The organism is Microcoleus sp. ARI1-B5 (assembly GCF_036705795.1).
In the GTDB taxonomy this organism is placed as follows: domain Bacteria; phylum Cyanobacteriota; class Cyanobacteriia; order Cyanobacteriales; family Microcoleaceae; genus Microcoleus.
This window is the reverse complement of record NZ_JAUBVK010000004.1, coordinates 57,672-115,342: the sequence shown is the minus strand read 5'-3', so window position 1 is coordinate 115,342 and position 57,671 is coordinate 57,672. Positions and strand designations below refer to the sequence as shown.

Below are 57,671 nucleotides of genomic sequence, written 5' to 3'. Positions count from 1 at the left end.
TTGGAAGCTTTGATTGCAGCCGACATCCCCTGTCATTTATTCAAAATACAGACTGACAACGATGACATCGATTTGAAGCCTGTAACGCCATACTTCAAAGCAGTCCGATCGGGTCTTGAGTGTAGCGCAATTGTTGCTTTTTCAAAGTGCGATCTGCCCTTATTTTCCTAAAGTGCGAGATCCCTTTTTCCCAAATAACAAAAAGGGATCTCGCATTCCCTCTTTATCATCCTTTCATCCCCCAAGCGATTGCTACAGTCCTAATGTGTGTCTGAGTGCAGCATCTACAGATACCATATCTGACCAAATACCGATCGCTCTATCAATTTCTGAATCGAGAACAGTGACAATATTATCAGTCATAATCACCGAATTTGTTATTAATCCCGTTTGCTGTCCTTCCGACGTTGTGATATCTACCAACACTCGAGTGGGATGCCCAGCACGATCCAGATTACTCGTAATCATTGCCACAATTGTCTGCGACAAATGAGTTCCTATACTATTAGCCTGAATGACCAAAGCCGGTCGCCGCTTAGCGGTTCGCAGGCTGGAATTTGGAAACAAAACTAACACCACTTCACCACGATTATAAGGCATCGTACACATCCATTTCAGGACTGTTCCAATCTTCAGCAAAACTTTGCAGCCTAGCACGCAGATTTGCTGCTTGTTCTCGATTTATCCTGCGAGATTGTAAATCTATAGCTTTCTTTTTTGGTTCCTCGTCAATAAAGTCGCCAAGTTTTGATTCTTCCTGATTATTTGTAATTTCTGCAAGTAGCCTTTGATTCATTTCCAGATAGGTCGAGATTGCTTCATTCACTACGTCGCTTAAATTCCGATTCATCAGGGTAGCGATCGCAGAAAGTGCTGCTTTTTTCTCGCTGTCCAGTGTCAGCATCATGTTTTCTTTGCTCATTGTGTGTGCGGTCGCCCTCAATAGTTATATGCCATTATTATAGCAAATAGTCAATTTAACATAACCTACGCCCCCACTACCAAGTAGATGCAAACTCGATCCAGTCCTGCCTGAATCGCGGGGAGTCTAGAAGTATAGAATAGAAGTTGCAGAACCGGCACACCGATCGCCCGATCGACCGCCAGCAATTTGTTACCCTAAAAGTAGAATCGAACCTCGCTCAACTGCATCCCATGAACAACGCCTCTCCCCTGATTCAAACCGTGACTCCAGAACGCTGGGCCGGGTTTAGCATGGACTTTATCGGGGCGGGTTGCACAGGTTTGTTGGTCAAAAACGGCCGCGCCGTGCGTACCCTGAAATCCGGGCGCCATTTCAGCTTCGCCCTTCCCCTGCTGGAACAGTGTCAAATTGTCCTCGTAGACACCAAACTCCGCAATTTGGACGTGCAGTCCCACGGGGATTTTTTGTCTAAGGATAGATTTTTAATTGATGCGACTCTGACGGTTATTTATCAAGTTATAGATCCGAAACGGGTAGCTTTAGAATTGTCCGATCCGATAGCGGCTTTAGCAAGTGCAGTTAAGGATTGTATGGGAGTAGCGATCGGGCAATTTTCCCTACAACAGCTTATCACCCAAGGCCGGCTGCTGCTGCGCCAAAATTTGCTCGATCGCGTCCAAGATTTTTATACACTGGGTTTTACCTTAGAAGACGTGCGAATTGGCGATGTCAGCTTTCCCGAAACAAACGGAGTTATTCGCCAAGTTGAGGGAATGAGTGCCCGACAGGAAGCAGAAAATTCAGCCGCCCTGCAAATGAGAATTGCTGAAGCAGGCCGCCCGATCGCACCTCAAGCCCCCGTCCAGCAGTTAAACTTAATTTCAGGTCATTCTCCGGCGAGTCTTCCGGCTTCTGAAACAGCCGCAGGATTCGATCGCGATTTGCAACAACTGACAGAACAACTCGCTCAAAACAGTCTCCCACCTGCGAGAAATCCGCCCCAACTTGCACCGACGGTACTCGCCAGCAGCGATCGCAAAAACACCGCATATTTAATCTACAAGTTTTCTGGACAGGCGATCGGTTTAACGGCCAATCCTTTTACAATTGGACGGGAACCGACTAACACTTTAGTATTGCAAGATCCGCAAAGTTCGCGCTACCACGCCCAAATCCGCCGGGCCACTGACGAAGTTGGCAAACAGCGATATCAACTTGTCGATAGCGGCAGTTCCAACGGCACTTTTGTCGGAGGACAGAGGCTGGCTGCTAACGAGCCTTTTTGGTTGGCGAACGGTTGCGAAATTGCGATCGGCGACCAAAAATGGGTGTTTCAAGATGGGTGAAGAGTGCCTTTTTTCGATTGAACTTAACGCTCTGTCCAAACTCGGAGTACGGGTATTTGATGATACTAAAATTTTTGTAATGTACTGAGATTGACTGTCGGGCGATCGGTGGAAATGAGAGCTGTTAAAATCGGGGACAGACACCCAGAAAGAGAGAAAGAAGAGGCTGTAATGTACTAAATACAAGGGTTTGGGAAAAGGCAATGCAAAATGAATGTTTCTTTTGACAGACTTTTGACCATAAAAATGTTAGTGATTTGGCCGATCGACCCCATCGTCGATGTCAAAAAAAGTAGGTGTCAAATTATACCAAAAAAATGTTCCTTACAGAACAGTTTTGTTTGTTCAAATAGGGCAGCCCCTAACACAAGATATTTTGAGTTTCGACGATAAAAATATCAGCAACTCACCCGATAGACCGCATCCCTAAAGTGAAAAAAGTAGGTGTTGTTTTATAATCAAAAAAGGTTCTTTTATGAACCTTTTGATTATTGAAAATATCAGTAGGGAATCAGACTAATTTAAGATTGAGGGAGGCAAATAAATAGAATATACAAATTGTGGACAAGTCATGATAAGGTACAAGTACAAAATTTAGGCAAAGTCTGTAGTTGTCTGTATTTTAGAGAGCGAGAAGTGGCAGATTATGGAAGAGATTAAGGCGCTATTCGAGCAAGGAGTCAAGCGGCTGCACGATCGGGATTTTGAGGCGGCGATTGCGCTTTTCGACCGAGTGCTGCAACTCGATCCCAACTATACCGACGCTTGGAACTGTCGCGGCTTGGCCTTGGGACACATGAAGCAGTACCCAGAGTGCATCGAAAGCTTCGATCGCGCGATCGAACTCCAACCCTCCAACAGTCAGGCTTTGCTCAACAAAGGCATCGCTTTGGGAGAATGGGGAAAGCACGAAGAAGCCTCTGCCAATTTCGATCGAATGCTGTTCTACTACCCCCACAGCTACGAAGCTTGGGAGGGGAAAGCCAACTCCCTGGCATTTATAAAAAAGCATACAGAAGCACTCAACTGCTACGATCGCGCTCTCGAATTCAACCCAGATTACTACAAAGCCTTCGCCAATAGAGGCAATGTTCTGATCGAACAGGGCCGCTTTAAAGCAGCAATGCGCAGCTACGATCGAGCCATCAGCATTCAGCCAGACGATCCAGATGTGTGGTTTAACCGCGGCTGCGGGTTCATGGCTTGGGAAAAATCCGAAGAAGCTTTAGATAGTTTCGATCGCGCGATCGCCATCAACCCCAACCACGCCTCATCGTGGGTAAACCGGGGCAATATGCTAGCTAAATTGGGCAGAGAAAAAGAGTGTTTGGAGGCCACAGAAAGAGCCGTAGAAATCAATCCCAACTGCACCCACGCTTGGAACAACCGCGCCCTAGCGCTGCGGCGTTTGGGACGAGTCAAAGAGGCGATCGCATCTTACGACAAATCCCTGGTTTGCGACTCCAAAAACTACGAAGCTTGGGACAATCGGGGCTATGCTTTGACTAAATTGGGCAAATACAAAGAAGCTCACAAAAGCATTGATATGTCCCTGGAAGTCAAGCCAGATCACGCCAACGGCATTTACAACAAAGGCTATTGCTATGCTTGCGAAGGTAAAACAACTTTAGCCGTAGATTGCATCGCCAGGGCGATCGAACTCAACAAAGCCAAATACCTGAGCTTAGCTCAAACCGACCCGGACTTAAAGTCTTTGCACAAAAACAAGCGCTTTCAAAAGTTGGTAGGAAAAACGTTTTGAACCCCAGTATTAACTCACCAGTATTAAATCACCGCACATCGCCCGTACCCAATTCCACATATCTGGGAGTAGAATTCTCTTCCCAACCCTAGGGGGGATATCTCCACAAGCATTTCGAGCGACAATTTGTCAAGATTGAAAATATAACGAGAGGACAACCCCATGAACTTTTCTATACAATCTGTTTACAACTGGTACCGCGACACGCTCCGCAACCCCAAGTACCGCTGGTGGATTATTCTGGGAACACTGGCATATCTGGCAAGCCCGATCGACATTGCCCCAGACTTTCTCCCCGTCGTCGGACAAATTGACGATGTGGCGATCGCAGTATTGCTGATTTCGGAAGTATCCCAAATGGCGATCGACCATTTTAAATCCCGCCAAACAGAGACAGCATCAGCATCAGAAGCAACGGGCACCTATTCAGAAGGTACAGCCCGCACTGTTGATGTAGAAGCATCCTCTGTGCAATAGTTGCCAAAAATAACTGAATACTTTACAGCTTTTTGAGAGTGAGTGGGAGCAGAAGACATCGGCTCCCTTTTGCATGGGCGCTGCTAAACTCATGCGCGGGCGATCGAACCCATAAATTTTAACAAATACTTGCCTCCAAATTTCCAGAGCGCGTCTGTTCAGACTGCCGAGTAGGGTTGGGGGCTTTTGAATGCGGAAAAACCTGTTCGCAGTCAGGACTTCAGTCCTTTCCAGGTTCGCAGCATCGGACTGAAGTCCTTTCCAGGTTCGCAGCATCGGACTTCAGTCCTTCCGAGGTTCGCAGCATCGGACTTCAGTCCTTCCGAGGTTCGCAGCATCCGACTTCAGTCCTCATAAGTTTTAGGCAATAAAGGAGGACTAAAGTCCGAACGATCGAACAATCGAACATGATATGATTTTCACCTTGAGGAATAGGTGTTAACAGCAAATTTTTATTTATGCAGTTTAGCGACATAGTAGAAAAACTTAATTTAGCCAGCGGTCACAGCCTAATGGCCTCAAGCGGTGTCGATCGAGAAATTACAGGCCCCGCCCCAGTCGATGAAGCCGCATCCGGTACGATCAGCTACATAGAAGGAGCTAAATTTGCCGATCGTGCAGCCACCACAAACGCTTCGGCTTTAATTTTACCCTTAGACGAAAGCCTGCAAGCTCAATGCAGCGATCGCAACATCGCTTGGATTGCAGCAGCCGATCCCCGATTGCTATTTGCTCAAACGATCGCCCTTTTCTATCAACCATTTCGCCCAGCATCCGAAATTCATCCTTCAGCCACAGTTCACCCCGAAGCCGAAATCGGTGAAAATGTCAGTATCGGCCCCCACAGCGTTATTCAAGCCAAAGTCAAAATTGGCAATAACGTTTGCATTCACCCCAATGTCGTCATTTACCCAGATGCGGTAATTGGCGAAAATACAGTTTTACACGCTAACTGTGTGATTCACGAACGTGCTCGCATCGGGGCAAATTGCGTCATTCACAGCGGTGCGGCGATCGGGAGCGAAGGTTTTGGGTTCGTGCCGACAGCCACAGGATGGGTGAAAATGGAGCAGTCTGGATGCACTGTATTGGAAGAGGGCGTTGAGGTGGGCTGCAACAGCACGATCGACAGGCCCGCTGTCGGAGAAACCCGCATCGGCCAAAATACAAAAATCGACAATTTAGTACACGTAGGTCACGGCTGTCAAATCGGGAAAAATTGCGCTTTTGCCGCCCACGTCGGCTTAGCGGGCGGAGTACAAATTGGCAACAATGTAATTTTGGCCGGTCAAGTGGGAATTGCCAATCAAGCTAAAATCGGAGATGGGGCGATCGCCACAGCCAAAGCCGGAATTCACAGCGACGTGCCCGCAGGTGCGATCGTGACGGGGGTGCCAGCCATTCCCCACAAACTATTTCTCAAAGCTGCTGCTGTTTACAACCGCCTCCCAGAAATGTACCAGTCCCTGAGACAAATTCAGCGCCGGATCGATCGCCCTTGAAGGAAGTTCGGCCCACGAGCTGTCTACGGGATTTAACGGATTAACGGATTTAACGGATGGATGTTCACAGCAGAGGTTCGAGGGAAGTTCGGCAACGAACAATGTACGGAATTTAACGGATGTTGAGGTTCGAGGTTCGAGGGAATAAGTCGGAGGGAAGCAGCTAGAAAGCACAAGCCCGAAGGCTTAATTATCAAAGATTTTATGTTTGTGTAGTTTTGCTAAAAAAGATTTTTAATCAAACGCATAAGTTTAAGTATATCATTTTGATAATGCTAGAAATCGGCACAAAAGCCTATTTGCAAATCGCAGGTATTCCCAGATAACTTCTCAAGATAATGATAGAAACTGCCACAGCTCCACTTACAGGAAAAGCCCTGCTTCAAAAACTCAAAGAAGTCGCTCACTTGCCCCGGCGAGAAACCGCCAAGCACTGCGGCTACTACTCGACTACAAAAAACGATCGCACCCGGGTTAATCTCACAGGTTTTTACAACGCTGTGCTGGCCGCCAAGGGTATTCCCTTAAGTTCAGAAGGCAAAAAAGACGGGCGGGGTAGAGAAGCCGCTTATCATGTAAGCATCCACAAAAACGGTCAAATTGTGATCGGTACGGCTTACACTGAATCGATGGGATTAACACCCGGAGATCAGTTTGAAATTAAGTTGGGCTACAAGCACATTCACCTGATTCAGGTAGAGGGCGATCGCAGTCAGGAGCCCAATAAGAGCTCAAGCGAGGAAGACCAAGCCGGTAATGCCGACGAATAATGCTTTAAGACCACAAAGGTGAAGATAAATTAAGAATTTAGATCGAATTCGGTTAATTGTGGATCTTGCACCGCTCGCACTGCGGTATAATTCCGATTTAACCGGATTTGACATTATAGCATTTCCTGTCAATTACTAGAAAAAAAAGTTTGATCGTTCGGACTTTACTCAAGCGTAATGGATGCGGACTCGCATTCCGAACGATCAAACCTATTTTATTGTGTGGTTCTAGCTAACATGATTTTATTAGTCAATATCCGATCGCCAAAGCAAAAATATTCGCCAGAAACAGGGTGGAACCGCGTAAGTCCTATTACCCATACATCGCCGCACTCTCGAATAGTTGTGAGACAATCGCTTAAATGTGGAACACCCTGAATAATTTGCGACTGCTGTCGCCATCAATACCAGCAATTGTCAAAGTAATTGTTTTTTTCTCAACTTGGGCTTGTTTGTGGTTGCCCGTAGCAATTATACTGGCGATCGCCCTAAAATGGCGTCCGCCTCAACCATTAGGCAACAAAAAACTGCCTTTACTCGCTTCCCTATACTTAATTGTTCCCTTAATTTTGTGGGCGACAACTTGGATCGAAGGCGCAGATGAGGCAGATTGGGGTTGGTATTGGCAACCCGCAACTTTCATATCCTCGCTGCTGGGATTAACATTAGCAATAGTCAGCTTAGCAGTTTTGTTCGGCGTGCAATTAACCGCCGGTTGGATAGAACTGCAAAACACCAAAGTTCAAACCGAAACAGGCGAAACAATCATTAATCCTTGGGCTTCAATCCTAAAACCTTCAACTCTGCTGACTCTGTTATTAGCAGTGTGGATTAGCGCCACAGAAGAGCTAATCTTTCGCGGCTGTTTGCAAAATCTACTCCAGCAAGATTACTCAATATTAACCGCAGGTGCGATAGCCAGTTTCATTTTCGCGATCGCCCACCTAATTTGGGCCGCCAAAGAAACTCTACCGCAACTGCCAGGCTTGTGGCTGATGGGGATGGTTTTAACATTAGCCCGCATCGCCGACAATGGAAGCTTAGGATTGGCGATCGGACTCCACGCCGGGTGGATTTGGGGTATAACTACCGTAGATACAGAAGGAGTAATTAATCAAACCAACAAAGTACCGGAATGGATTACAGGAATAGCAGCAAAACCCCTAGCCGGTGCAGCCGGAATTCTGCTACTGCTAGCAACAGCAGCCGTACTTTTGTTAATGTGTAAATAGGACTTAGGCTAAGAAACCCGGCTTCTTAGAAAATATTGGTTTGCTAACGATAAATCTCGGAAGAAACCGGGTTTCTGATGATTAGTGCACAACTCCTAGTAATTCTCTTCCTCTCTGCCTCTGCGTTCTCTGCGCCCTCTGCGGTAAAAAAAAGATTAGATTCAATAAAGCGGGAACAAAAACTACAACCAAAACATAGATAACACAGCCATTAATCTGCGGTTAAAAATCAGACATTAATTCAAGTGTCGATCGATCGTCACAATCGAAATTGGATTCAGCGCATCAAAACGAGTCAAACTACCCGCAGACACAGAACGCGACAACTGCACCTGCACAATTCGGTAACTCCAGTGCGGTTCCCGGCGCACCCGATCGCCAATCCAGCTCAAAACAGTAGCAATATCCTCAAAAACATCCAAAGCCAGCACGATCGAGCCTCCAGCGAGCAGCCGCAGCGCGCAAACGCCCAAAATTTTAGTCAACCCTCCACCGCTGCCGCCGATAAAAATCCGGTGCGGCGGACGCAAGCGGTGCAAGATGTCCGGGGCAGTTCCGTGAATCGAAAACACATTTTGCAAGTCAAAACGGCGACAATTGAATTCGATCGCAGAAGTACCCGAAACCGTTTGTTCGATCGCGTATACTTCGGACTGCGGGAATAAACGAGCAATCTCGATCGACACAGAACCGTTACCAGCACCCACATCCCAGACAACTTGTTCCGGTTGCAAAGCCAATTGTGCCAGCACCAACACCCGCACCTCCCGTTCCACCGTCAAACCAGGCCTGTCGCCGCAACCGATAAAAGCTGCATCGGGAATGCCCAACAAAGGCAACTTTCCCAAATCCAAAGCTTCTGTCGGCGGGGACACGCGCAGCATCACCACCACGCTCAAAACTGCAAAAGACTCTCCCACCAAAGCTTCCAGAGAACGGAGACCCACTTTCTCCTCAGCAGAACCCAAATTTTCGCAAACCCAAAACTGGTAGCGCGCGGGCAAATCTAGAGCTTGTACCAAACTTGCTATAGCCGCCGGAGTGCGAATTGCGTCCGCAAGTACCGCAATTTTCTCAACACCCAGCTTGAGTTTAGCCGTCAGTTCCTCAAAAAAACGTCCCTGAGAGCCTACAAAATGAGCATCTTGCCAAGGGATGTGCAAGCGGTTAAAGGCCAACTGCACGCAGCTTACATGGGGGTGAAAAGTCAATGTATCCGGCGGCAGTTGGGAAATTAGCAACTTTCCCCAGCCGTGGAACAGCGGGTCGCCCGCTACTAAAATTACAATGAGCTGAGGCGTGGGGGTGGAGGGGGGCGAAAAAGTCTCTGCATCTGGCTCTAAATTCGCATCTGCAGCCAACCAACGCCTAATTTCCAGAATTGCTTCGGTTAAATCTTCCAACGCCCAGCGCTCGCAGGATTGCTGCGGAAAATAGCTCAAATGCCGATCGCTCCCGACGAGCAGAGCGGCCCTTTCTACAACCTGCCGCGCCGACTCACTCAGCCCAGCAGCTCCATCTAAACCGATACCAACAACGTGTATTATCACTTTTTTAGCTAAAACCAAAAAGTCAGAATTACTAATTTTTTGTCAATAATCCTAATTATGGATTGAAAGCAACTGCCCAGCGATCGTTTGCGTTTGGACGGTAGGATCGCCCTTTATGGGGTGCGATCGCAAATCTGCCGATCGCCCGCCTCCACCCCAACATTATGCTTGAGATAATCCTTTATCCAGTCGCATCCCCGCGCGATTAACTGCTCAAAATCTAGGATTTCAGCATTCCAGAACTCAACCTCCGCATCATCACTCACCGAAACCAGAGTTTTGCCATCTGGACTGAAGCTAACGTTCCAGAAAGGATAGCCGCGCCCTTGAATTGTTTGCAGTTGTTGCCCTGTCTCGATATTCCAAAGCCGAATTCTGCCCTCATCACTGGTAGAGGCAAGGATTTTACCGTCAGGACTGAAGCTGAGTCCTGTTATACCAGCAGAATGTCCGATGAATGTTTTCAATTCATGACCCTCTAGCGTCCAAAGTTTAATTGTTCTGTCATGACTTGCCGAAGCAATAGTTTTGCCATCGGGACTAAATCGGACGCGCACAACATAATTGCCCTGTCCGTGAAACGTTTTCAAGAGTTGTCCCTGAAGGTTCCAAAGTTCGATCGTACCATCGTGATGACCGGAGGCAAGAAACTTACCATCGCGACTGAAACTCACACTCCAAACTTTACCTGCATTTGCCCTAAGCGTTTTTACTTCTGCATTGCCAATCTGCCACAGTTTGATGGTGCCATCGTAACTGGCAGTTGCCAAAATTTGCCCATCAGGACTAAAACTCACATCAGTAACTGCTTTGCTGTGTCCGTTGAAGGTTTTTAGGAGTTGCCCTTGAAGGTTCCAAAGTTTGATAGTTTTGTCGTAACTGGCAGCCGCGATCGCCGCACCATCTGGACTAAAACAGAGACTCCAGATGCGGTTCCATTCTTCATTACTCTTAGCATTAATTGCGGCTAGCGCTTTCCCCTGCCAATTCCACAGTCGAATTGTCCGATCGTCTCCGGCTGTGGCAATGATTTTGTCATTGGGACTAACGCTCACACTCCATAGAGAATCGGTATGTCCATGTAAGGTCTGATGATTTTGATTAATCAGTCTCCATAACCTGACCGTATCATCCCCTCCAGCAGTGGCAATAGACTGACCGTCTGGGCTAAAACTAACTGCAAAAACTTCAGTGTGGTGCCCTTTGAACGTTTTGAGTTCTCTTCCCTCTAGATTCCACAATTTGACAGTCGCATCGGCACTTGTCGAAGCAATGGTTTGACCGTCAGGACTGAAACGCACCCCAATGGCAGAATTATTATGTTTGCCGATCGTCCTAATTTCTTTTCCTTCTAAATTCCACAATTTGACCCGTGTATCTCCACCGGCCGTAGCAATGAACTGACCATTTGGACTAAAACTGACTCCATAAATCGCTTGCGGACTTTCCTGGAAATTTTTGATTTCTCGCCCATCCATACTCCAAAGTTTCACGGTTCCCCCTAAATCTGCGGAGACAATCTTTTGACCGTCAGGACTGCAACTGAGGCTCCAAACATCATACTTGTGTCCTGTGAGAGTTTTAACTTCTTGTCCGTCGATTTGCCAAAGTTTGACTGTACGATTCGCACCAGATGCAACAATTACTTGACCGTCAGGACTGAAACAAAGGTCAGCCATAAAACTCTCTTCATCGCCACCAGGAAAGGTCATCAATTCTTTGCCATCCACAGTCCATAGCTTGACCTTTTTGTCGGCACTGATGGCTGCAATCTGTTTACCATCCGGGCTAAACTTCACACTTCTAAAAAGTTGATTTTGTCCTGACAGCCGTTGGAGTTGTCGTCCATCCACACTCCATAACCTAACTGTATTATCTTCACTGACAGTCGCCAGGGTTTTACCATCTGGACTAAAGTCTACGCTTCTGACTTTATCGTTGTGTCCTTCTAAACGATTGCGTTCGCTAATTTGGAACATGACTCGCTGCAATGCCAATTGGACGGACGATCGAGTTTGAGTATCTGCCCGAGGTGCTGCGTTCAATTGAGTAGCGGCTTTCAGGGCGGCGAGTAAAGCATCCAGTTCTTGATTAGCATTCAATGAGGCTGTGGAAGCTAGACTGAAGGATTTTATCCTTTCCAGTTGTGCCGTTCGGAGCATTTCTATAGCTAATAATCCTGCTGCGATCGCACTCAACACAGCCACAATCAGGATGACATTCCCAACTCGGATGCGTCGCTTTGCTTTGCCGTTTGCTTGTTGCAGGACTTGATTAGCATCCGACAAAACTTCATTAGCCTCTGCCAGGATTCTAGAAGCTTCAGCTTCTGTCTCAAGTTTTTGTTGCAAATCGCGTTGTTCTAAGGCTCGACTTGCTGACAAAAAGTGATAATCTTCGTCGCTGAGGCTTTTATCCTCTGCCCATTCCAGGGATTGCCGCAATACCTGTCCCCGCAACAGCCATGATTCTTCTTGTCCGTTGGCTGCCAGCCAACCTGATAAAGCAGTGGCATAAAAATCAGGACGGAGGCTAGTAGATTCTTGTTGAACCCAAGCCATATTAAACACAACCGCATTTATGCGGTTATAAACGCGGAGCATACCCTGATGTTTGACCACCAATCCTGACAATTGCAACTCCAGTCGATCGGGACTGTCTTCTACAGGAATTGCGTTGAATTGTAATATCTGCTGATACAGCCCCAGCAGCCGACCTCTACGCTGTCCGCTACCTCGAATGCGATCGCGAATTGTCCTCAGATGCGGTGGAGTATCCTGAGATTCCCAATTTTCAACAATATATTGTTGAACTAATTGTTCGATGTTTGGTTCTCGGTTCTGAGTTTTCTCTGCTACCAACTTACACAACTTTTGAGTGAGAAAAGGTTGCCCGCCCGTCCAATCTAAAATTTCTTGTAAAACGGCTGTTGGATTCTCTACTTTTCCGACTAATCCCTGAGTTAATGGTGATTTAGCTTCTGCTAGCTTAAATCCTGTCAGATCGATCGATCGACCAATATTAAAGGGAGTTTTTTGCTTATCAACCATCAAGTCGCATGGTGTGGCAACTCCCAACAGACAAAAGGTCAAGCGATTATAGATGGGATTGTGCGATCGTTGCTCGTAGCAAGCACGAATTAAAGCAAATAGATCGTCGGTTGAAAAATTTAAGCTCTTAACGTTATCAATTTCTTCTAAAAAAATACAGACTCTCGGACTAGCAACTTTTACCAATAGAACATCTTCAATAAACAGGCTGAGTTGTTGGATTGCAGAAAGTTCCGCTTGTTCGTTTCTCCAAGTCTTTAGATCGAACGTTCCTGAAAGTTTGAAAACTCTAACCAATTCCACGACTAAACCTTTATACCATTGGTCAGCCGTTACCTGCTTTGACCCCAATTTCGTCACATCTACTGCCGCGCAAGCAATTTTTTTCGCCTCAAGCAGTTGCATAGTTCGTGCTTTTAAGCTCGACTTCCCCATCTGTCGAGAGTTAAACACGTAACAGAATTCACCCGCTTCTAATGCAGCCAAAAGTTCTCGATCGGCCTGCCGCGTTACATAACAGAGTGCATTTGGCGGTAAGCTTCCTCCAACTTTATATTCATAATTTTCGTTGTAGGTTGTATTCATTATTTTATTCGTATTATAAGATTCAATCCTCAAACAAGATTGGTGCTGAAATACTGACGATATAGCTCGCAACTCGGTGTTACTTGGTTGCCATTAAGATGCACGATTCCCATGCTATCCAACTGATAGACAGTTACGGATTCTAACTGAATAGGGCTTTGTGCAGTCACGACCTGTTTCAAGGCGAATGCTAATTCTGGTTGCTGTTTTAAATTGCCTAAGCAACACCGCAAATGGTCGCTATAAACTCCAGCATGGGTTGGAGCATCTTGCAGCAATTGCTGAAGTGTCATATCCTGACGAGCAAGGTGATACAGGGCCAGTCGAATCAGATAAGGATGCCCTCCAATCATCGCCGTTAACGGTTGGGTCGTTTCAACAGTCCAAGTTAAGCCATGTAACTGAGCTAGCGTCTGGACTTGCTGTTGATTAAATGGCGGCAATCTCAGGGGTAGCCCAACATTAAATGGAGATTGATGGATATTTAAGGAGATATATACTTCTGTTGAGTGAGCGATGACTAATCGAAGTTTTCGCCAACTTTCTTGGAGTGTGGCTTCTTCATGCCATTCTCGCAGCAAAGCTAAAAAATCTTCAGCAATATCGGGATAGTTAAAAACAGTATCAATTTCGTCTAAGCTGAGGACTAAATCCGTCTCTAACTGTTCTAATAAATGGCTTTCAAAGTATCCAGTACAGCTTACCTTACTACCAATTTCTTCATCCCAGTAGTCATCAAGCTTTGGTTCTAGGTTCAGTTGTCGGCTCACATTCAAACAAAACCATCGTAAAAATTTATTTAAGCTTGTAAAGACTGTTTTTTCAGCTTTTCGCAGGTTCATGCGAACAACTTGATAATTTTGTTGAGTCGCATAAGCCAACACTCGATTGAGTAAGGAGGTTTTCCCCATTTTTCTAGGTCCTCTGATGCGAATCAGAGAACCGGGCTTCAAAATCTCCTTGTAACAGTCGGACTCGATCGGAGGACGTTCGACATAAAAAGGAGAATCCAGTCCTAAAGGTCCTTCTGGAAATTCTAGGGCGATCGCACAATTCGATGTTGGTGTTGATGAAGTTTTAGCAGCAGTCTGGTTTTGCCATGCCCTCTTGAGTGCCTGTCGGAAGTTCTTCTTTGTTACTTCTTCGCCTAATGCTGCTGACAGTTTTTTCCACAAGCGATATCCCACGTCTCCACTGATGTAGTTCTCAGTCAGAAATAACTGTTCGGCAATCTTTCCATAACTTTTACCTTCCCACGCGCCTCGAAGCACCTCGTTCTCAACATCACTGAGGTGTCTTCCAGTATGTTTTAATACCAGTGTATTAACCAGGTTTTGGGTTTGTTCCCAAGACAGTTCTGTTTCAGCATTCATGGCTTAGATTAGCAAGATGAATACCTTTAGTTATATCACGAATTAACGGGCGAATCAATTGGGTTGCTGCACCTGACTTTTCCAGACTTTTTGCTTTAAATGTAATTGGCAATCCTGAACTTTTCCTGTTTTTTGTCTATTTATTTATCAATATATCGATCGCAAACTCCAGAAGTTTCCCAGTTATCATATCGAGTTGCGATCGGCAAATATATAAACATGAAGCGCGAAAACAGACCTAATCAATTTAGTTATTAACTTTAAGTTAGCACTCATCTAACGCTTCTACATGACCAATGTACGAGATTAGCAAATCAACGTATTGAGTCACACTGAACATTTGAAGCGTGCATTTACTGACAAAATCTATTTTGTAGAAATCCTAGTATGAAAGTCAGCTAGCGCCATTTCTAGCACCAATTTGAAGTCAAATCAATCGTTTACAAAACTTACATTGAGGTAAATTATGGCAGTCAATCATAAGGTTCCGTATTTCAGTCAAGAAGATAACGAAATTCAACCTTGGCGCACTTGCGGTGCTACAAGTGCCGCAATGTGTTTGAAATACTTTCAAGTTGCAGATTTAGGTCCCTTTGCACAGTACGAAGATGATGTTAAAAAACGTTTCGATCGGCTGGGAATAGATCACGGTTCTCCCGATGGCATCAAAAGAGTGTTAGAGGGTTTAGGGTTGAGAGATAACTTGACATTGACGGGAAGTCTTTCAGACATCACTCGCTCTCTCGATTCTGGCGAGATCTGTATATTGCATGGTTTTTGGACAAATTCGGGTCACATTCTAGTTATTCGCGGTTACAACAACAACGGTGACTTTTTTGTGAACGATCCAGCCGGAGAATGGTTCTACTCAGGCTATCGGAAAAATTCCCCATTTTCACCAGATAACAAGGGCGAAAATAAGATATACAGTCGTAAATTGATATCCGCCGCTAGCAATGCTTTTGGTTTGCGTCAAGCTTTATCTTTTTATGACACTTGGGACAGCAGCAAGATCGAATCTACTGCAACAATGTGGCTGCATCGAATTTCTAAATAGCTCTGAATAATCCTGGGTTTGCAATCGATTTAACGTCCGGTTAATTACCAATAAAAAAGTTGGTAGTGAGGACTTTAGTCCTAATTTCGCCCAAATATGCAAGCAAGGAATGAAGTTTTTACTACAAACACATAGGGGGTTATATAACCGGACAATATCTGACATTCTGCTTCCAGGGTGAGTCTACAGAAAGTCATTATTACTACTTGGAGGTCTGAATATGGCAATTGAAAAAGTTGAGTTACAAATCAATGACGGGATTATTGATACCCCTCACCTGATTGATGATGTCGAAATCCTGCAAAGGCGCTTGAAAGATTGGGGATTATTACCAAAAGATGCCAAAATTGACGGACTTTTTGGGTCTGTTACTAAGGCAGCAGTGGAGCAATTTCAACGGATGCGCCCCGCCGAGCGCAGCAAATTTGTCCCAGGTGGATTAAAGGTAACAGGCAAAGTCGATCGTAATACTTGGGCTGAGTTGCTGAAGGTGAAACCCGAAGCAATAACAATAGTTAGTCGCACACCCAAGATTTGGGATATGCCCGGTGGTTTCTCTAGCGTTGATAATATTTTAGATATTGCTCAATGCCCATCGGAAATTCGCCCCTTTGCTAAAAAAAATTTGCCTTTAGTTCTCAATCAATGTCTGGATAATGGCGTCATCGATCGCGGGCAAATTGCCTATGTTTTCGCAACCGCCGAACATGAATCCCATTTTGGACGCTTCATGATGGAATTAGCTGATGGGTGGGATTATGAAGATCGCGATGATTTAGGGAATACTGAACCGGGCGATGGTCCTCGTTTCAAAGGCCGAGGTTTTGTCCAAATTACAGGTCGTCGCAACTATCGAATCTGGAGTGAAAAACTCGGAATTAATTTGATCGATCGTCCAGAAAAAGCTGCTCTCCCTGCAATTGCTGCCCTGATTCTAGTTCGGGGAATGCGCGACGGTAGTTTTACGGGTGTAGGTTTGAGCGATTTCATTGCGGGCGATAGTCGCGATTTCTTCAACGCCAGGACAATAGTGAATGGACGGGACAAAGCCGATCTCATCGCGCAGTTTGCTGAGTATTATTTCAAAGCGATTGCCTAAAATTCAAACAATTTGTAGTCATTTTAGGAGGTTAATCACATGATACTAAATCCCGGCTATTCATCCTGTTGATGATGCGGTATGGTGCGTCGCTAATGTATAGTTGCGAATAGCCAAGATTGTCGTAGCGACGCACCTTACTTTTACTGATTGTTATTTCAAATTTGAGTTCTTTAAAGTTTTTAAACATATGTCTTTAATTATTGTGGAACAGGCATCTTGCCTGTTCTTAACAGCCTTTTTGGGAGATGTCTAATAGACATCTTCCATAATTATTGTGGAACAGGCATCCTGCGACGCAAGGAAACCCAACATCAAAAATCGATGGTTTTGTTGGATTTTGCTCTCGTCTCAATCCAACCTACAATGTTGATGAGTAAGCTCACCTCCATGAATTCTAGTCTGCGTCCAGGGGTAAACCGATTTGAGGTTTACAGTCCACAAAAGTCAATGAATCAGGATCTAGAAAGTCAGCTAGCGCCATTTCTAGCACCAAAGTGTCAAACGGTATAGTCTGAACTACAATGCTAGAAATTCCGATACAGATAGGATGGCAATATTTTGAAATGGATTTAAGACAAGTAAATCTCGATCGCCAGTGACAATGTAATCGGCATTTCCCTTCACAGCAAGTTCCAGAAATTTATCGTCTTTAGGATCGCGACAGACTGAAAAGGATTGAATAATTTCTACAGTTTCCACGACTGCGATTAGATAGTTGAGAAAGTCAGTCCGCGAAGCTTTTGAGAGATAGCGATCGAACTTTGGACGGTTGAAGATGTCCTGAAGCTCAGGAAGTGTAGCTGTAGACATCATAATTTGTCCAGTTGTCATTGCCTTGTCAAAGGCTTGACGGGGAGAAGAGTTCTTAAACAGTGCAGCACTCAAGATAACGTTAGAGTCAAGCACAATTCTGATTTTATTCATCAAGGATAGATTGCAAAATCTCTGGTGTTAGCCCATTAGCTTCAGCTTCATCACTCAGTTTATCCATTGTGTTTTGCAACGTACTGATTTTTAGAGCCTGTCGCATCCATTGATTAATCAAAGTTTGAATTTTTTGCTGCTGTTCGGGTTGTGATACCTGGAAAGCGGCGGCGATGTCTGGATCGATTTGAATCGTAATCGTTGTCATAGTTAGTTTTTCAAGAAAATTTGGATTGGCAACAAACACCAATTCCTCTAGCAGGAAGGCTTGCGGGGAGAGAATTTTGGGCGTTTTGAGTGTCTGTCATAAACTCATTGTAAGTCCTCCGATGACGGGATGGGTAAACTTGCACGATAGGTTATATCATGTCCGGGAGATCGACCTGAATTAAGGATTGAGAGGGGGGAGGGGGAGAGGGGGAGAGGGGGAGAGGGGGAGAGGAGAGGGAAAGTTAATTATGGTAATCGACCGGACATGATATTACAAGATCGTCGCTCTTCCTTCTTGAATGGTGCGATCGCTTCGATTTTACCCCAATCGCGTAGCTTCACCTGAATTTTCCAGAACTTTGACGCGCGATCGCACTTGCTATCCCGAACTTTTCCGATTGCCAATGTAACCATTACCTGAATTTAGCGATCGTAAAATCCAGAACTATACCAGTTATCATCCGAGTTGCGATCGGTCAATATATAAACATGAAGCGAGAAATGAAAGCCCGATCTAGTTGAGCGATCGGCATCCTGACGCTTCTTGTTCGGGATGGTACGACTTGGATCGTATCTGATTTTTATTAAGTAGGAGATATTGCAATGATTACCTTTTACGACAACCAGGCACTTTTCGATGCTAACAGCACCACAAACACTATTGAGCTTAAGAGTAAAGAGGAAAATTATCAATCGAACAAAGCGGACTGTATAAATGATGAGAAAACCCGCCCCTTTCAGACTGATGTAAATCAGAGAATTCAACGGGTTCAAGAGAATTATTTTCTAGAGCGCCGAAGTTTCTTGTAAGGGGAAGCATATCAATCAGAGTTCCAAAATTTAAGGTGCATATCAAAAATCAATTCATTAACTGTCCGGTTAACTTAAGCGTTGAGTTGAAGAATCTCAGGGAACACAGATGGCCGACCCATAACTGCCTAAGTTCTCATACCGTATAAAACATCTACCCGACACTTTATGGAGCAATCAACAGGGCAGCATAGAACTTTGCTTCTCTGCCTGTTTACCCATAATCAAGTTTCTAAAAAATCTGGTGCAGACTGCTGAGTAATAAATAAAGAGTCAAAAGAGAGGTTCCCAACATGAGGAATAATTCCATGACGACTATAATGCAACGTTCACTAATTACGATATCCTGCGGCATTGCTTTATCCTTTGCCGTTTCCGGTGCGACCATCGCTAGCCAAGTCGTCGGCTGGTGGGGAGGCAATTGGAATTGCAATATTGACGGACGATCGGCCCGCATGAGATGGAATGTGGTTGATGATAGCCAAACCACCTGTAACGGTGACACCTGTAGCACCAGTTCTGGTGTGCGCTGGCAGGGCAGCTTTTCCGACAATGGATCGCGCTGGGTGCCGCTGACAAATCCACGCCAGGCCAATCGAGGCGGATTGTACTTCCGCCATGCTGATGGCAATCAATGGTATTTGCCCAAACCCACAGGCAATAGAACCACGGGTTGGACGACGTGGAACGGTAAGCGATATCCGCTTTCATGCTGGAAATAAATAGTACAGTCTCGTTTCTTTCCTTCGCTTTCTATAAAGCAAGAAATGAGGTTAGGTCAAACCTTCAAACATTTAGTGCGATCGCTGATAGCTGTACCTGAATTTGCCAGAACTTTGAATAGCGATCGCACTTGCCACCCGAACTTTTCCGATTGCCAATCTAACATTATCTGAATTAATTAAATGTTTAACAGGAGAAACACCCGTGTCTAATCAACTTTCTCGCCGTCAACTTAGTATCTTTCCTGCGGAGGCTAGGCATACCATCAGCCCACTAATCTACGGTATTAATGTTTTTGAAATGAATGATACCGATTTTGCCGCATTAATCCAAGCCATCAAGCCATCAATTGTGCGTTGGGGTGGCAATGCAACAACTCGCTACAATTGGGAGAATGATTTTTACAATACTGGCAATGACTACTATTATGAAAATGTCGCCTCCGATAACCCGGATCGCTCAGAACTTCCCAATAATTCTGCTGCCGATCGCTTTGTACAGCGCAACCGTGCTGCCGGAATAGAATCATTAATTACCGTTCCACTCATTGGCTGGGTTGCTAAAGCAAAAACTGACCCAAACCCATTAGCTCATCCCTTTAACTGCGGTTTTAAGGTCAGTAAATATGGCGAGCAAAAACAAACCGACCCCTACGATCGCGATTGCGGCAATGGGATTCGCCTAGACGATGATGCTTCATTAATTACTGGCAATGACCCAACAGATACTAGCATTGCAGTGGGTACTGATTTTGTAAACCGTTGGGTGAGCCATTTGGTTGGGCGGTTTGGCAACGCCTTGGCTGGTGGCGTTAGTTTCTATGCACTCGATAATGAACCAGGGATTTGGTTTGAAACCCACCGCGATGTTTTCCCTGGCTATTTAAGTTACGAAGAATTACTCAAGCGTAATATCGATTACGCTGCTGCTATTCGCCAAGCCGATCTTAATGCTCAAATTTTAGGACCTGTACAGGACGGATGGACGCGCTACTTCTATTCATCATATAACTCCTACCCAGATGCAACTGCTCAAGCCGATCGGGATGAACACAATGGTGAGGCATTTGTGGCTTGGTATCTAGCTCAACTTTATGCTTGGGATCGGCAGAATGGTCAGCGTACCATTGACTATTTTGACCTGCATTATTATCCACAGGCCGATGGTATTGCACTTTCACCTGCTGGCGATAATACAACCCAGGCACTTCGACTTCGGAGTACCCGTTCCCTCTGGGATGCAAGTTATGTCGATGAAAGCTGGATTGAGGATACAGAAGATGACAACACTGCGGTGCAACTGATTCCTCGGATGCGTGCTTGGGTTAATCAACACTATCCCGGTCTAAAGTTAGCCATTTCCGAGTATAACTGGGGTGCTATTAATGATATAAATGGAGCCTTGGCTCAAGCCGATGTCTTGGGGATTTTTGGGCGTGAGGATGTAGGGTTAGCAACCTTTTGGGCAGCGTTAACTGCCGACCAACCAGTAGCGTTTGCTTTTCGTATGTACCAAAATTATGACGGTCAAGGAAGCAAGTTTGGTGATATTAGTATTGCAGCTACTAGCGACGATCGGGAGCAGCTTGCAATTTATGCCGCCCAACGCAGTAGCGATGATGCCCTCACCCTAATGATCGTTAACAAATCTGATACCGCACTCTCAGCCCAGATCGATCTCGGTGGCTTTGTAGGAGGACAATATGCCCAACACTACTGTTATAGTGCTACCAATCTCAATTTAATTGAAAAACAGGCCGATCTGCCTATCAGTAACGGCGCGATCGATCGTGCATTTGAAGCAAAATCAATCAATCTATTGGTTGTCGCTGGTTCTAGATAGCGTTCGACCAAATCGAGTTTATACACTCAAAGTCCAAGGTTGCAACTCACACAGGTTTGGTAGATCGACTCGCCCTGCCTATTCGCTGCAAGATTTAGATAATTTTCTCGCCAAATGCAAGGAGAGCCAGATCGTGCCGATCCTGGGGTTGTGGGACTTCACCTGTCAGTCCGATGCCACAATGCTCAACACTCAGTTAATTCCTTGGTGGACTTCCGAACCTGTCTTGGCTGTATTGAAAAAACATCAGCAATATCTGATTGTTAATCCTGCTAACTAATTGGGTGTCTATCGTTGGGCGAACAATTCTGTGGAAGCATTGGAGGCGTATAAAACCTCATATAAGAATGCAATTGCCAGCATTCGACAACACTTGCAACTCCCGATCGCGATTGATGCGCCTGATTGCGGTACTTCGATCGAAGTTTTCGCCAAGATAGGTCGGGAATTAGTCGATAGCGATCCAAATCGCAATCTTTTGTTTAGCGGACACGCTTATTGGGCTGGTTATGATGGAATGTCGCATCTTAATGCAGTAATCGAAGCCAATTTACCGATCGTCTTTGGTGAAATTGCCAATAAGCAAGATGAATCGATCGCGGGGAAAACCGCATACTGCTATTACGATATCGATGGCCGTAAGGAAAATCATCCACCCCAGAATGATTTTACTTATCAAGCACTTTTGACGGTGCTAAAAGAGCAGGAAATTGGTTGGCTGGCTTGGTGTTGGTGGAAGGATGGTTGCGCTCGGAGGGAAATGACTCAGGACGGGAATTTCTCAGGTCTTACGCCCTACGGCGACGATCTGGTAAACAATCCTGTCTACGGCTTGAAGGCGACTGCCCAGCGATCGACTGCTTTTGGGGTACGATCGATTAATTAGCTCGACCAAAGTTTTCCAGCAATTTTGTTCGAGAGTCGATCGAGGTCAGTATGGGCTTGGGGAGATGATTCTGACAACTTTGACGTTCGGGTTGCTTTATTGTTTGCTACCGTTACTGCAAATTGGGCAAAAAATACGGTTTTTAGGTAATACAACATATCTTGTTATCGAGCAGTATTAGGCATTTGGCAGAATATTTGATATTTCTTCTGCCAAATGCCTCATACTCGATCTTGACGATCGGCTCAAAACTCAAAAACAGGCCAATCTGGTTGCCGCACGTAGCTAGTCATGTCGTCAAACTTCCGCAGTTCGGCTCGGTGCACGCACAGATCCTGGGGCGTGTCGAGCCATTGGTCGTTTAACTCAGACATGAGCGCGCACAAACGATCGCGGTCAAGGTTCGGCCCGGTGTCCCCAAAATAAGCCAGAGTAATGTGTGCGGTAAAATGATATTGCTGTTCTATTCCCAAGGCAATTAAATCGGGATTTTGATAGATCGATCGGCGAAACTCCAGAATTTGCTTGTAAGAGTTTTCGTCCGTCGGTGCCAAACACACGCCTACTGCTCTAGTCATCACCATCAACCCCAGCACAGTCCAGCGAATCCCAGGGTCGCCCGCTAGGGGTTTGCAGGCGGCAAAACGCTCTTTCATGCGATCGCGCAGTTGTCCCTCAAATTCGGGATTTTTCTCAGAGGCGTCTCGAAAAGCACTGCTCCAAATCAAATCAGCCACAGTTAAATGGAAGCTATCAGGAGGCAGTGCCACCAGCGCACCGTCCGCGATTTCCTGCAATAGCCGTTTTTGGACAGAGTTTAAATTACTATAAAGTGCAGTATTGTCTGCATCTTCCCCCGCAGGTGGCGTAATCACCGAATAACCCGGAAAAGGCACAGGATTTCTGTGACCTGCTTCATCAGGCTTAAATTTTGGAGATTCCTGAATGTGTTCCACCTGGGACTTGTAGGAGTCCAGCAGCGTCATTCGCGCCACCCGATTTACGTAAGCTTGATAAGTATCATCCAATCTTGATTTCCTCGCGGTGAAATACTCCCACACCAAATTTTATATTATGGTGCGGGCTTCCAACATTCCGATTCAGGATATGTTGGACTTGGGGATCGTGCAACGCCTGATTTTTTGGCTACTGAGCGTTAAATATGCAAATTTACCTTTTCTGGGGGGAAGACGACTTTGCGATCGCGCAAGCAGTCACAAGTTTGCGCTCCTCAGTCCTCGACCCCAACTGGGCTAGTTTTAACTATGACAAAATTATTGCCGATCGACCTGACGCTGTGGTCGAAGGACTCGATCGAGCCTTAACGCCGCCCTTCGGTAGCGGCAGCCGTTTTGTCTGGCTGGCAAATACGACTGTAACGCAGCAGTGCTCTCCAGAACTCTTGGCCCATTTAGAACGGACGCTGCCGGTAATTCCCCCTACCACGGTGTTGCTGCTGACATCCGTCAAAAAACCCGACAGCCGGCTCAAATCTACCAAGTTACTCGCCAAGTCCGCCGCCGAAGAATTTCGAGAATTTTCACCGATTCCGCCTTGGAATGACAAAGAATTAGCCCAGCGGGTGCGCCAAGTTGCCGCCGAAATGAATGTTAAATTGACCGCCACCGCGATCGAACTTTTGGCCGAATCCATCGGTAGCGATACCCGCCAGCTATACAGCGAACTCGAAAAATTGCTGCTGTTTGCCGGCAACCGCAGCCAACCTATCAACCCCGATGAAGTCGCCGCCCTAGTGCACTGTCACGCCCAGAATACCTTCCAGCTAGCCGATGCGATTCGCGAGGGCAATACCTCCTCTGCTTTGGAGTTATTGGCGGGCTTAACGGCCCGCAGCGAGCCTGGTTTGAGGATTGTGGCGGGCTTGACTGGTAAGTTTCGGATTTGGCTGTGGGTGAAGGCGATGATCCAAGCGGGCGATCGGGATGATAAAATTGCTCGAGATCTAGACCTCGGCAATCCGAAACGAGTATACTATTTTCGCCAAGAAGTCAAGAACGCCAGCTTAGAAAAACTGCAAAAAAGTTTGCCTTTGCTGCTAGAGTTAGAAGCTTCTTTAAAGCGGGGTCGGGAAGAAGTCTCAACCCTGCAAACTAAAGTTATAGAACTTTCTAGCTTGTTTCGCTGAGCTCGGACAGCCCAGCAGGAGCGGGGCGTGACTGTAAATTTTTACAACAAATTTCGCGATCGGATATATCCTTGATGTCCGATCGCGCGCAAAAAGCTCAATAGCTACGAGAAATACTCTCAGAATGCCACAGTAGAAGTTAATGTGGTAAATAAATATTGTCCGCCGCCGAACGCCGATCGATTAATATTATTTGCCGGCTCTCCACCCCCCCCAAAAAAAAGAGCGCTACCCATGACACAACAGAACCTGCGGGAACTTCTGAAGCAGGGCGATCCAAAAGCGATCGCATCTAGCATCAACCGTACACTCAAACCCAAAGGCATCAACGCCGATGTGACGCGGGACGACGGCTGCCTCCACATCATTCTGGAGTCAGACAAAGTACCGAGTCAAATGGCATTGGTCGATTTCATCCGCAGCGGGATGACGAATTTGGGAGTCGAATCAATTCACACTGTCAAGGTTTACGGGCGTCGAAGAGGTGACGGCTCGCCTGCGTGGGAAGATGAAATAGAGCTGATGCCTGCGGAGCCAATGCTTTACGCCTCCGAGAGCGGAATGCCTGACGACTCTGTAGGTTTAGATGATGACGAGCCCGGAGGCGAAGACTATTATCAAGAGGGAGAATTCGATCGAGACAACGACGAGGAAGACGAAGACGAAGACGAAGACCAAGATATCGCCCCGCCTCCGAAAAAAAAATTCCCCAAATGGGCAATACCTGTGGGTATCTTAGTGCCTCTCGGGGCGATCGCAGGGCTTTACTTGACTGGAAATTTCCCCGGGGGCGGCTCCAACCCAGAACCCAGCGCCCCCGAAGCTGCTTCCCCCTCTCCCAAAAAAGCCACCTCTCCCGCGCCTCAAGCCACATCTCCATCTCCCAGCGCATCTGGGGCCGCCCCCCAGGCAGCCTCTCCTGCACCAAAAGCTGCTCCCAGTGCTGCTGCTGTACCCGCAAGCCCACCTCCAAAATCTCCAGCACCAAAAGCTGCTTCTCCTGCACCAAAAGCTGCTTCTCCTGCCCCCAAGGCAGCATCTCCTGCACCAAAAGCCGCCGCGCCTAAGCCTGACTCTTGGAGGGAAGCCGTTAACAACGCTCAGAAGGCAGCAATTTTGGCCCAGACGGCTCAGTCTCAAAATGAGTGGATTGCAGTAGCAAGCGAGTGGCAGAAAGCAGTTGGGCTTATGAGAGCAGTGCCGTCAACTAGCCCGAACTATCAAAAGGCTCAGCAAAAAGCGGCAGAGTATCAGGCCAATCTGATTGTTGCCAACCGCAGGGCGGCGGCCGCGCCTTAAAAGTTTTGAGTTTTCAGTTTTGAGTTGAATACTCGATGTATAAAAAGTCAAAAGTAAAAAGTCAAAAGTAAAAAATCTTGTTTTTACTGAAAGCTTTATTACTTTTGACTTTTTTCAATTTTACTAAGGAATGGCAATTTAATAACTTAAGCGACTTGCTTTACTTGTTACCAGGAAGAGCCTGGTAACGCAGATCCGGAGGAAGAGCCTCCTTTTACGAACCAGCTTATAGGAGAAAGGACTGTAGGAGCTGTTTAAGTTATTAAATTTTAATTCCTCAAAAATCCGCGCTAGATCGGAATTATCAATTCTCGATCTAGCCTTTATGAAAAAGATAAGGCACGAATTTTGACAGGGAAATCTGAATCGTACAGCATTTCAGCGTACCTGATTGACCTGAAAACCGCTCTATGACTTTTATGACTTAAAGTTGTGACTTTTATGAACTAAATTCATGACTTTTATGAATAGATTTTAACACCAACTTATTGAATAATGTTAGGTAATATATCTCGCCCGCAGCCGCACGACCCAAATTGTGAGGCAAAAGCTTGACTGATAACTTATTAAATATTCCTTCGACAATACCGGATCGCTTTATGAATCGCCAAAATACTAAATTCATTCCCAGCCTTAGCGCCACTCTAACACTCTTGTTTCTCGGTGCTTGTGGCGTTAACACAAACGACACCGCTAACACTTCCAAGACTCAGCAGAACTTTCAAGGATTGACCGTTAAACTTCTAGTGGGCAGCGCTTTGGGAGACTTTTGCCAACAAGCAGCCCAAAAATTCAATCAACAGCAACCCAAACTCGACAGCGGCACTGCTTACCAAATGAGCTGCTCGGAAAAAGGCAGCGGAGACGTAGTAACAACAGTTGTTTCCCTAGCCCAACAGCTCAAATCGGGTACTTTGCCTGCCGATTCTCCAGAATTTCCGACTATAGTTTCCGTAGATGGCGAAATTTATCAAGCTCAGTTGATTTACGAAATGAATCAACTATTCCCCGGGCAAAAATATATTCCAGAAATCACCGATGCTCCCCTGTTGGCAAATAGCCCTATGGTGTTTATGGCACCTGCAGATATTGCTAAAGGATTGAAAAATGTTGACGATTTATTTAAGGCTTTAGTAACTGCAAAAACTCACCGAGACTTAGACAAATCTGGCCCGCCAACAGCCATTCACTACGTCCACACTGCTCCCACTCGCTCTAATTCTGGCTTGCAGACTTTGACTGCTCAATTTGCCGAGGTTTCTGGCAAAAGGCCCGAACAGCTAACAGTAGCGGATGTCAGCACTTATCAAACTCAGGTGCAACAAATTCAAAATAAAATTACCCGCTACGGCGTTTCAACAAGTTCTCTGGCGAAGGCGATGGCGCAAAATGGGCCCTTTTGGGCATCTATAGGATCGGTTTATGAATCTTCCGTGATTGCCGTCAATTCGGGTCTACAACCCGGTCAAACTCGATTTGAGGCGGTTTATCCCAAATCAACGTTTACCTCGAATATGAGGGCAATTTTGCCGAATGCGCCTTGGGTGAGTGCCGAGGAAAAGGCGGCGGGACAAAAGGTAATTGAGTATTTGCGATCGACCGAAATTCAGCAATTAGCTACTAACTTAGGATTGCGGCCCGGAATACCCGGAGTTGCTTTGGGCCCGAAGTTTACGGCTGAGTTTGGAGTTAATCCCAAAGCAAGTTACGATTCCTATCGTCCTCCTAAACCGCAAGTTGTGGAGGCTATGCTGAAGTCTTGGCAGGAATTTGCTAAAAAGCCTTCTTTGGTAGTAGTAGTAGTTGATTCATCAGGTTCGATGCAGGGGCAGAAAATCACTGCCGTTCAGAATACTTTGCAGACTTATATTAATAGTTTAGGCCCAAAAGACAAACTAGCGCTAATTGATTTTGACAGTCAAATTCGTCCGCCTGTACTCATAGATGGGAGCAAACAGGGGCGGGATAAAGGTTTAGAATTTGTTAGCGGCCTCAAAGCTGACGGAGGTACTAAACTTTACGACGCAACGCTTGGAGCCCGCAACTGGCTCCAACAAAATCTGCGCCCAGATGCAATCAACGCTGTTTTGATTTTGACAGATGGAGAAGATTCTGGTTCTACTATTAAGCTGGAACAACTTTCGGAAGAATTGAAAAAAACTGGCTTTTCTACTGACCAGCGAATTGGATTTTTTACCGTCGGCTACGGTAAAGAAGGTGAATTTAATCCTCAAGCTTTGGAGCAAATAGCTAAATTAAATGGAGGTTACTATAAAAAAGGAGACCCGGAAACTATTTCTAAGTTGATGGCTGATTTGCAGGTGGAATTTTAAGCATAAGAAGGAAGTTCGGCAACGAGCAATGTACGGGATTTAACGGATGTAATAGATAGGACTTCGGCAACGGATTTAACGGAGGTAACAGATGTAAGGAAGAAGTAAAATTCAATGAAATCAATTGTTTCAGGAATTGAAAATGTTCTCATCACCCAGAAGGTTGCTATATTATGAAACTAGCAAATCCATTGTATTACCCTGTAGCCGTATTGTCTGGCGGAGTTGTCTTATTCGCTGGCGTGCGTTTTTTAAACTTGCCTAGCGCCTTAATGTTGCCAGTTTCAGCGGCTGTTGCGGTGGCGGGCGCGGCTACGTTGAAGTCTCGCGAACCTGAAGTTTTGAATTTGAATAATCCAGGGTTGGAGAGAGAATTGCAGTCTGTACGCCAGCAGGCTAGAGTGTTAGCAGATAAGGCTATTTCTTTGCAAGTGGAAGCTGGAAAGCTTTTGATTGATTCTTTGGATATGGAATTGTTGGTGGCGGTTCAATATAGTTGCGATCGCGCTGCCGAACTTCCTATTAAACTCGATGAAATGGTGCTGCGTTTGCAGGGAGATGATTCTTTGCTTTCTCCCCAAGAATTGCAGCGACAATTAGACGAAGTTCAAGCTAAAATTTCCCGCAGCAGCGGCGCCGCCAAGACACAGTTAATTGAACTGTCTAAAAGTCTTTGTCGCAATATCCAACTTGCGCGCCAAGGAGAGGATGCCCGACAGGCGCAAATCATCAGTCTTTCAACTGTTATTCAAGATTCGGCAGGAGTATTGCAACAGTTGCAAAATAAGTTAAGAACTTCGGATTTAACTAATTCCGAACAAACTAGAGAATTGCGCGAATTGAGTGAAAATTTCCGCAGTTTTCAAGAAAGTGTGGATTTACTGGTTTCTTAAAGAAGAAGTCAGCAGTCATTAGTGAGCAGTCAGCAGTCCTGCCGTCAGTAGTAATTAGCAATGCCCAATTACCAATTACAAATTAGCCATGAACACAATACAAAAACGCAACTCATTGTTAACTTCTCTGGGTATAATCTTAGCTTCCTTAGGGTTTACTTACGCGCCTATACCGGGTTTTAAACAGAGAATTTTGATTGTTAGCGGTACGGAATTACAACAAATAATGCCCGAGATCGCTGCTAAGTTTGAACGGGAAAATTCCCAGATAGATTTAGAGTTAAAATTTCAAGGTTCTCAAGAAATGGCGGACAAGTTTCTTGAGGATAAAAACGATTTTAAACCAACTGTGCTGATTCCTGCTAATGGTGAAATCCTGAAAGAACTAAGCAGTCGCTGGCGGGTCCAAAATAATAATAGCGAACCTTTTTACGACCTGCCTAAACCTGTCGCTAAAACTATTTTAGTAGGAATTGCTTGGCCGGAGCGCGGCAAAGTTATTTTTCCCAATGGTAGGTTTCAGTGGTCGAGGATTGAACAAGCTATGCTAGCAGGAAGTTGGGATAAGATTGGAGGTAAAAAAAATTGGGGTAGCTTTGATTTTGTGATGACTGACCCCACTCGTTCTAATAGCGGTCAATTAACATTAAGTTTGTGGGCTGAGTCGAAACAAGGTGGCAATCTCAACTCAACTAATTTAAACAGTCAAGCTGTGATATCTTTGTTTAATTTAGCCAAGCGTTCTGTGTATCAGCCGCCGCGTTCTACGGATATTTTACTGCAAGAATTCATTGCTAGGGGGCCTAACGATGCTGATGCAGCTACAGTTTACGAGAGTATTGCGCTGCATCGGTGGAAACAGTCACATAGTAGTCAAGGAAAACCCTATCAAATTTATTACTTAAATCCAACGATCGAAACTGTGTCAACTGCTGCAATTGTTCGTCGTGGTGTTGATGGAGGGAAAGCACAAGCGGCGCGAAAATTTCTGGATTTTGTAGCTCAAAAACAGCAGCAAGAAATATTTGTCAAGTATGGATTTCGACCAATTATTAATAGCTTGGATTTAAAGTCGGTAGCAGAAAGTCCTTGGAGTGAAAACATTCCGGGAGCAGAAGTAAGTCCCGCAGGAGGGCCAGGATCAAGTCCCGATTCACAAATACTTGAGGAAGTCAAGCGCTTGTGGGAGAGGGCAAATTAGTCGATCGGGGAAAGTCAACCGGGCGCACGGGAGGGGCTGTGCCGTTGGTCTTGGCTGTGGCAGGGTCTGCCTGGTAAACTTGGATGCGATCGCGCCCGAGTCCTTTGGCTTGGTACAGCGCTCGATCGGCTGCGGCAATCAGAATCGAGGCTCCGGATTCAGATGCAGGAACCATACTCGCTACGCCCAGACTGACAGTGACGTACTGGCTCACCTGAGAACCTGCGTGAGGAAGCTGCAAAGCTGCGATTTTGAGCTGTATGTGTTCGGCTACGAGCACGGCCCCTTGCATCGCAGTATTCGGCAAAATAACGGCAAATTCTTCGCCTCCGTAGCGAGCTACTAAATCGGCGGGGCGATTGACTGCATTGCCGATCGCCCCGGCGACTTGCCGCAAACATTCGTCTCCCCCTGGATGCCCGTAGGTATCGTTGTAACTTTTAAAAGAATCAATATCGCACAAAATTAGGGACAGAGGCGTTTGTTCCCGCGCTTGTCTGCGCCACTCCATTTCTAAATACTGATCGAACCGGCGGCGGTTTGCTAGCTGCGTGAGTTCGTCTAAAGTTGCCAATCGTTCTAACTTGAGGTTGGCTGCTTGCAACTGCTGGTAGAGTTCTGCTTGCTTGATCGCGATCGCCAACTGGGCGGCCAGATTCGACAGCAACTCGACTTCCAACTGCATCCACTGGCGGGGACTGCACTGGTGGGCCATCAGCAGCCCCCACAAGTCCTCCCCTTGCACTAAAGGCACTACCAAATAAGCTCTCACCTCAAATTGCGCCAGCAAGTCAATTTGATATTGCGGTAAATCTGCGGCCGAGATATCGGCGATCGGCCGGATCGCCCGGTGTTGGTACGCTTCGAGATAGAACTCGTCAAAACAGAAATTTTCCAGGGTTTCCCCCAGCATCGGCTTGCAGTTGGGAGCTACAGATTCCACCGTCACCGCCCCCGTCGCGGGTGCAGCGCAGAGACTGCCGGTACAGGGGTTGAAGCGGACGATCATCACTCGATCGGCCTGAAGGAACTGGCGCACTTCTGTCACTGTCGTGTTGAGCACTTCGCCCAAATCCAGAGACTGGCGGATGTGCTGAGTAATCGTCGCCATCAGCAGTTCCCGTTCGTTTTGCTGCCGCAGCGCCTCTTCTGCCCGCTTGTACTCGGTAATATCTTGAGCAGTGCCGAAAATTTGTAGGGGCTCGCCCTCTGCTGTGCGGGCGAACACTTGATCGCGGCAGCGGAACCAGCGCCATTCGCCCGATCGGTGTTTGAGGCGGTACTCCAACTCCAAAATAGTGCCGTCCTCAACCGAGGGAAATTGTTGCATATGCGCTCGGAGCCTCGGCAAATCTTCTGGGTACACCAAACTCGAGTACAAAGCAGTTTGCATCTGTAAAATTTCCTGAGGCGTGTAGCCCAGTAACTTAGAAGCTTGACCGTTGACGTAGACGTTGCGCTGTTCGGTCAAGTCGTAGATATATAGCAAATAAGGCGCTGCGTCAGCAATCTGCTGGATGAAATGCTGGCTCGATCGCAATTCCTCCTCTACCCGCTGGCGCACTTTCACTTCCTCTAAAGCCTGATCCCGCAGTGTCCGGTAAGCTTGGATGCGGTGCGTGAGGTCGGTCACGTCCTGAATCACCAGCAGCGCGTAGAACGATGGGGAATTGACCCCCGGCCATATTGATGACGAAACTGAGGGTGGAGATTCCCCAGACAAAAAAGCACTTGTTGGTTCTGGGACTCGGACAGTACCGTCTGGTTCCAACTTAAGAGTCTGGAGAACCCAGTCTCTAATCTCCTGTTCTGCAACGCCAGCCTCCTGGGCCGACACAGCCGTCACAGTAGTTTGCTGAATTCGCTGCAGGCCGTCTTGCCAAGTTGCCGGAATCAGGTGTTTGTGAATTTGAGAAGAAAAAATTGTTGGCGGGCCTCCTGCAAAGATTTGCTTGAAGCGAGTGGCGTATTTTAGCTGACTCAGGTGAGGAAAATGGGTTGTGATCTTTGTTCCCAATATTTGGCTGCGGGGAATTTTTGTCCACTCTTCCAGACAAGTGTTCCAAAACAGCACCACAAAATCATCTCGCAGCAGGCAGGCGCCGACTGGTACGCTGTCGAGAACCCCAAACTTTTCCTTAATAGTTTTGCTCTCCTCGATCATAGACCCCCGGCAAGTTGATTGATAGCAGTCAACAAGGTGTCAAAGGAACTGACATTGAAAATGAGAATGATATCTCCTTCAATGTGCAGCCTTTCTATAATGAAACGGGTCTGGGCTAATAAAACAACTGTATCCGAAGACAAGCCACCAGATATGAGCAAGGTCGCGATCGTCCCTTCCATGTAATTTGGAATTGAGTAGTTGAGGCGCTGCTGAAGTACGTTGCTGATTGCACCCATGACCCCATTGATTACAATATTTCCCACTTCACTCAGCGTACCAATTTTGACTGAATCCAGGTCGTGAGTTCCAACTTCTTCCCCTGTGAGCATCGTCACGAGCATAGCCGCGCTGTTGGTGGGAAAGACTAGCTGGGCAATACCTCCAAAGGAACCGGTGAATTTGAGCTGGACGGCGGCGATTTGTTCGCCGTTGAGGTGCTGCTCTAATTCTTCTTGCACGTCGGCGGGAGACAGGATTTGGAGGTAGGGGATTTGCAAGCGAATGGGAGAGTCGATCATGTCGTTCAAAATCCCTGCTGCTTGACCGATCCCGATGTTGACGAGTTCTTGCAAAGCATCGAGCTGTCGAGCGCTTAATTTCATGGGGTGCTCTCCTCGCTGGCACCCAGAGCTTTTTTGATCCACCCGATCAGTTCGTCTGAGTTAGGCATTTTGTGAATGACTGCCAGGGCTCCGAGTTCCATGCACTCGGAGCGGGTTGTTGCTTGAATGTCTGCGGTAATTACGATGACTGGAATTTTATATCCTCGTGAGCGCATGGCTTGCAGGACTTCCCGACCTTCCATTTCCGGCATCAGCAGATCTAAGAGCATACAGTTTGGGGTTTTAGTCGCCAGCAGTTCTAGAGCTTCCGGGCCGCTCGATGCTTCCCAAGTCTCGTATCCTTCTGCTCGCAGGATTTTGCAGATTACCCTGCGAGTCAACCACGAATCTTCGACAACGAGAATTGATGTCACTACGTTCTCCTCCTTCAATTGTTTAGGACTGACCGGCGTTGCAGGTACTGCTTTTATCTTGACAGTAGTTTAAACTGCTGGGACGGTGTGCGATCGAGCTAGCGGCCGAATTCCTGTTCTTAAAAACTAACGCATTAAGGTGTTCGATAGTTGAGTCTCTTTGACTGTGGGAAGAAAAAACCCGGTTTCGGAATGAAACCAGGTTTGCGGGATCTCTATTGGTCGTAACACCGGCGCTCAATTATAGATTACCAAACGCTTCCGAAGGGACTCTACTCGCCCTTTAGCAGTGGCATTGTCTGGATCGCAGGCAAGAGCTTGTTCGTACATTTCCAAGGCTTGAGCTGTTAATTTCTTGCGCTCGTAGGCGTGACCCAGATTGTTGAGAGATGTAACGTATTCGGGCTGCAACTTCAGGGCTTCTTTGTACTGGCGGATCGCTATGTCGTACTGTTCTTGGCCGAAGTGTGCAAAACCGAGGGCGTTGTAAATAACGGCTTTATCTTCTTCGCCTTCTAAGTCTTTGGCTTTCAGGGCTTTTTGAAACAGTACGATCGCCTGGGAATAAAGCTTCTTATCTACATAGATACTTCCTAATTCGTAGTATTCCTGTGCTGTTCCTTTTTCTGTTGTCAGCTTATTTTCTAAGCGTTCCAGAGACATTTCCAGCTTCCGAGTTTTGAAAATCTGGCGCACTACAAACCAGGAAGTGCTGCCGAGTATAGCCAGCAAGACTGACAGGTAAACTATTAGCAAATTACTATCCATGTTTTTTTTTATTAGGTAGGTCTGTGGAAGGTTTTATTTATTTTAATCCGGTAGCAATCTCTGAGATTTGCCTCTGCAACTGTATAAAAAACACGAAAATGGCGATCGACCGGGACGATCGCAATTTCTGAAAAACCAAGCATCGAGAAGTAAGAACAAAGAAGGAAAATTCATCTCAATCTCCTAGATTTATCAGGAGTTTTCCTTCTCTGGCAGATAGCTAAATCTTTCTTACTTCTGCTTTCTTCCTTCGGAAAACTATTCAAGCTTTCACGAGCCGGCTCGATTGGCCATTTCCACGACTTTACCGAATGTTGCGGGGTCAATGATTGCCATTTGTGCCAGCATTTTGCGGTTGATTTCGATATTGGCTTTCTTCATGTTGCCGATCAGTCTGCTGTAGCTCGTGCCGTGTTGGCGCGATGCAGCATTGATCCGAGCAATCCACAGGCGGCGGAAATCGCGTTTGCGTTTTTTGCGATCGCGATAACCGTTGCGCAGGGCCTGCATCACCCGCTGGTTAGCTGTGCGGAACTGTTTCGACTGTGCGCCTCGGAAACCCTTGGCTAATTTGAGAATTTTTTTGCGGCGCGCTCTGGCGACATTACCGCGTTTTACCCGTGTCATCTTTAATTTCCGTTAAACTTTACAAGTATGGAAGCATTAACCGCACGTTAGCGTCGTTGGTCTCGTCGATGACGACCAGCTTAGAGAGACGGCTTTTGCGAGCTGAACTTTTGTGCTGTAGCAAGTGGCTTTTGTAAGCTTTGCGGCGCACAATTTTACCGCTGCCGGTCGCTCTAAAGCGCTTTGCGGCTGCTTTGCGAGTTTTGAGTTTTGGCATGGACTGGTGTTATTTGGACACAAGCTTCAACGGTATCACGTTTGTGGTACTTTATGCAAGGGAGATTTGCGAGGATCTATCGGGATGGGCGATCGGTCGGCTCTTGACTGTGTGGATGGGCGATCGGTTACGATCTGGGCATGAAGTTTGAGTGGGATGAGTCAAAAGCAGCAGCTAACCGTGCATAAGCACGGTGTCAGCTTTGAAGAAGCCAAGACCGTCTTTGATAATGTGCTGGCAATTATTTTTGATGATGAAGCTCGCTCAGTGGACCAGAGGCGAGAGATTATTATTGGCCACTCCAGAAACAATCACTTGCTGTTGATTTCTTTCACCGAACGTTCTAATACCATTCGCATTATCAGTGCCCGTTTAGCCACTCGAAGGGAGCGTGAAGATTATGAACAAAATGCCTTTTAATGAGTCACAGAATTCAGAGGAAGAACTTCTAGCTGAGTACCAATTTGATTATAAAAAAGCCAACCCCAACCGCTTTGCTGCTCAAAGTGGAAAGCAACTGCTAAAAGTTGTGGTTTTAGATGAAGATGTAGCTCAAGTTTTTACAACATCAGAGTCTGTTAATAAGGTGCTAAGGGCACTAATGGAGTCTATGCCACAACTTACCGACAGCAACACAGCCTAACAACCCCAATGCACCGGACTTGAGATACTAACTGTTGGATGCGATATTGGCTAACTTAGATGTTGTCTTGTATGAACACATTTCACTTTTTCAGCCCTCAGCCTCCAGATTTACTGTCTCTGACTATTGAAGGTGAGCGACTACGATTAGTGGCAATCTCTGATGAATTTGAACAGGACATCTTTCAAGAGTTCACCAGTGAAATTACACTCTATATGTTTCCATCACCTCCTAAAGATATTGAAGAAACACGCAGCTTCGTAGTCGAAAGTAGGCGCAGTATGCAAGCTGGTAATAACTTAGTGTTCGCCATTTTATCCTCAAAAAAAGGAGAGTTTCTCGGCTGCTGCGGTCTTCATGGCGAAGGTAAAGTCAGAACACCAGAACTTGGTATTTGGCTTAAAAAGAGTGCTCGCGGAAGTTATTATGGTCGAGAAGCTATTCAAACACTGGTCAACGGGTCGCGGAATAATATAGATTTCGACTACTTCATTTATCCAGTCGATCGTAAAAACATAGCAAGTTCCAAAATCCCTGAATCTTTGGGTGGTGAGATTGTGGATGAGTTGAAGGTTGAAACTCCGAATGGCCAAATCTTAGACGAGGTAATTTACAAGATTGAAAGAGCGAATAGTATCATCTCCTGATTATCGCAATCGTTGTGTCGATCGGCTGATTTAGATTATCTTTGATATTGATGACTACAAAGATTCAAGGAGACTTTTCATTCCATGAGAGTGTGTTCTGGCAGTGTTCAAAGTTATCTGAGATAAGTGGCGTTAGTTTACATTGAATCGCCCTAACCGTCCCGAACCATCCAAACCAACATCCCCAAAAGCGCTTCCACAGGAGGCACAGGATAGTCATTGAGGTCAATTGTCAGAGTTTTTGCCTCCAACTTCAAAAATCTCCAAGCAGTACCGCTGCTGACACTACCGTAAATTGTGGCGATCGGGATATCGTTAATTTCATTAAACTTTTGAGCCGCCACCATTGCGGCCGCGCACTGTCCCAAACCTACTTTTAAATCAGCTTTTTTAGCTTCAACAATCACAATTGCCGGGGCTTCAATCAATATTTGTTCGGGAGAGCGACTGATTAAAAAATCGCAAACTCCGCTCAATCCCAACTCCGGCTCTACGGTAAAATCTTCTCCTGAAAACAAGCTAACTTGTCGCTGTAAAATCTTTCTGACTTCGACTAAAATTGGACTAATAATCAGTTCGGAGCGCGCTTTTTCTGAACCCGTAGCCGTAGCCAGTGGCAATCCTTCAATTAGCGATTCTGTCAAATAAGAGCTAGGATTAATCGGCTCGGTTGGCGGCAAAAATCTCCCTGCTTCTACTGTTGTTAAGCCAAAATCTCGTTTAGCTTTTTTAAGCGTGAATTCGCTGTATGACATTGAACATTACCGGAAAGAATTGGTTGAAAGCCTCTCACGAGTGAGGGAGAAATTAAAATCAGACTATTCATTACTCCAATCCTCTTCCTTCTAGGTAGAGGTCGCTCTCCACAGGTCAACTGTCATGAACGTCAACTGTCAACTGTTGAACGATTGTGTTGATAGAATTTTAGCAATCACTCAATAAATAATTGAGGGTTCGCGCTGTGCACATTCCGGCTGAAATATAAAAAACATGGCATATAGCGATTTCACAATACGGAAAGTCAAACAAGACTTCGGACTCACTACAGTTGAAGGCGGACGCTTTTTACCAGAAATCGATCCGATCGCGCCCAGTCCCATTTTAGCAGGTTTGTTGGCAGACGCAATTCCCTGGGCGATCGCAGTAGGAACAGAAAAAGCCAGATCCGAAGTAATCATCGCCCCCGCACTATTAGAAGTAAAACGACTGCTAAACCGCCAAGTCAGCGTATTTTCCGGCACGAATTTTATAGTCGATATCGCGGCGGGATTAAATGGAGTTTGCGACTTTTTAATTAGCCGCTCTCCCGAACAATTTGAAATCGAAGCACCGGCGGTTATGCTGGTAGAAGCCAAGCGAGATAACATCAACAGCGGTTTGGGACAGTGCATTGCCGAAATGGTGGCGGCTCAAAGATTTAACGAAACTAACAATAACTCTATTTCGACTATTTACGGTTCAGTAACCAGCGGTACTGCTTGGCGATTTCTCAAATTGGAAGGGCAAACCGTTACTATTGATGTTAGAGACTATCCATTTCCACCAGTCGAGACAATTTTGGGGATGCTTGTCTGGATGGTGCAAAATGGTTAATCAGCGCTGCTCTCGGTACAAGCGGAGTGCGTGATTTCCGGCAACAGTAGCCTGCAATTCTCTAATTACTGATGCCATGTCGATCGGCAATTCCTCAATTTTAGCCACCACAACCGGGTGTTCCAGGGGCTGCAAAACTGGAGCAGCTAGTGCGGCAAAAGTCAAGTCTGCCGCCGATAAATTATCGCCAGCTAAATAAGGGCGATCGTCTGCTAATCTTTGATTCACTATCTCGAAAACTTCCCGAATCCCTTGCAGCGAAAAAGCGGCTGACTCTGCTGTAATGCTGTAGAGTTGCTGCACTTTCGCGCTCATAAACGGAAAAGCTATTTCAAATCCCACTCGCTCAAACAGAGGCGTCCCCTTGCACCAAGCTTTTCGCATTATTTTGCGATTATGCAATCGATAAAAATATGCCCAACTGCGAATATCTACCCCCAATCTCGTATCAAACAACTCTTCCAATTCTTCGACTTCTCGGCGCAATTCTGGTGCTTCTGGATACAAGCGAAAACCTGATGAACTTATGGTATTGAGGTAATGCAAAATATCTGTTGAATCGGTAAAGTTGCCAGATTTGGTAACTAGAACTGGAACGCTGCTACCTCCGTATTTGCGCGTAGCCGAGCGGTGAAAAGCTGGTACGTGTTTTTCTTCAATGTAGGGAATTTTGAGCAAGTCTAGCGCCCAGCGAACTTTTTCGCAGTAGTGGCTGATCGGAATAGTAATCAGGCGGAGGCGATCGGAATTGGCAACTGTTGGGTGATTCATTGGGTTATCTGCATATTTTGACATGAATTTGTCCTTAATTTTTATGATGGTGAATTGGACGATCGCATTTTTTGAGACCGAGCGGTCTGTTTTAGCATAAAAAAAATTGCTCTGATTCTAAAGTTGATTGTCGAGATAGGCGTGCAAGTGAGAAATTGCTCTTTTGACGTGAATCGCATCTCCGTAAAGTTTGCTCATCATTATCGCCCCCTCCAACGTTGAAATCACAATAGTTGCGACTGCATCAGCTTCGACATTTTCTCGCACCTCACCTTTAGCAATTCCTTTGTGAATAATTTTGCAAATCAAAGCGCGCCAACCGTCCATTGCTATTTGCGCCCGCTGGCGCAAAGCTGGATGAGCATCATCGCTTTCAACTGCTGTGTTTAACAGGGGACAGCCACCAGGTATCGGAGGATTTTCGGCTAAATTACTAAATACTGATACAATAGCTTTTAGGCGATCGACCGCATTTTTGTTTCCTTTCAAAGCCCCGAGATATTGTTTGCGCATACATTCAACGGCAAAGTCAAAGGCTTGCAAGGCTAGTTCATCTTTGCTCGGGAAGTGGTTGTAAATGCCTCCTTTTTGCAAGCCTGTAACGCGCATGATGTCAGACATAGAAGAACCGGAGTAGCCGTACTGATTGAACAGTGCTGCGGCTTCTCTGAGAATTTTTTCTCTGGTTTCTTGAGCTTTTGACATTTTGAGCGGTGCTGACCGACCTATCGGTCTTTTTTAGAGAATAGCAGAGTTAAGTGTGGATGGCAAGGGGCGATCGAAACTAATAATCATAGGGCTTATGCAATGCCCTATGCCCTATGCCCAATTCCCAATTCCCAATTCCCAATTCCCAATCAAAAAAAATAGGCTAGCCATATTTCACAGCGCCTATCTCAATCAATATTATAATGGCTCCCCGCAACGCCGTCTTACCTCAGCTTTTGACCTGGTATCATACCAGGTGGGCACCGTTGGCTCGGACTTAAAGTTTCTGGGTACAAGCCCAGTTTACTGCTGTCCAAACATCTTGATTCCCTAGAGTTAAGAGTTATAGATCAAAAAAACATTATTGGCAGTCACCAACGTCGCAGTAGAACCTTTATTTAATATACAACAACTAACCTGATTTTGGCAAGCTCCGAGCAATTTAAGTTGCATACCAGATGGATTCTACGGTTTGAGCGAGATCCTCTGCGGACGTTTCCCCCGATCGCACCGATTCCCCGTCGAACACAACAGTAACGTGACCGAGTTTGCGGCCCGGGCGCGATACTTTCTTACCATACCAATGTACAAAAGCGCCGCTGATTTGTGCCAGTTGTTTTCGTTTCTCTAAATAATCGGACTCGGCCGACTCGTAGCCGAGCAAATTTACCATGACAGCACCTGCACATTTCAGATCGCAATTGCCTAAAGGCAGTTGACAAACGGCACGCAAATGCTGTTCAAATTGTGAAGTTTTGCAAGCATCGATTGTAAAATGTCCCGAGTTGTGAGTGCGGGGGGCAATTTCATTGACTAACAGCTTATTGTCGGCGGTTAAAAATAATTCTATGCCGAATACGCCGACAGCTTCCAAGCTGTTGAGGAGAGTGCGGGCGATCGCCTCAGCCTCGCTTTTCACATCTAAACTAATATCCGCAGGTGCGATCGCCAAGCGACAAACTTGATTTTGCTGTTGAGTTTCCACGATCGGGTAAATTGCAATTTCACCAGTTGCCGATCGAGCTGCGATCGCAGCCAACTCGCGATCGAACGGCACAAACTCTTCCACCAGCAAAGACTGACCTTTAAGTTTAGCGCTAATTGACTCAAAACTCTCGCGATCCTTAACAATAAAAGTACCTTGGCCGTCATAACCGTGGCGGCGAACTTTGACGACAAAGGGAAAGTCGAGGTGCAAATCCTGGCTGCAATCCCACGCCCAAAACCTCGGAGTTGGCAAACCCAAACCTTGTAAATAACAGCGCTGAACGTACTTATCCAACAGCGGAGAAAGCGACGACAAACTCGGCCAAAATAACACACCTTGCCGTTCTAGCGATCGCAAACCCTCCAAATCCACAAACTCATTTTCAAAAGTAATAACATCGCAGCCCGAGGCCAAATGAGCCGTAGCCAAAACATCATCAACAGCAGCCAAAACAGCACCAGCAGCAACAGAAACTGCCGGGTCAGCAGCCTGGGGAGTTTGCACTACTAATTCAATACCCAGCGCCCTAGCAGCATCCCCCATCATGGAAGCTAGCTGGCCGCCGCCGACAACGCCCACCCGCTTAAATTTTGCAGGCGAACTGGCAGTGGCTTCGGTGAATTTCATCTGAGTAATTTTCATTATGTTAACCAGACTATTTTATAGCAAAAAGTACCGCAATGAATATCCTGTAGGGGCGGGTTCACAAACAATATATAACAAGTACCAACAATCTCAATAAACCCGCCCGCCCCAACAGTAAATCGCAATCTACGTCTTAAGTAAAAATATTGAATCAAAGAATAACCGCAGCATCCTGGATCTGGGAAAGTCTTCGATCGTGGCACTGGTTGACCCATTACCAAACAGCGATCGAGCCGGGCTCCTCCAGAAAAGTGCCACATCTAGCAATTCAGTCGCGCCAAGCATGGCATAATTGAGGGCACTGCAAAAAGCAGATAGACAGGTGCAAACACTGAAAATCAGACATTCAGAGAACAAAATTTATAGGTGAGGATGCTGTGAAAGTTTTGGTTGTGGGGAACGGAGGTCGCGAACACGCGATCGCAAAAAAACTGCTAGAATCTACGCGGATTAAACAAGTATTCTGCGTACCGGGCAACGGCGGCACAGCTACCACCAATGGCTGTCAAAATCTGTCGCTCAACATCGACGACTTCCAAGGCATCGAACGCTTTGTGATGGTCAACAACATCGGATTAGTGATTGTCGGCCCCGAATTGCCCCTATCGCTAGGCATCGTTGACTACTTCCAACAGAAAAAACTGATGATTTTTGGCCCCACCAAAGCCGGTGCCCAAATTGAATCGAGCAAATCCTGGGCCAAACAATTGATGCTCGAAGCAGGCATCCCAACACCCAAAGCTGCCGTATTTACAAACGCAGAAGCAGCCAAAGCCTACGTTGTCGAGCAAGGAATTCCCATAGTCATCAAAGCAGACGGACTCGCATCAGGCAAAGGAGTCACCGTAGCCACCACCGTCAAAATGGCTCACAGCGCCATTAACACCATTTTTCGAGGCGAATTCGGCACCGACAACATCCGAGTCGTCGTCGAAGAATATGTAACCGGTCAAGAAGTCTCGATTCTCGCCCTCACCGACGGCATCACAGTAGAACCCCTGCTGCCGGCCCAAGACCACAAAGCGATCGGCGAAGGCGACAAGGGAGCCAACACCGGCGGTATGGGAGCCTACGCCCCAGCGCCAATTGTCACGCCAGAGCTGATGGAAAGGATTCAAGCAGAAATTCTCGAACCCACCCTCGCAGCGCTGCAAAAACAAAAAATCGACTACCGGGGCGTCCTCTACGCAGGTTTAATGATTACGCCGTCTGGAGAACCCAAAGTCTTAGAATTTAACTGCCGCTTCGGAGATCCCGAAACTCAAGCGGTTTTGTCCCTCTTGGAAACTCCCCTGGAAGATTTGGTGTTGGCTTGCTGTCAGCAGCGTCTCGGTGAATATTCCAACATTCGCTGGAAGTCGGGGGCTGCGGTTTGCGTAGTTTTGGCTTCTGGGGGCTATCCTGGAAATTACCAAAAAGGCAAAGTTATTACAGGCATCGAGGAAGCCGAAGCCAAAGGAGCAGAAGTGTTTCACGCCGGCACTCAGTTGAAGCAGCAGCAGTTGGTGAGCGAGGGCGGCCGCGTTTTGGGCGTCACGGCGGCGGGAGAAACTTTGGAACAAGCTATCTCGAAAGCTTATGCAGCCGTTGATTGCATCGAATTTGAAGGGGTCTACTGTCGCCGGGACATCGGCCGTCGGGCTTTAGCAGACAAAAATTAGGAATTGCGACTATTGCCGCCATCGGAAAGCCAAGCAATCTCAAAGTAGAAGTGTCACAATGAAGTTTGGCATCTCTGCGGTGACCGTAGCTTCCAAGTCGCAGCAGAAAATCCGATCGACCACAAACTCAATTAAGTAAATCCACTTAATTAAACGTAAAATACGGCTCGCTAAAAAGATTGCTGTGTATATCTTCTTCCCTTGTTCCTGATGACAAATGACAAATGACAAATGACAAATGACAAATGACAAATGACAAATGACCAATGACCAATGACTAATGACTTCTACTTAATCTTGCTTTTAATATTGAACGGGTGAATTGGTGAAATGCTGGCCATACTAAACAAAATCGGAGAAATTATTGCCCGCTGGTGGTCGGATTTTACCCTCCAGACCCGCCTGATGGCCGGTGCTACCCTCGTAGTGTCGTTAATTATGAGCGGCCTGACATTCTGGGCCGTGAATACTATCCAGCAAGACGCCCGACTTAACGATACTCGCTACGGCCGCGACCTCGGCCTGCTGTTGGCGGCAAATGTGGCGCCGCTGATTGCGAAAAACGATCGCTCCGAAGTTGCCCGTTTTTCCCGCCAATTTTACAGCAGCACCTCCAGCGTCCGCTATATGCTTTATGCAGACGAAGCGGGGGATATTTTCCTGGGAATACCCTTTTCGGAATCCGAGGTGGAAACTTCCCTGACGCTGCGCCGCCAGATCAAACTTCCCGATAATTTTATCGCCGATATTGAGGCGAGAAATTTAACTTCTTTGCCTTTAGTGCGGCAGCATTTGACGCCAGATGGAGAAGTTACTGACGTATTTGTGCCGCTAATTCACGAGGACAAGTATTTGGGGGTGCTGGCGATCGGCATTAACCCAAATCCCGCAGCAGTGATCTCTTCAAATCTGACAAGGGATGTCACTTTAGCAGTATTTGTCACCATTTGGGTGATGGTAATTTTGGGCGCAGTATTTAATGCGCTGACAATTACTCACCCGATCAAACAATTAGTTTTCGGGGTCAAAAACATCGCCAGCGGGAATTTTAAGCAGCGAGTTGACCTGCCTTTAGGGGGAGAATTGGGCGAGTTGATCGGCAGTTTTAACGAGATGGCCGAGAAACTCGAAAGTTATGAAGAACAAAATATTGAAGAACTGACAGCCCAAAAAGCGAAGTTAGAAACTTTGGTTTCAACTATTGCTGACGGGGCGCTGTTGCTGGACGCGAATTTGCAGGTGATTTTAGTCAATCCAACTGGGATACGGATTTTTGGATGGGAAGGTAAAAATGCGCTCGGCATTAACGTCGTAAATATTTTACCTCCAGAAGTGCAGCGCGAGTTGGCAAGACCTCTGCACGAAATAGCTGCGGGCGATCGCGAAGGAGGCGAATTTCGCATTTCTCTGAGCGAACCTGTCAACCGCACAATTAGGATTCTGCTAACCACCGTAATTCTCCACAAAGCCCCGGGCGCCGAACCGCTGTGCAAAAGCTGCGTGCGCGACGAGGAAAATACCTGCAGCGAGCCGCAACGCCCGATCGCGATCGAGTGTACTTTCTACGAACAAACCTCGAAGCATCAAGGTTCTGGACAGTACCGAGACAGTCTCAAAGGCATTGCAATGACAGTGCAGGACATCACTCGCGAAGTAGAACTAAATGAGGCTAAAAGCAATTTTATCAGCAATGTTTCTCACGAATTGAGAACGCCTTTATTTAATATCAAATCTTTTATCGAGACTCTCCACGAGTACGGAGAAGACCTTCTAGAAAGCGAGCGCCGGGAATTCCTAGAAATTGCCAATCGAGAAACCGATCGCCTCACCCGTTTAGTCAACGACGTGTTAGACTTGTCGCGACTCGAATCCTGCCGAATTTATCAATTAGACGCGGTTGACCTCCCGCAAGCAGTAGAACAAACCCTGCGGACTTATCAGTTGAATGCTAAGGACAAAGGCATAGAATTAGAGCAAGAAGTTGACCCGTGTTTGCCGCCTGCATTAGGTCATTACGATTTGCTGCTGCAAGTATTCGCAAATTTAGTAGGAAATGCCTTAAAATTTACGGAGTCCGGGGGCAAGGTAGCAATTCGAGCCTATTTGTTAGATTCCGAGGCTCATGCACGCCAAGACGGCCGATCGGGAAACCACAAATTATCACCGAATACCAGACATTTTCCGGTAGTGCGGATTGAAATTTCTGATACTGGGATTGGCATAGATCCCGAAGACCAACAAGCAATTTTCGATCGCTTTTTCCGAGTAGAAAACCGAGTTCACACTCTAGAAGGAACGGGATTAGGTCTTTCGATTGTCAGAAACATTATTGACAAGCACCACACTAAAATTAATTTAGTGAGCGAAGTTAATGTGGGTACGACTTTCTGGTTCGACTTACCAGTTTATCAGGCGAAACAAGCACTAGATATGGAAAGTTCTTGGCCGGTGGAAGCACAGGTAGAGACTGAAACTATTTCGACTGCGGGCACAACTCTTCAATGAAAAATGAAGATATAAACCCATGCTAATTAAGCTGCAACAGAAATTGTCTTAGTTTTGAGCGAAGGTTCTGGGATGAGTTGACCATCTTCTGGGAGCGTGTCAATATAAAGCTCAACTGCTTCTTTAATATTGTTTTCTGTTTCTTCAAGTGTCTTACCTGTAGAAATACAACCAGGCAAATCTGGAACATAAGCTGAATAGTTAGCGCCGGCCCATTCAAAGATTACAACATATTCTTTCATTATTCCTCTGGAAAGCTTGCAATAACAACACTTCGGACAGTTTCACGGCTGACGCACTGGGCTAGAAACCCGGTTTCTCTTAATTTTGCGACGCGGAACGAGAAATCACGCAAGAAACCGGGTTTCTGAGTTCAAAATTCTGTGGTGCGGTGGGGGCGGGTTTAGAGATATTGTGGATGTGAATTAAAGATTATTTGTGAACCCGCCCCTACAAGTATTAGACTTGAATTGAAAAAGTCGCAAACTCTCTTGAAATTATCTGCGTTGCATCTGTGTTTATCTCTCTTACATCTGCGGTTGACCTCTTAATAAAAGATTTATGCAAGAAGTCTATTGTTGTTAATTTATCGGACAGGATAGGAAGCCCGATCGCACATTCCCCCAATTCCCCCAATTTCCCCCTCGTTTACTCGTTTCCAGGTTGGGTCTGAAAATGAGTAAACGGGTAAATTTGTCAAGACTTAAGAAAGAGTTTTTCGAGCCCGTTCCGATCGCTCTTCGGCGGTATCCATGACATCCGCCATTTTATCCACCATTTCCCCTGGATAATTTTCGAGTACCCGAGTAGAAAGCGAAATTCGCCCGCGACTTTGATCGAGGTCAACCACCACTGCTTTCAGGGGTTGGCCGGGGGCAAAAACTTGTCCGAGGTTCTCAATATATTTTTGGCTGACTTGCTTGATGTGCAGCAAACCGCTAACTCCTTCCAAGTCCACAAACACGCCAAAAGGCTTGATGCTGCTGACTTTTCCTTCCACCAACTGACCGATTTGCAACTGAGTGAAGGCATTCGATTGAGTCGCCATCCGCTGGGAAAGTACGAGTTTTTCTCGCTCGCGATCGACCTCCAAGAAATTCACGGTCAAAGATTGACCGATCAGCGATTCTATGTTATCGCGTTGGGCTAAGTGCGATCGGGGAATAAAACCGCGCATTCCCTCAACATCCACCGTCACGCCGCCCTTATTCGCCCCAGAAACTCGCACCTGAAGCACTTTACCAGTTTCCTGCAATGCAACCAAATCTTCCCAAGCTTGCTGAATTAGTAACTGTCGCAGAGACAGAGTAACTTGACCGTCTGCATCTTGTTCGCGGATAATTAAAAAGTCCCGTTCCTCATCTAGCGGAACCACTTCCGACAAATCCGTTACCGTTCTCAAAGCAGCCTCTTCGATCGGCAAAAAAGCCGAAGACTTACCGCCAATATCAACATACGCGCCATTTGAGTCATACTCGAACACTTTGCCGCGCACTACTTGTCCCTTTTGGAACTCGTAATTGTGCTGTTCGAGGGCTTTAGCAAAATCGTCCATTGAAAAGGATGGTTTTGCGCTTTGAGAACCTGTAGATTTGGAATTCATGTCAGTTTAGTTGTCAGTTATCAGTTGTCAGTTGTTAGTTGACAGTTGTCAGTTGTCAGTTGTCAGTTGTCAGTTGTCAGTTGTCAGTTGTCAGTTGACAGTTGATAGTTGTCAGTTGTCAGTTGACAGTTGTCATATGTTGAAGCAAGAAGGAAGATGTTCCCCCACTCTCCCCCTCTCCCCCTCTCCCCATCTCCCACTCTCTAAGCCGGTTGAAGTTCCTGATGAAATAGCTGCTTCACCTGCACCCACGATTCGGCTGCTGCGGTAGCGTCGAAACTGCGGCGATGGTCGCAGAAAAAGCCATGATCCGCATTGTAGCTGAAAATTCGGTGAGGAATTCTGTGTTTTTGCAATTCTGCTGCAATTTGCTCAACTTGTTCTTTGGGAATGCTGGCGTCTTGAGTGCCGTAAAAGGCGTAGAGAGTGCCTTTAATCTCCGCTGTGCGGGCGATCGTGGGGGTTCCGCCGCCGGGGGTTAGGGTGGCGATACCGGCGCCGTAGAACGACGCTGTAGCCTTGATTTCGGGCAAAGTAGCGGCGAGGTAGGCGACGTGCCCTCCAAAGCAGAAACCGATGCAGCCAAAACCTTGTTGTTTGACAGAGGGTAGAGTTTTGAGGTAATCGATGGCGGCTTGGATATCGCTCAGCAGTTGGGATGCGGTAGTTTGTTCTTTGTATTCTCTGCCGATTTTGATATCTTCGGGCGCGTAGCCGGTTTCAAAGCCGGGGGCTTGACGCTGATAAATGGCTGGGGCGATCGCCACATATCCTTCCTTTGCTATTCTTTCAGTAACATCGCGGATGTGCGAATTGACGCCAAAGATTTCTTGAATCACAATCACGGCGGGAAATTCCCCTCCTGCGGCGGGTTGGGCTAGGTAAGCGGCGATTTGCAAATCTCCGCTGGGAATTGTGACGCTAGCTGTGCGAATTTCTGGGTTAGGCATAGTTAGTTTTAATGCAAATTTTGCTGTATAGCAATCTTATTTCATTTTTGAATGAGATTTTTTAACGAAGCGCTTTCGTCGCGAATAACACGAAGGAAGAAAAGAGAAGAAAAGAGGGCTGGTTTTGTACATAGATTGTTGGCATTTTACCAAATCTTGGGCTCAACCCGCCCCTACAGGTATGTTGTTTTTGCTAAAGCTCTTCTTCTCTTCGCGTCCTGCGCGTCTTCGCGGTTCCTCCAAAAATCTATTTTACAATATCACATTCCCCGGAAATTGCTGTTTCAGAACAGGCATCACCGGACAAGGTTTTTGCTCTTGCAAATTCTCGGGTTTGTTCCAACTAAAAGGCCCTTTTTTCTCCGCCGCCATCCACAGCAAGCTTTTTGCTCGCGTCATCGCCACATACAGCAATCTAAACTCTTCGGCTGTTTTCAAATAACCTGCTTGTTCCCACGCTTCGCCCAGATTTGGTAAAGGATATTTTTCGTGCAAACTTGCTCGAATTTGCGCTCTGGCTACCTCGGCTAAAGTGAAATCTCCTAAAAATCGGGTTTGCGGCAAAACTCGCAAACTTCCGGGGATGGTTTGTTCGTGCAGAAATGGTAAAAATACGCAGTCCCAATCTAAGCCTTTGGCTTTGTGCATGGTAATAATTGTTAGTTGACCTTTGCTGGTGTAGCGTTCTTCTATTTTGTCGTCTGCATCGACAGGTTCAAATCTTTCTGAACTGACAATTTCGCTCAGCACTCCCAAAATATTGCTCATTGAATTGTTGCCGGCTGTTTGGATTGCTACTCGTTCTGCTAATTTGTCGGCGGTGGCTAATTCTGTTTGGTCGTATTGCAGCGCTAAGGCTAAGAATGAGATGATTTGGTAGGGCGGTAACTCTAAACGAGCTTGCAGCAAACCGCAGCAAAAATAACGGCATTTGCGAACTGGGTCTGACTGCTTTGGGTCTAGGGGGCCTGGGTAAAGGAATTGCTCGGGGCTGGTCGCAAAGGCATTGTAGTCTTGTTTGGGGATGAGTTGCCGATCGCTCAAAATCTTTAAGGCTGCTTTCAGGTAATCTGGTGAGTGCGGGCGATCGAGAAATTGCAGCAGTGTTAAGATTTCCCAAGGAACTTGAGAATGTCTGTCGCGTTCCCCAACATCCTCAATTTTAATCCCGTATTTGCGCAAATCAAAGCTCAATCCGTGTTTTTTTGGATTGTCGAGGACTTCTTTGATAAATTTGCCTTGTTTGTTTTCGCGCACCAAAACAGCCATCGATTTTAGATTTTCTAAGGGCAATTTTATGCTATTTTGCTCGTGGCTCGCTTCACCGCCAGATTCGCTATTTTTCTCATGGCTTCCCCAGGCAAAATCCGCCGGTAAAAATTCCTCAACTAATTCAATTACCCGCTTGCCAATTAACTCGACTGTATGGTAAATATCCCGGGGAGCGTGCAATTCTAAGCCGATGCCGATGGGAGCGGGATTTGCATCGTGCTGCGGGTCGTCGCTGGGGACGGGCTTAATAGTTTGGGATCGAAAAGGCTGTTCTGTTCCCGCTAATTGCGAGCCGTTTACCCATTGCAACATAAAGTTAGCTGCATCGATAATTACCTTGGTGCTGCGGCCTGCGCCGTCCATTGTTGCTAACTTTTTCTCTACTTCGCAATCTTCGCAAAATTTCCGAAAATAAATCGGATCTGCTGGAGTGAAAGTTGAATTAATCGCTTGATTTGGGTCGCCAACTCTGATAAAATTGGGAGGTGAGTTAGGACGGTCGGGATCGATCGCCAATGTTTCCAAAAGCTCAGTCTGCAAAGGTGTGGAATCCTGGGCTTCGTCCTCAAATACGGCAAATACTTGTCTTTGCTCAATCGCCCTTGCTCCCGGATTCTCCAGCACCCGCAAAGCTGCTAAAATCATCTCGTCGTAATCGATGAATTCCCGACTCCTCAACAAAGCCTGATATTTTTGATATAAACCGCCAGCTACGGCTAAAATTTCATAATCGTTCCCCGAATCAAGAGCGCTCATTTCTAACAACTGTTCGGGAGACAAACCCGAAGATTTTGCCTCGTGAATCACAGTGTTAGCTAACTGCGGCAAAATCTCCGTTCTCAAAACCGATTGTCGGCGCAATCTCTCCGTTTCCTCTCCGTCAAATTGCTGTCCTTCTAACAAAACTTGATATCTGCGGGGATTTTCGGCAATCCAAAGTTCTACACAAGTGCGAATTAAGCGGTGACTTTGAGTCGGAGTGACTAACGTCGAATTTTCTAAATTTAAACCCGACAAATCGGGATGGCGCATCGCAATATTCAACGCTAAACCGTGCAAAGTGTGCACGGCAAAACCGCCTTGATATAAAGACAATTCTGCCAATCTTTGGCGAATTTTAGTCTTAATATTAGCAGCAGCCGATCGCGTAAACGTCACCACAATTAACTGGCGGCGGTTGTAAAGTCGGTTGCGGGCGATCGCAATTGCTGACGCAGCAGCCATTCCTGTAGACTTCCCGGCCCCTGGAACCGCCGAAACCGCAAGGGGGCCGCCTACCCAATCCGCCATCTCGTGCTGGCCCGCACGCAAGCTGTCGCGAATTTTACCGCAAGCAGCAGCCAAAAGAGTGGCGGGCTCTAACTCGGAGAAACTGCTGTTCGGGCGATCGATCTCGGCAGTCGATCGGCTAAAATCAGGATCGAATTCATCAGTCATGCGATTTTAGATTTTAGATTTTAGATTTTAGATCGGAAAAATATTAGTCGCGATCGGCCGTTTCAAGCGGTATCAAAAACCGAGTTACTGAATTTCGCGCGAAAGTCCCAACCCTTAAGCATGATTGCACTGGCATTACATCCGCGTTCATCTGCGGTTAAAAATAAAAAAATCTTCAACCTCTACCGTTTCCATTTTGGTATCAGCTAAACTAACCGTATCTATCCGAGCTTAGATTAAAACCAGCATAAAATTCAATACCCAAACCTTTTTACAGGAAAAACCCCCAATGAAAACTCACCTCAAAACCTATTTCCTGCCGCACCAGCCAAACCCAGCCAACAACAGCACAACTCGATTTGCAGTTGTAGCATTCTTAACTTTATCTTCAGCCATTGCTTTGCCAAGCTGCGGAGCCCCACCACCAAGCAGTATCAGCGGTGGAGCTCCAGCCCCTGGCTCCACAAAAGGCTTTGCTTCACCCCGCAGCGCTGAAAACCAAATTGCCGCATCTGCTCCCCAATCCTCACCCGCACCTGTAAGCGCACCCGGAGGCGCAGCGTCAAAAGTTGCTGCTGACACCGCAAAAAAACCAGCCGCAGAAACTCCAGCAACTGCTCCCCAACTGATAAAAAAAGCCGAACTCAGTGTAGTTGTCAAGTCAATTGACAGCAGCACTAAATCTGTTACCGATATTGTCAAAAAACAGCGAGGCGATATCTTGGCTTTCCAAAACCAAAAGCCGCCGGATTCTAGTGTACGTCAAACTGCAACCTTGCAGATTCGCGTCCCTCAAGAAAAGTTAGAAACTACTTTAGATGCTTTAGCAAAACTCGGAAGTGTCGAAAACCGAGGGCTTGCGGCTGAGGATGTTAGCGATCAATTAGTTGACAGCGAGGCTAGACTGCGGAACCTCCGCAAATCCGAAGAAGTTGTGTTAAAAATTATGGAGCGATCCGGCTCTGTCGGCGATGTTCTCAAGGCTTCTCAAGAGTTGAGCAATATTCGGGAGTCGATCGAGCGCATCGACGCTCAGTTAAAAAGTTTGCGGAATCAAGTAGCCTATTCGACTATTAGTTTAACTCTAGAAGCAGCAGTCTCGGCTCAGCAAGAACCCCAACCTTCTCTCGGTTTGCGGGTGCAGGAAACTTGGGGACAAGCGACTCATTCTGTGGGCGAATTGACGCTCGGTTTGTTTGCTTTGGGTATTTGGCTGTTGGCTTACAGTCCTTATTTTCTGCTAATTGGCGCTGCGGCTTACGGCTTTAATCGATTTAAGAAACAGCATTCTGTTCCGAAAATTTCAGAACCGAAACCGCCTAATTAGTCAGTTGACAGTTGACAGTTGACAGTTGACAGTTGACAGTTGTCAGTTGTCAGTTGATAGTTGATAGTTGACAGTTGACAGTTGGTAGTTGGTAGTTGACAGCTTGTGCGATCGCTCCGTCGAAGTATTGGCAGTTGATAGTTGTCATTAGCGACGCACCAAACGTCGAAATCTTGCGATCGCACTTTTATTTAATGTAACAGTTGGGCAAGTCCTGCCCAAATTGAAAATCGCAAATCGCAAATCGCAAATAATATAAGGTGCGTAGCGATGAGATTGTCGATTTTTGTTTACAGATTTTCGATGGCCACGCACCCTACTAATGACAACTGCCAACTGTCAACTATCAACTGTCAACTGTCAACTATCAACTGTCAACTGTCAACTGTCAACTGTCAACTGACTAATCATCTATTTGCCATCCATCTTTGGTATAATCTTCATCCACAATCTTCTTCGGTCGCATCACCAAAACAACTCGCCCCAAAATCGACAACTGCGGGGATGTTTCAAACCACTGCAATTCTAAATTGCCAGCGTTATCGGCGAGGAAATAACTCTCAGCATCCCACTGTCTTTGGGCGCGATCGGCAATAATCAAAACTTCTTCAACTTTACCTTGCAGCGGTACCGGCAGTCGATCGCTCATATCCAAAACCGCCACCGGATCTTCGGCGTTCAAAATTACCTGCCATCCGGGAATCGCCACCCAAGCTCCGGCTCCGGAAAATTTTACCATGCGGAACGGCCCGATTTCTTCCGGCAAAGGCACTGCTACCAAATCTGACGTAGAAAGCGGCAATTTGCCTACAACCGGGACAATCCGGGGCAGTTGTTCCTCGGTATCGAGCCTGTAAACTGGTAAACGGGGCGCTTCCCGCCTGGGAACTACGGTAAAATCGACCAGCAACTGCTCGATTTGCGTTCTAGCGGTTTGGCTGCTAGCTAATTTTAAACCGCGAGCAATTAAGCGCGATCGCTCTTGCAAATCGCTTTTCTGTCTCGCCAACTGCCAGCACTGGTAAGCTACAGCATCCCCTGGAGTGTCTGTGAAGCCCTGCGGCAGACTCCCGAAGTGCGAAAACTCCTTAATTGCTTTAGCAACTTGGCGCGCATCGTCAACATCCAAATTGTGGGCCAGCATCAAAGCCGCCGCTCCAGCCCGCTCTGCTTGAGAGAGAATCCGAAATTCGTATAAAATATCACTTCCTTTCCGCAGAAAGTGCGATCGAACTTCCTCAGAAGCACCAGCATTGACCATGCTGGTGTAAACTTGGGCTGCGACGCTGACTTGATTTTGCTGAATTGGCTCAAAACCAGTTTGTTCAAAAATCTTCTGAGAATTGCAGCCCGCTTGAAGCAGGGCAGTGCAGGCCTGTCCCCACTCTACCCAAGTGCCTTCTTTGCGGCGGAGCGATCGAATTAACTTTTCGACATCCACAGCATCGGTGGAGGGTGCAGATGCAGGAGGGGAGAAATCTTGCGGTGTATCAGTCATAATTAAATCAAAAACCAGCGCTAAGTTATGTGTGATTGGATACCAGCAAGGCTCGTGTCGCGGCAGAGCTATAGATTGATAATAAGTGAGTTGTGAGACTATTGTTACAGAATAGTTGCTCGCCTAAATTTACAAAGGGGAGTTTATCGTATTGTTATGGATAATGCCATTCCAGAGCTAGATCAAATTAAACGCCAGCTCATGACCCTACACCGACCGAAAAAACCCAAAATGCTGGTAGTAGACGACGAACCAGACAATCTGGATTTACTCTACCGCACTTTCCGACGAGATTTTAACGTGCTCAAAGCTGAGAGCGGGATTCGCGCCTTGGAAGTCCTCGGCATCGAGGGCGAGGTCGCCGTCATCATTTCCGACCAGCGGATGCCAGAAATGAAGGGAACGGAGTTTCTCAGCAAAACTGTACCCCAGTTTCCGAATACGGTCAGAATTATCTTGACTGGTTTTACGGACATTGAAGACTTGGTGGATGCGATCAACTCCGGACAGGTTTACAAGTATATCACCAAGCCTTGGGACCCGAACGAATTGAAAATGGTGGTGCAAAAGGCGGCCGAGACTTATGAAGTTCTCAAGCAGCGGACTGAGGAATTGCACCGCGCCCAAAATCAAATACAACTGTTAGCAACAATCATGCAAACGGCTGTGGATTATCCGAATTTGGAACTTAGTTTAGAGCCAATTGCTACTGCTGTGAGCGATAATTTTTTGGCGGACGCTTGCATTTTGCAACTGGTGGAAGGAAATGTTTTAAGGCCGGCCCAAGGCACTCACACCAGCGGCCCAACTGTGGAAAATTGGCTGGCAGATGACCCTCTGGTTCGAGATGCAATCTCCTCTCAAACTATACAGGGTTCTGTGAATATTGCCAGCGACGCAGCCCTAGCGAGCCTGCCGCACTATCAAAAATCCGGCATTCAAGCTCACCTGAGCGTGCCGGTAATTCACCAAGGTCGATCGATCGCCCTGATTTCTCTCCAGTGGAAGCAACCTTGTTCCCTGCGCCCCGACGAACTCACAACAGTTCACCTCGCCGCTCAAGAAGTTGCTTTGGTACTGACGAGTTTCCAGGATCGTTAGTCATCAGCCATCAGTCATCAGTCATTAGTCATTAGTCATTAGTCATCGGTTATTAGTCATTAGTCATCGGTTATTAGTCATTAGTCTGCTCTATGTCTTGAGTATAAAATAATCGCCAACCAATGATTCAAGACAAAGCAGCGCCGATAGCAAACAATAAAAAAAGGATTAATGGCTGGCGACAGCATGACATGAATGGACGGATTAATTATATTTTACGGCTGTCAATGAGCAATGACCAATGACCAATGACCAATCACCAATGACCAATGACCAATCACCAATTACCAATTACCAATTACCAATGACTGATGACTAATAACTCAGAAGAAATTAAAACTATATTTAATCGAATTGCACCAGTTTACAACCAAATGAACGACTGGTTGAGCTTGGGGCAGCACCGGATTTGGAAGCAAATGGCGGTGAAATGGAGCGGTGCTGGCCCCGGAAATACTTGTTTAGACTTGTGCTGCGGCAGCGGGGATCTAGCTTTGCTCCTGGCAAAACAAGCAGGGCCTACCGGTTCAGTATTTGGAGTAGATTTTTCCGCCGAACAATTGGCCGTCGCGGCCAAGCGCGATCGACCTTTTCTCACCCCTGCAAGTCCCATTTCCTGGGTAGAAGCTGACGCCCTAGACTTGCCTTTTGCCGACAATTACTTCGACTGCGCCACAATGGGGTACGGGCTGCGCAACGTGACAGACATCCCCCGCAGTCTTCAGGAATTGCACCGCGTGCTCAAACCCGGTGCAAAGGCTGCTATTCTCGACCTCCACCGCCCCAGCAATTCCCTGATGCGGAGCTTTCAGCAGTTTTATCTCGACACTCTCGTGGTGCCAGTTGCTCAGCAATTTGGGATGACTCAAGAATATGCCTACATTAATCCTAGTTTAGAAAAATTCCCGATCGGCCAGCAGCAAGTCGATCTCGCCCGCCAAGCCGGATTTGCCACCGCCACCCACTATCCCATTGCCGGAGCTATGATGGGAGTATTGGTCATTAGTCAGTTGACAGTTGACAGTTGACAGTTGACAGTTGACAATTTCCAATTCCCAATTACCAATTCCCCAATTCCCCAATTCCCAATTACCAATTACCAATTCCCAATTCCCAATTCCCAATTCCCAATTCCCAATAATTGATGAATCCGTCTGACATTTGGCTGTTGTTAGCCCCACCTGTAGTGGGAGGAATAATTGGCTATTTCACTAACGATATAGCTATCAAAATGCTGTTCCGCCCCTATCGAGCTATCTATATCAAAGGGCGGAAGTTGCCTTTCACTCCCGGATTGATTCCCCGCAACCAAGAGCGCTTGGCTAAGCGAATTTCCGACACAATTATGGGTTCGCTGCTGACGCCGCAGGAACTGCAAAACTTAGCGCGCCGCCTCCTGCAAACCGAGCGGATGCAGTCGATAATTCTCTGGCTGTTGCAGTTGGCGCTGGATCAGGTAAAATCAGATGCCGAACAAAAAACTGCTAAAATTCTCGCTAACATTCTGCGAGATTTGCTGGGGGAATCTGTGCCGCGAATTCTCAAAGTTTTGGCGCGCCGGGAAGATTTTTTAGAAGCTCAGCTAAATCAAATTTTTGACCAAGTTTTGCTGGAAATTCAGTTAACTGAAGCTCAGGCTGGCCAGTTGGCTGATTGGCTGTTGCAGGTAGTAATACCGCCGGAAGTGCTGCGACAGACTTTAATTGACTTTTTGACCGATCGCAATATTTCGATTATCGATGAAGGGTTTCGAGAAAAAACCAGCGGCACTTATTGGGTTGTAGCAAATTTGTTTGGTTTGCGCAACACTTTAACTCGGCTGCGGACTTTTTGTCTGGATGACAGACAAGCGACTAATCAGCGGTTAGCAGAATTAACTGTTTCTTTGGGAATTCGCGGGCGACTTCAGGAATGGCTGCAAAATTTGTCGATGCAAAATTTACCGGTTTCGACGGTGAGACAGTTGCGAAAAACAATGCGCGACAGCGTTCGCACCTACGTTCAACAGCGGGGTACGGAGGTACTTGACGGGTTGAGCAAATCTATTGACTGGGAAAATATTTCGCGGTTGATTCTCAATCGATTGCAAACTTCAGCGGTGATGAGCGCTTCCCTGGAAATTGTCAGCAAAGAACTGGCTTTGGTTTTAGAGCGCTATCTGGAGCGGGATTTAGAAAATATTGTAGCTCAGGCTATCCCGATTTTGAATATCGACCAGGTGATTGTCGATCGAGTCAAAGGTACTTCTCCGGAAGAGTTGGAGTTAGCAATTCAGGGAATTGTCAAAAGCGAGTTGCAGGGAATTGTCAATTTAGGAGGCATTTTGGGTGTTTTAGTCGGCTGTTTGCAAACAGTTGTGCTTTTGCTTCAGCGATGATTTATTTCGGCAGTTGTGAGATATTAGTTGTAGCCTAATATTCACTCTCTCTGACACGCATAGTACCAAAAATCCGCTTTCTGGGCAGTATTTGGCTATCCTGACGATTTATATTACAAACCGAGTTTTTTGTCAAGCGTCCTAATTCACCTATTCTCTAAATTTATGGCTGCCCCAAATTCCGACGATCGCACTTTACTCCCAAAAAACCCCCGCAACCTCAGCCGCCAACAATACGAGCGTTTAACCGCAGAAATGGCCGCTCCCTACCGGCCTCTGCGACAGTTGGTCTACGTAGCTTGCGGCGCTTCCGGCTTTATTGGCGGCGTCGTTTTCCTCGCTCAAATTGCCTCGGGCCGGGAAATGGGCTCTGCTTTGCCCAATTTTGCCCTCCAAGTCGGAGTCGTGGCTCTGATGGTGTTCCTGTTTCGCCTGGAGCAGCGCGCCGAAGCTCGATCGCCCAAATCGAAGTAACAAAATTTACAAATCGATACAAAAAGATATCTGACGCAAGGAAAAGTTATAATTATAAAGAAATTATTACGAAACCCTGGTTTGCGATCGATCCCTGTCATAATCAAATAGTTGGTTCAATTGGGGTCAGCAAATTTAAAGGCCCTAATCATAAACCGCTTGTAATTCGTTCAATTGGGGTCAGCTTTCATAAAGACCCTAAATATATTAAATAAATTTAAGCCCAGCGCCAGCCTTCACTGATAGAAGAGTTGGCGTTGGGTATTTTGCTAGGAGCGGGAGATTGGTAGATGTGTCACAGTCTAATTAGACAAAAAAGTTGGAATATTTTACTATGAGCAGATCGTTTATTACAGGGCGGTGGACGTTATTTTTAGCAGCAGGTGCGGGAATTGTATTTTACAGCAGCGCTGCGGTGGCTGCCGAAAAGGTAGTCCTCAAATACAGTGCGATCCGAATGACTTTACCAGTCAGCGAATTAGAAATTTTTGCTGAAACTGGAAAAATGTCGCCCGGGTTAGAAATGCTGCTGGGAAATGCAAAAAAAGACCCGGAAGCGGTTCGCCGCAGTCTGATGAGACCGGTCAAAGTCAGTCAAAGCTTGTTGGATCGGACGCTCAACAGTAAAGTTGGGGAAATAATTCTCGATGAAGTGGCTCAGGTAATTCGCACTCCTTCTGGGAATGCAAATCGAGAAGCTTTGCGCGAGGCTTTGGTG

General features: G+C 46.5%; 53 protein-coding genes and 1 other RNA gene (2 of these 54 cut by a window edge). 30 read left to right on the top strand and 24 right to left on the bottom strand.

The window, feature by feature from the left end; genetic code table 11:
- On the top strand, window positions 1-171 hold the 3' portion of the coding sequence (locus QUB63_RS08160) for a hypothetical protein (protein ID WP_332944367.1). It extends 51 nt beyond the left edge of the window; 171 of the gene's 222 nt are visible here — the last part of the coding sequence; the start codon falls outside the window, past its left edge; the stop codon is at window positions 169-171.
- A gap of 81 nt (window positions 172-252) precedes the next feature.
- Here QUB63_RS08160 and QUB63_RS08155 read toward each other — a convergent pair whose 3' ends face one another.
- Both QUB63_RS08155 and QUB63_RS08150 read right to left on the bottom strand, forming a co-directional pair.
- Window positions 253-600: a type II toxin-antitoxin system PemK/MazF family toxin gene (locus QUB63_RS08155; RefSeq protein WP_332944366.1), complete on the bottom strand. Its 348-nt coding sequence runs from the start codon at window positions 598-600 to the stop codon at window positions 253-255.
- The gene (locus QUB63_RS08150) at window positions 590-922 is read right to left on the bottom strand and encodes a CopG family ribbon-helix-helix protein (RefSeq protein WP_332944364.1); all 333 of its coding nucleotides are present in this window, start codon (window positions 920-922) and stop codon (window positions 590-592) included. The genes QUB63_RS08155 and QUB63_RS08150 overlap by 11 nt, the downstream gene beginning before the upstream one ends.
- A 146-nt stretch (window positions 923-1,068) precedes the next feature.
- On the opposite strand from QUB63_RS08150, the gene QUB63_RS08145 reads away from it, so the two are divergent.
- From QUB63_RS08145 to QUB63_RS08120, 6 genes are all read left to right on the top strand, one after another.
- Window positions 1,069-2,271: an SPFH domain-containing protein gene (locus tag QUB63_RS08145; protein ID WP_332944362.1), complete on the top strand. Its 1,203-nt coding sequence runs from the start codon at window positions 1,069-1,071 to the stop codon at window positions 2,269-2,271.
- A 646-nt stretch (window positions 2,272-2,917) separates the two neighbouring features.
- Entirely contained in the window at window positions 2,918-4,033 is a 1,116-nt protein-coding gene (locus QUB63_RS08140) for a tetratricopeptide repeat protein (protein ID WP_332944361.1), read from the top strand.
- Window positions 4,034-4,195: 162 nt separating this feature from the next.
- Complete coding sequence (locus QUB63_RS08135) at window positions 4,196-4,510, top strand: YkvA family protein (RefSeq protein ID WP_332944360.1); 315 nt, start codon at window positions 4,196-4,198, stop codon at window positions 4,508-4,510.
- Window positions 4,511-4,968: 458 nt separating this feature from the next.
- The gene (gene lpxD, locus QUB63_RS08130) at window positions 4,969-6,012 is read left to right on the top strand and encodes a UDP-3-O-(3-hydroxymyristoyl)glucosamine N-acyltransferase (protein ID WP_332944358.1); all 1,044 of its coding nucleotides are present in this window, start codon (window positions 4,969-4,971) and stop codon (window positions 6,010-6,012) included.
- A gap of 338 nt (window positions 6,013-6,350) precedes the next feature.
- A complete protein-coding gene (locus QUB63_RS08125; protein ID WP_332944357.1) occupies window positions 6,351-6,782 on the top strand; it encodes an AbrB family transcriptional regulator in 432 nt (143 codons plus the stop codon).
- A gap of 362 nt (window positions 6,783-7,144) precedes the next feature.
- Window positions 7,145-8,014 carry a CPBP family intramembrane glutamic endopeptidase gene (locus QUB63_RS08120; RefSeq protein WP_332944356.1) on the top strand — a complete coding sequence of 290 codons (870 nt, stop codon included), beginning with the start codon at window positions 7,145-7,147 and terminating at the stop codon, window positions 8,012-8,014.
- A 236-nt stretch (window positions 8,015-8,250) separates the two neighbouring features.
- Here QUB63_RS08120 and cbiE read toward each other — a convergent pair whose 3' ends face one another.
- The 3 genes from cbiE to QUB63_RS08105 all read right to left on the bottom strand — a co-directional run bounded on the left by cbiE (window position 8,251) and on the right by QUB63_RS08105 (window position 14,572).
- Complete coding sequence (gene cbiE, locus QUB63_RS08115) at window positions 8,251-9,564, bottom strand: precorrin-6y C5,15-methyltransferase (decarboxylating) subunit CbiE (RefSeq protein ID WP_332944354.1); 1,314 nt, start codon at window positions 9,562-9,564, stop codon at window positions 8,251-8,253.
- Window positions 9,565-9,677: 113 nt separating this feature from the next.
- Window positions 9,678-13,199, bottom strand: coding sequence for an AAA-like domain-containing protein (locus QUB63_RS08110; RefSeq protein ID WP_332944352.1), 3,522 nt, complete (start codon window positions 13,197-13,199; stop codon window positions 9,678-9,680).
- Between the two features lie 29 nt (window positions 13,200-13,228).
- On the bottom strand, window positions 13,229-14,572 hold the full coding sequence (locus tag QUB63_RS08105) for an AAA-like domain-containing protein (RefSeq protein ID WP_332944350.1): 1,344 nt from the start codon (window positions 14,570-14,572) through the stop codon (window positions 13,229-13,231).
- 466 nt (window positions 14,573-15,038) lie between these two features.
- On the opposite strand from QUB63_RS08105, the gene QUB63_RS08100 reads away from it, so the two are divergent.
- Both QUB63_RS08100 and QUB63_RS08095 read left to right on the top strand, forming a co-directional pair.
- Window positions 15,039-15,629 carry a C39 family peptidase gene (locus tag QUB63_RS08100; protein ID WP_332944348.1) on the top strand — a complete coding sequence of 197 codons (591 nt, stop codon included), beginning with the start codon at window positions 15,039-15,041 and terminating at the stop codon, window positions 15,627-15,629.
- 220 nt (window positions 15,630-15,849) lie between these two features.
- Window positions 15,850-16,728 (top strand): peptidoglycan-binding protein, encoded by an 879-nt coding sequence (locus QUB63_RS08095; RefSeq protein ID WP_332944347.1) that lies wholly within the window; start codon window positions 15,850-15,852, stop codon window positions 16,726-16,728.
- Window positions 16,729-17,247: 519 nt separating this feature from the next.
- Here QUB63_RS08095 and QUB63_RS08090 read toward each other — a convergent pair.
- Both QUB63_RS08090 and QUB63_RS08085 read right to left on the bottom strand, forming a co-directional pair.
- A complete protein-coding gene (locus tag QUB63_RS08090; protein ID WP_332944345.1) occupies window positions 17,248-17,637 on the bottom strand; it encodes a putative toxin-antitoxin system toxin component, PIN family in 390 nt (129 codons plus the stop codon).
- Between the two features lie 10 nt (window positions 17,638-17,647).
- Window positions 17,648-17,863 carry a hypothetical protein gene (locus QUB63_RS08085; protein ID WP_332944344.1) on the bottom strand — a complete coding sequence of 72 codons (216 nt, stop codon included), beginning with the start codon at window positions 17,861-17,863 and terminating at the stop codon, window positions 17,648-17,650.
- Window positions 17,864-18,995: 1,132 nt separating this feature from the next.
- On the opposite strand from QUB63_RS08085, the gene QUB63_RS08080 reads away from it, so the two are divergent.
- The 4 genes from QUB63_RS08080 to QUB63_RS08065 all read left to right on the top strand — a co-directional run bounded on the left by QUB63_RS08080 (window position 18,996) and on the right by QUB63_RS08065 (window position 22,126).
- Window positions 18,996-19,397: a DUF6006 family protein gene (locus QUB63_RS08080; RefSeq protein WP_332944343.1), complete on the top strand. Its 402-nt coding sequence runs from the start codon at window positions 18,996-18,998 to the stop codon at window positions 19,395-19,397.
- A 205-nt stretch (window positions 19,398-19,602) separates the two neighbouring features.
- Window positions 19,603-21,240 carry a glycoside hydrolase family 44 protein gene (locus QUB63_RS08075; RefSeq protein WP_332944342.1) on the top strand — a complete coding sequence of 546 codons (1,638 nt, stop codon included), beginning with the start codon at window positions 19,603-19,605 and terminating at the stop codon, window positions 21,238-21,240.
- A 133-nt stretch (window positions 21,241-21,373) separates the two neighbouring features.
- Window positions 21,374-21,520, top strand: coding sequence for a hypothetical protein (locus QUB63_RS08070; RefSeq protein ID WP_332944340.1), 147 nt, complete (start codon window positions 21,374-21,376; stop codon window positions 21,518-21,520).
- 30 nt (window positions 21,521-21,550) lie between these two features.
- Window positions 21,551-22,126, top strand: coding sequence for a hypothetical protein (locus tag QUB63_RS08065; RefSeq protein ID WP_332944339.1), 576 nt, complete (start codon window positions 21,551-21,553; stop codon window positions 22,124-22,126).
- Between the two features lie 245 nt (window positions 22,127-22,371).
- On the opposite strand, the gene QUB63_RS08060 is transcribed toward QUB63_RS08065, so the two are convergent.
- On the bottom strand, window positions 22,372-23,112 hold the full coding sequence (locus QUB63_RS08060; protein WP_332944772.1) for a DUF1868 domain-containing protein: 741 nt from the start codon (window positions 23,110-23,112) through the stop codon (window positions 22,372-22,374).
- 176 nt (window positions 23,113-23,288) lie between these two features.
- On the opposite strand from QUB63_RS08060, the gene holA reads away from it, so the two are divergent.
- The 5 genes from holA to QUB63_RS08035 all read left to right on the top strand — a co-directional run bounded on the left by holA (window position 23,289) and on the right by QUB63_RS08035 (window position 29,998).
- On the top strand, window positions 23,289-24,272 hold the full coding sequence (holA, locus tag QUB63_RS08055; RefSeq protein WP_332944337.1) for a DNA polymerase III subunit delta: 984 nt from the start codon (window positions 23,289-23,291) through the stop codon (window positions 24,270-24,272).
- A gap of 234 nt (window positions 24,273-24,506) precedes the next feature.
- A complete protein-coding gene (locus QUB63_RS08050; RefSeq protein WP_332944335.1) occupies window positions 24,507-25,571 on the top strand; it encodes a hypothetical protein in 1,065 nt (354 codons plus the stop codon).
- A gap of 599 nt (window positions 25,572-26,170) precedes the next feature.
- Window positions 26,171-27,904, top strand: coding sequence for a VWA domain-containing protein (locus QUB63_RS08045; protein WP_332944334.1), 1,734 nt, complete (start codon window positions 26,171-26,173; stop codon window positions 27,902-27,904).
- A gap of 173 nt (window positions 27,905-28,077) precedes the next feature.
- A complete protein-coding gene (locus tag QUB63_RS08040; protein WP_332944333.1) occupies window positions 28,078-28,797 on the top strand; it encodes a hypothetical protein in 720 nt (239 codons plus the stop codon).
- 88 nt (window positions 28,798-28,885) lie between these two features.
- Window positions 28,886-29,998, top strand: a complete 1,113-nt coding sequence (locus QUB63_RS08035; protein ID WP_332944331.1) for a substrate-binding domain-containing protein — start codon at window positions 28,886-28,888, stop codon at window positions 29,996-29,998.
- Here QUB63_RS08035 and QUB63_RS08030 read toward each other — a convergent pair.
- From QUB63_RS08030 to rpmI, 6 genes are all read right to left on the bottom strand, one after another.
- Window positions 29,970-32,162, bottom strand: a complete 2,193-nt coding sequence (locus QUB63_RS08030; RefSeq protein WP_332944329.1) for a sensor domain-containing diguanylate cyclase — start codon at window positions 32,160-32,162, stop codon at window positions 29,970-29,972. The genes QUB63_RS08035 and QUB63_RS08030 overlap by 29 nt on opposite strands.
- The gene (locus tag QUB63_RS08025) at window positions 32,159-32,767 is read right to left on the bottom strand and encodes a chemotaxis protein CheC (RefSeq protein WP_332944328.1); all 609 of its coding nucleotides are present in this window, start codon (window positions 32,765-32,767) and stop codon (window positions 32,159-32,161) included. Before QUB63_RS08025 ends, QUB63_RS08030 begins: the two co-directional genes overlap by 4 nt.
- A complete protein-coding gene (locus QUB63_RS08020; protein ID WP_332944327.1) occupies window positions 32,764-33,141 on the bottom strand; it encodes a response regulator in 378 nt (125 codons plus the stop codon). The genes QUB63_RS08025 and QUB63_RS08020 overlap by 4 nt, the downstream gene beginning before the upstream one ends.
- A 237-nt stretch (window positions 33,142-33,378) precedes the next feature.
- Window positions 33,379-33,909 carry a tetratricopeptide repeat protein gene (locus QUB63_RS08015; RefSeq protein WP_332944326.1) on the bottom strand — a complete coding sequence of 177 codons (531 nt, stop codon included), beginning with the start codon at window positions 33,907-33,909 and terminating at the stop codon, window positions 33,379-33,381.
- 270 nt (window positions 33,910-34,179) lie between these two features.
- The gene (gene rplT / locus QUB63_RS08010) at window positions 34,180-34,536 is read right to left on the bottom strand and encodes a 50S ribosomal protein L20 (protein WP_293148587.1); all 357 of its coding nucleotides are present in this window, start codon (window positions 34,534-34,536) and stop codon (window positions 34,180-34,182) included.
- A gap of 19 nt (window positions 34,537-34,555) precedes the next feature.
- A complete protein-coding gene (gene rpmI, locus QUB63_RS08005; RefSeq protein ID WP_006634164.1) occupies window positions 34,556-34,753 on the bottom strand; it encodes a 50S ribosomal protein L35 in 198 nt (65 codons plus the stop codon).
- 156 nt (window positions 34,754-34,909) lie between these two features.
- On the opposite strand from rpmI, the gene QUB63_RS08000 reads away from it, so the two are divergent.
- From QUB63_RS08000 to QUB63_RS07990, 3 genes are all read left to right on the top strand, one after another.
- On the top strand, window positions 34,910-35,173 hold the full coding sequence (locus QUB63_RS08000) for a BrnT family toxin (RefSeq protein WP_332944323.1): 264 nt from the start codon (window positions 34,910-34,912) through the stop codon (window positions 35,171-35,173).
- Window positions 35,154-35,396: a hypothetical protein gene (locus QUB63_RS07995; protein ID WP_332944321.1), complete on the top strand. Its 243-nt coding sequence runs from the start codon at window positions 35,154-35,156 to the stop codon at window positions 35,394-35,396. The genes QUB63_RS08000 and QUB63_RS07995 overlap by 20 nt, the downstream gene beginning before the upstream one ends.
- Window positions 35,397-35,467: 71 nt before the next feature.
- Window positions 35,468-36,043 carry a GNAT family N-acetyltransferase gene (locus QUB63_RS07990; RefSeq protein ID WP_332944320.1) on the top strand — a complete coding sequence of 192 codons (576 nt, stop codon included), beginning with the start codon at window positions 35,468-35,470 and terminating at the stop codon, window positions 36,041-36,043.
- Window positions 36,044-36,195: 152 nt separating this feature from the next.
- On the opposite strand, the gene QUB63_RS07985 is transcribed toward QUB63_RS07990, so the two are convergent.
- A complete protein-coding gene (locus tag QUB63_RS07985; RefSeq protein ID WP_332944319.1) occupies window positions 36,196-36,798 on the bottom strand; it encodes a hypothetical protein in 603 nt (200 codons plus the stop codon).
- Window positions 36,799-37,033: 235 nt separating this feature from the next.
- Here QUB63_RS07985 and QUB63_RS07980 point away from each other — a divergent pair, with 235 nt between their 5' ends.
- On the top strand, window positions 37,034-37,636 hold the full coding sequence (locus QUB63_RS07980; protein WP_332944318.1) for a hypothetical protein: 603 nt from the start codon (window positions 37,034-37,036) through the stop codon (window positions 37,634-37,636).
- Here QUB63_RS07980 and QUB63_RS07975 read toward each other — a convergent pair whose 3' ends face one another.
- The 4 genes from QUB63_RS07975 to QUB63_RS07960 form a co-directional block, all read right to left on the bottom strand.
- A complete protein-coding gene (locus tag QUB63_RS07975; RefSeq protein WP_332944317.1) occupies window positions 37,637-38,407 on the bottom strand; it encodes a glutathione S-transferase family protein in 771 nt (256 codons plus the stop codon). It lies immediately after the preceding gene.
- 117 nt (window positions 38,408-38,524) lie between these two features.
- Window positions 38,525-39,112, bottom strand: a complete 588-nt coding sequence (locus tag QUB63_RS07970; protein WP_332944316.1) for a TetR/AcrR family transcriptional regulator — start codon at window positions 39,110-39,112, stop codon at window positions 38,525-38,527.
- 207 nt (window positions 39,113-39,319) lie between these two features.
- Window positions 39,320-39,507, bottom strand: a non-coding RNA gene (gene ssrS, locus QUB63_RS07965) — 6S RNA.
- Window positions 39,508-39,557: 50 nt separating this feature from the next.
- Window positions 39,558-40,730, bottom strand: a complete 1,173-nt coding sequence (locus QUB63_RS07960; protein WP_332944315.1) for a 5-(carboxyamino)imidazole ribonucleotide synthase — start codon at window positions 40,728-40,730, stop codon at window positions 39,558-39,560.
- Between the two features lie 395 nt (window positions 40,731-41,125).
- Here QUB63_RS07960 and purD point away from each other — a divergent pair, with 395 nt between their 5' ends.
- Both purD and QUB63_RS07950 read left to right on the top strand, forming a co-directional pair.
- The gene (gene purD / locus QUB63_RS07955; RefSeq protein WP_332944314.1) at window positions 41,126-42,409 is read left to right on the top strand and encodes a phosphoribosylamine--glycine ligase; all 1,284 of its coding nucleotides are present in this window, start codon (window positions 41,126-41,128) and stop codon (window positions 42,407-42,409) included.
- Between the two features lie 330 nt (window positions 42,410-42,739).
- Entirely contained in the window at window positions 42,740-44,914 is a 2,175-nt protein-coding gene (locus tag QUB63_RS07950; protein WP_332944312.1) for an ATP-binding protein, read from the top strand.
- Window positions 44,915-44,940: 26 nt separating this feature from the next.
- Here the strand turns inward: QUB63_RS07950 and QUB63_RS07945 are convergent, their stop codons facing one another.
- The 4 genes from QUB63_RS07945 to QUB63_RS07930 form a co-directional block, all read right to left on the bottom strand.
- Complete coding sequence (locus QUB63_RS07945) at window positions 44,941-45,156, bottom strand: type II toxin-antitoxin system HicB family antitoxin (RefSeq protein WP_332944310.1); 216 nt, start codon at window positions 45,154-45,156, stop codon at window positions 44,941-44,943.
- A 461-nt stretch (window positions 45,157-45,617) separates the two neighbouring features.
- The gene (locus QUB63_RS07940) at window positions 45,618-46,517 is read right to left on the bottom strand and encodes a S1 RNA-binding domain-containing protein (RefSeq protein WP_332944309.1); all 900 of its coding nucleotides are present in this window, start codon (window positions 46,515-46,517) and stop codon (window positions 45,618-45,620) included.
- A gap of 203 nt (window positions 46,518-46,720) precedes the next feature.
- A complete protein-coding gene (locus tag QUB63_RS07935; RefSeq protein ID WP_332944308.1) occupies window positions 46,721-47,467 on the bottom strand; it encodes a dienelactone hydrolase family protein in 747 nt (248 codons plus the stop codon).
- A gap of 252 nt (window positions 47,468-47,719) precedes the next feature.
- Window positions 47,720-50,176, bottom strand: a complete 2,457-nt coding sequence (locus tag QUB63_RS07930; protein ID WP_332944306.1) for an ATP-dependent helicase — start codon at window positions 50,174-50,176, stop codon at window positions 47,720-47,722.
- Window positions 50,177-50,465: 289 nt separating this feature from the next.
- Here QUB63_RS07930 and QUB63_RS07925 point away from each other — a divergent pair, with 289 nt between their 5' ends.
- On the top strand, window positions 50,466-51,503 hold the full coding sequence (locus QUB63_RS07925) for a DUF4349 domain-containing protein (RefSeq protein WP_332944305.1): 1,038 nt from the start codon (window positions 50,466-50,468) through the stop codon (window positions 51,501-51,503).
- Window positions 51,504-51,906: 403 nt separating this feature from the next.
- On the opposite strand, the gene QUB63_RS07920 is transcribed toward QUB63_RS07925, so the two are convergent.
- Window positions 51,907-53,001: a RuBisCO accumulation factor 1 gene (locus tag QUB63_RS07920; protein WP_332944304.1), complete on the bottom strand. Its 1,095-nt coding sequence runs from the start codon at window positions 52,999-53,001 to the stop codon at window positions 51,907-51,909.
- A 156-nt stretch (window positions 53,002-53,157) separates the two neighbouring features.
- Here QUB63_RS07920 and QUB63_RS07915 point away from each other — a divergent pair, with 156 nt between their 5' ends.
- The 5 genes from QUB63_RS07915 to QUB63_RS07895 all read left to right on the top strand — a co-directional run.
- Complete coding sequence (locus tag QUB63_RS07915) at window positions 53,158-54,102, top strand: response regulator (RefSeq protein WP_332944303.1); 945 nt, start codon at window positions 53,158-53,160, stop codon at window positions 54,100-54,102.
- A 311-nt stretch (window positions 54,103-54,413) separates the two neighbouring features.
- Window positions 54,414-55,130 (top strand): bifunctional demethylmenaquinone methyltransferase/2-methoxy-6-polyprenyl-1,4-benzoquinol methylase UbiE, encoded by a 717-nt coding sequence (gene ubiE / locus QUB63_RS07910; RefSeq protein WP_332944302.1) that lies wholly within the window; start codon window positions 54,414-54,416, stop codon window positions 55,128-55,130.
- 116 nt (window positions 55,131-55,246) lie between these two features.
- A complete protein-coding gene (locus QUB63_RS07905) occupies window positions 55,247-56,479 on the top strand; it encodes a DUF445 domain-containing protein (RefSeq protein WP_332944301.1) in 1,233 nt (410 codons plus the stop codon).
- A gap of 165 nt (window positions 56,480-56,644) precedes the next feature.
- The gene (locus QUB63_RS07900) at window positions 56,645-56,953 is read left to right on the top strand and encodes a DUF3493 domain-containing protein (RefSeq protein WP_332944300.1); all 309 of its coding nucleotides are present in this window, start codon (window positions 56,645-56,647) and stop codon (window positions 56,951-56,953) included.
- Window positions 56,954-57,287: 334 nt separating this feature from the next.
- Window positions 57,288-57,671, top strand: partial view of an alpha/beta hydrolase gene (locus QUB63_RS07895; protein ID WP_332944298.1) — the 5' portion only. The gene runs 192 nt beyond the window's last position; the window shows 384 of its 576 coding nt (coding positions 1-384); it begins with the start codon at window positions 57,288-57,290; its stop codon lies off the right edge, out of view.

Bases quoted from the DNA above. Each gene is read 5' to 3' on its own strand.
- QUB63_RS08155 (WP_332944366.1), bottom strand. From the start codon at position 600: ATGCCTTATAATCGTGGTGAAGTGGTGTTAGTTTTGTTTCCAAATTCC.
- QUB63_RS08150 (WP_332944364.1), bottom strand. From the start codon at position 922: ATGAGCAAAGAAAACATGATGCTGACACTGGACAGCGAGAAAAAAGCA.
- QUB63_RS08140 (WP_332944361.1), top strand. From the start codon at position 2,918: ATGGAAGAGATTAAGGCGCTATTCGAGCAAGGAGTCAAGCGGCTGCAC.
- QUB63_RS08135 (WP_332944360.1), top strand. From the start codon at position 4,196: ATGAACTTTTCTATACAATCTGTTTACAACTGGTACCGCGACACGCTC.
- lpxD (WP_332944358.1), top strand. From the start codon at position 4,969: ATGCAGTTTAGCGACATAGTAGAAAAACTTAATTTAGCCAGCGGTCAC.
- QUB63_RS08125 (WP_332944357.1), top strand. From the start codon at position 6,351: ATGATAGAAACTGCCACAGCTCCACTTACAGGAAAAGCCCTGCTTCAA.
- QUB63_RS08120 (WP_332944356.1), top strand. From the start codon at position 7,145: ATGTGGAACACCCTGAATAATTTGCGACTGCTGTCGCCATCAATACCA.
- QUB63_RS08110 (WP_332944352.1), bottom strand. From the start codon at position 13,199: ATGAATACAACCTACAACGAAAATTATGAATATAAAGTTGGAGGAAGC.
- QUB63_RS08105 (WP_332944350.1), bottom strand. From the start codon at position 14,572: ATGAATGCTGAAACAGAACTGTCTTGGGAACAAACCCAAAACCTGGTT.
- QUB63_RS08100 (WP_332944348.1), top strand. From the start codon at position 15,039: ATGGCAGTCAATCATAAGGTTCCGTATTTCAGTCAAGAAGATAACGAA.
- QUB63_RS08095 (WP_332944347.1), top strand. From the start codon at position 15,850: ATGGCAATTGAAAAAGTTGAGTTACAAATCAATGACGGGATTATTGAT.
- QUB63_RS08085 (WP_332944344.1), bottom strand. From the start codon at position 17,863: ATGACAACGATTACGATTCAAATCGATCCAGACATCGCCGCCGCTTTC.
- QUB63_RS08080 (WP_332944343.1), top strand. From the start codon at position 18,996: ATGCAACGTTCACTAATTACGATATCCTGCGGCATTGCTTTATCCTTT.
- QUB63_RS08060 (WP_332944772.1), bottom strand. From the start codon at position 23,112: ATGACGCTGCTGGACTCCTACAAGTCCCAGGTGGAACACATTCAGGAA.
- holA (WP_332944337.1), top strand. From the start codon at position 23,289: ATGCAAATTTACCTTTTCTGGGGGGAAGACGACTTTGCGATCGCGCAA.
- QUB63_RS08050 (WP_332944335.1), top strand. From the start codon at position 24,507: ATGACACAACAGAACCTGCGGGAACTTCTGAAGCAGGGCGATCCAAAA.
- QUB63_RS08045 (WP_332944334.1), top strand. From the start codon at position 26,171: ATGAATCGCCAAAATACTAAATTCATTCCCAGCCTTAGCGCCACTCTA.
- QUB63_RS08040 (WP_332944333.1), top strand. From the start codon at position 28,078: ATGAAACTAGCAAATCCATTGTATTACCCTGTAGCCGTATTGTCTGGC.
- QUB63_RS08035 (WP_332944331.1), top strand. From the start codon at position 28,886: ATGAACACAATACAAAAACGCAACTCATTGTTAACTTCTCTGGGTATA.
- QUB63_RS08030 (WP_332944329.1), bottom strand. From the start codon at position 32,162: ATGATCGAGGAGAGCAAAACTATTAAGGAAAAGTTTGGGGTTCTCGAC.
- QUB63_RS08025 (WP_332944328.1), bottom strand. From the start codon at position 32,767: ATGAAATTAAGCGCTCGACAGCTCGATGCTTTGCAAGAACTCGTCAAC.
- QUB63_RS08015 (WP_332944326.1), bottom strand. From the start codon at position 33,909: ATGGATAGTAATTTGCTAATAGTTTACCTGTCAGTCTTGCTGGCTATA.
- rplT (WP_293148587.1), bottom strand. From the start codon at position 34,536: ATGACACGGGTAAAACGCGGTAATGTCGCCAGAGCGCGCCGCAAAAAA.
- rpmI (WP_006634164.1), bottom strand. From the start codon at position 34,753: ATGCCAAAACTCAAAACTCGCAAAGCAGCCGCAAAGCGCTTTAGAGCG.
- QUB63_RS08000 (WP_332944323.1), top strand. From the start codon at position 34,910: ATGAGTCAAAAGCAGCAGCTAACCGTGCATAAGCACGGTGTCAGCTTT.
- QUB63_RS07995 (WP_332944321.1), top strand. From the start codon at position 35,154: ATGAACAAAATGCCTTTTAATGAGTCACAGAATTCAGAGGAAGAACTT.
- QUB63_RS07990 (WP_332944320.1), top strand. From the start codon at position 35,468: ATGAACACATTTCACTTTTTCAGCCCTCAGCCTCCAGATTTACTGTCT.
- QUB63_RS07985 (WP_332944319.1), bottom strand. From the start codon at position 36,798: ATGTCATACAGCGAATTCACGCTTAAAAAAGCTAAACGAGATTTTGGC.
- QUB63_RS07980 (WP_332944318.1), top strand. From the start codon at position 37,034: ATGGCATATAGCGATTTCACAATACGGAAAGTCAAACAAGACTTCGGA.
- QUB63_RS07975 (WP_332944317.1), bottom strand. From the start codon at position 38,407: ATGAATCACCCAACAGTTGCCAATTCCGATCGCCTCCGCCTGATTACT.
- QUB63_RS07970 (WP_332944316.1), bottom strand. From the start codon at position 39,112: ATGTCAAAAGCTCAAGAAACCAGAGAAAAAATTCTCAGAGAAGCCGCA.
- QUB63_RS07960 (WP_332944315.1), bottom strand. From the start codon at position 40,730: ATGAAATTCACCGAAGCCACTGCCAGTTCGCCTGCAAAATTTAAGCGG.
- QUB63_RS07950 (WP_332944312.1), top strand. From the start codon at position 42,740: ATGCTGGCCATACTAAACAAAATCGGAGAAATTATTGCCCGCTGGTGG.
- QUB63_RS07945 (WP_332944310.1), bottom strand. From the start codon at position 45,156: ATGAAAGAATATGTTGTAATCTTTGAATGGGCCGGCGCTAACTATTCA.
- QUB63_RS07940 (WP_332944309.1), bottom strand. From the start codon at position 46,517: ATGAATTCCAAATCTACAGGTTCTCAAAGCGCAAAACCATCCTTTTCA.
- QUB63_RS07935 (WP_332944308.1), bottom strand. From the start codon at position 47,467: ATGCCTAACCCAGAAATTCGCACAGCTAGCGTCACAATTCCCAGCGGA.
- QUB63_RS07930 (WP_332944306.1), bottom strand. From the start codon at position 50,176: ATGACTGATGAATTCGATCCTGATTTTAGCCGATCGACTGCCGAGATC.
- QUB63_RS07925 (WP_332944305.1), top strand. From the start codon at position 50,466: ATGAAAACTCACCTCAAAACCTATTTCCTGCCGCACCAGCCAAACCCA.
- QUB63_RS07920 (WP_332944304.1), bottom strand. From the start codon at position 53,001: ATGACTGATACACCGCAAGATTTCTCCCCTCCTGCATCTGCACCCTCC.
- QUB63_RS07915 (WP_332944303.1), top strand. From the start codon at position 53,158: ATGGATAATGCCATTCCAGAGCTAGATCAAATTAAACGCCAGCTCATG.
- ubiE (WP_332944302.1), top strand. From the start codon at position 54,414: ATGACTAATAACTCAGAAGAAATTAAAACTATATTTAATCGAATTGCA.
- QUB63_RS07905 (WP_332944301.1), top strand. From the start codon at position 55,247: ATGAATCCGTCTGACATTTGGCTGTTGTTAGCCCCACCTGTAGTGGGA.
- QUB63_RS07900 (WP_332944300.1), top strand. From the start codon at position 56,645: ATGGCTGCCCCAAATTCCGACGATCGCACTTTACTCCCAAAAAACCCC.